Below are 49838 nucleotides of genomic sequence, written 5' to 3' on the forward strand. Positions count from 1 at the left end.
CCCACGCCGGCGAGGGGCCCGCGGCGAAGCGAAGCGAGACGTGGGAGCCGGTGGGGACTAGAGTGACTTTCGTGAGCACCTCAGCCGGCTGGGACCATCCCCGCACGTCCTTTTACACCGACCATTACGAGCTGACCATGCTGCAGGCGTCCCTTCATTCGGGCGCCGCGCACCGGAAGTCCGTCTTTGAGGCCTTTGCCCGGCGGCTCCCGGACGGCCGGCGGTACGGCATCGTGGCAGGCACCGGCCGGCTGCTGGAGGGCATCGCGAACTTCCGGTTCGGCGAGGCGGAACTGGACTTCCTGGCCCGCACCAACGTGGTGAACGAGGAAACGCTGGAGTACCTGGCGTCCTACCGTTTCTCCGGTGACATCTGGGGCTACCCGGAGGGCGAGGCCTACTTCCCGTACTCCCCCATCCTCATTGTTGAGTCCACCTTCGCCGAGGCCTGCATGCTGGAGACCTACCTGCTCTCGGTCCTCAACCACGACAGCGCCATCGCCTCCGCAGCGTCCCGGATGGTCAGCGCGGCCGGCGGCCGCCCGTGCATCGAAATGGGTTCCCGGCGCACGCACGAGGAGGCGGCCACCGCGTCCGCGAGGGCGGCCATCATTGCCGGGTTCGACAGCACGTCCAATCTCGAGGCGGGCATCCGCTACGGGGTTAAGACCGTGGGCACCGCCGCCCACTCCTTCACCCTCCTGCACGATACGGAGCGGGACGCTTTCGAGGCACAGATTGCCTCCCTTGGGGAGGGCACGTCCCTCCTCGTGGACACGTACGACGTCGAAAAGGCCGTGCGTGCGGCCGTGGACCTTGCCGGTCCACGCCTTGGCGCCGTACGGCTTGATTCGGGCGACCTCGTGGCGCAGGCCCAGTGGGTGCGCCAGCTTTTGGACCAGTTGGGCAATGAGAACACCAAGATCGTGGTCACCTCGGACCTGGACGAGTTCGCGATTGCCGCGCTTCAGTCCGCGCCGGTGGATTCCTATGGGGTGGGCACTTCTCTGGTGACGGGGTCCGGAGCACCGACCGCCAGCATGGTCTACAAGCTGGTCAGCCGAACGGACGGCGACGGAGACTTCGTGTCCGTGGCCAAGGCCGCCAAGAACAAGGCCAGCGTGGGCGGCCGGAAGTACGCCCTGCGGAAACTGGACGAGCGGGGCATTGCCACCGCCGAGGTGGTGGGCGTGGGCCACCGGCCGGAGGACGACGGCAACGACCGCCCGCTGCTGCAGCAGTTCATGAAGAACGGCGAACTGATGCCGGGCTGGACCGGCCATGAAGGCGTGGTCCGCGCCCGCCGCCGGCATGCCGAAACCATGGCCGAACTGCCCGCCGTGGTCAACCGCCTCCAGCGCGGGGAAGCAGCTATTCCCACCAATTACGAGGAGAACTGATGTCCCGGGCCCTGATCATCGTCGACGTCCAGAACGATTTCTGCGAAGGCGGCTCCCTGGCCGTTGCCGGCGGCGCGGATGTGGCCGGCGCCATCAGCGAATACGTGGACGCGCACCACAACGAGTTCGACCACATCGTGGCCACCCAGGACTGGCACATCAATCCTGGCGGCCACTTCTCCGAAACCCCTGACTTCGTTGACAGCTGGCCGCCGCACTGCGTTGCCGGGACCCGCGGAGCCGAGCTTCACCCGGACCTGGACACCGAATACATCGAGGCCTATTTCCAGAAAGGGCAGTTCGCCGCCGCCTACTCCGGTTTTGAGGGGCTGCTGGCCCCTGAGGACGCCGTTCCCACCGGTGAGCGGCAGCCGGGCGCGCTGCCCGGTTCCGGCGATGCTGACCGGTTCGCCCCGGACGAAGACGCGATCGGCCTGGACGACTGGCTGCAGAGCAACGACGTCGAGGATGTTGTGGTGGTGGGCATCGCCACGGACTATTGCGTCAAGGCCACCTCGCTGGACGCCGTGCAGGCGGGCTATTCCGTCACCGTCATCCGCTCCCTCACCGCCGGGATTGCCGATGACCTGGAGGAAACCGTCACAGAACTGGAACTCGGCGGCGTGGACGTCGCCTGACCGCCCGCGGCTGCAGATGCAGCTAAGGAACAGTAACAACAGAAGAGGCCCGGTGCTGTGCACCGGGCCTATTTCTGTTCGCCAAACACTGTCATTTCCTGCCGACGAACCAGTCCTGGAGCTTCCGCAGGCGTGACTGCAGCTGTTCCTCGTTCGCCTGGGCAACGGGCGGACCGCCGCACACCGTGCGCAGCTTGGTATGTACCACCCCGTGCGGTGTACCGGTCCGGGCTGACCAGGCGGCCACGTTTTTGGCCAGCTCGTTCCGGAGGTCCATCAGCAGCCTGTGGTCCGGAACTGCCGGCGCCGGAGCCTGCGCGGCCGCGGGAGCCTTCCGGTTTTTGCGGTTGAGCTGTTCATGCTGGCGCTGCCGCAGGAGGGTGCCCACCTGTTCGGCATCCAGCAGCCCGGGAATGCCCAGGAAGTCCAGTTCGTCCTCGGAGCCAACCTCGCCGCCGGTTCCGAACTCGCCGCCGTCGAACAGCACTCGGTCGAAGGACGCCTGGGAGTCCAGTGCCTCGAATTTGCCCTTGGTCAGGCTGTCGGAGGCCTTCTCCTCGCGGTTGGCCTCATCCATGAGCGAGTCTTCGGGGTTGAAAAGCCCGTCCCCGTCCTCCTTCTCCGGCCGGTCCAGGGCGTGGTCGCGTTCCATTTCCATGGAGTTGGCCAGGGCCATCAGCTGCGGGACCGACGGCAGGAAGACCGACGCCGTCTCGCCCCTTTTGCGGGCACGCACGAAGCGGCCCACGGCCTGCGCGAAAAACAGCGGGGTGGACGTGGATGTGGCATAGACGCCGACAGAAAGGCGCGGAACGTCCACGCCTTCGGACACCATGCGGACGGCCACCATCCAGCGCTGGTCCCCGGCCGAAAACTCCTCGATCTTGCTGGAGGCCTTCGCATCGTCGGACAGAATGACGGTGGGCGACTGCCCCGTGATCCTTTTCAGCTGCCCGGCGTAGGCCCGCGCGTCCTCGTGGTCGGTGGCGATGACCAGGCCGCCGGCGTCGGGCACGGTCCGCCGCACTTCACTGAGCCGCTTGTCCGCACCGGCCAGGACGGCCGGAATCCACTCGCCGGCCGGGTTCAATGCCGTGCGCCAGGCGTGGGACGTGATGTCCTTGGTGACGGCGGCTTCGCCGAGCGAGGCAGCCATTTCCTCGCCGGCACTGGTGCGCCAGCGCATCTGCCCGGAGTAGGCCATAAACATCACCGGACGGACCACGTGGTCCCGCAGGGCGTTGCCGTAGCCGTAGGTGTAGTCAGCCTTGGAGCGGCGGATGCCGTCCCGGTCCTGCGCATACTCCACAAACGGGATGGGCGAGGTGTCGGAACGGAACGGGGTTCCGGTCAGGGACAGCCGCCGGACCGCGGGGTCGAAGGCCTCGCGGAGGCCGTCGCCCCAGGAAAGGGCCTCGCCGCCGTGGTGGATTTCGTCCAAAATCACCAGGGTCCGCGCCGCCTCCGTCTTGGCCCGGTGCAGCAGGGGCTTGCTGGCCACCTGGGCATACGTGACGGCGACACCGATGAAGCCGCGGCCGTGCTGGCCATCGGAGTTCTTGAAGTTGGGGTCGATGGCGATGCCGACCTTGGCTGCCGCGTCCGCCCACTGGCGCTTCAGGTGGTCGGTGGGCGCCACAATGGTCACCCGGTTCACGGCACCGGAGTCTATGAGCGTGGAGGCGATCCGCAGCGCGAAGGTGGTTTTACCGGCACCGGGGGTAGCCACCGCCAGGAAGTCCCGCGGACTCGCCCTCAGGTACAGGTCCAGGGCTTCCTGCTGCCAGGCACGGAGTTTCGGGGCGGTTCCCCAGGCTGCACGTTCCGGATAAGCCGGAGGCAGGGTGGGGCCGCCAAAGAGCGTCTCCGTCACTACTTGTTGTTGCCTGAGTCCCCTCCGGGACCCTTGCCGCCGTCGTTGCCCGGGCGGAGGCCGTCATAGACCTCTTTGCACATGGGGCATACCGGGAACTTCTGCGGATCCCGGCCCGGCGTCCACACCTTGCCGCACAGGGCGATGACAGGCTCCCCGGTCAGGGCGGACTCCATGATCTTTTCCTTGCGCACATAGTGCGAAAAGCGCTCCCGGTCCCCGGGCTCCACTTCCTGGCGCAGTTCCTCGCGCTCAATGGTGGCTGTGGACGATCCAGCCCCGGAAAGCTCACGCATCGGGTCGTTGTCGAGAGGGTCCGTCATGCTAGTCATGCGATCCATCTTAGCCGTTCCGGCAGCTGGACGTTCGACGCCGGAGGCTCCGGCCGCGCCGCCGGGGACCTGCCGCCGTCGTACTTTCCTCCCGGTCACCCTGCCCGCCGGCCTGCGGTCAGAGGCCCTGCCAGGCCGGTTTGTTGTCATAGGTGTGGCGGTAGAAATCCGCCAGTTTCAGGGCCGAGGCGGCTGCCTCGTCCAGCAGGACGGTGGCGTGGGGATGGAACTGCAGCACCGATGCCGGGCAGATGGCAGCCACCGGCCCTTCAACGAATTCCCGCACTGCCTGCGCCTTTTGTGCCCCCGTCGCCACCAGGATCACATGCCTGGCCTCCATGATGGTGCCCAGCCCCTGGGTGAGGACGTGGTGCGGGACTTCGGCCAGGCTGTTAAAGAAACGGGCGTTGTCCCGGCGTGTCTGTTCGATGAGGCTCTTGATCCGGGTGCGGGAGGCGAAGGAGGATCCGGGCTCGTTGAATCCGATGTGGCCGTCGGTGCCCACGCCAAGCAGCTGCAGGTCGATGCCGCCCGCTGCAGCGATGGCGTCCTCGTACGCCTGGCAGGCAGCGGGAATGTCGGCGGCCGTGCCGTCCGGGCCGTGGACGTTCTCCGGGGGGATGTTCACCCGGTTGGTGAACTCGCGCCGGATCACCTCGCGGTAGGATTCCGGGTGGCCGGCGGGCAGACCAACGTATTCGTCCAGGGCAAACCCGTGCGCCCGGCTGAAGTCCAGGCCATCCCGCTCGTGGCGGCCGGCCAGTTCATCGTAGATGGGCAACGGCGAGGATCCGGTGGCAAGGCCAAGGACAGCGTCCGGCTTGTGCCGGAGCAGCTCCCCGATGGCGTCAGCTGCGAGCTTGCCGATCTGTTTGCTGCCGTTGAGGATAACGACTTCCATCTTGTTCCTTCCAGGGCCTTTTCAGCGGTTGACCGTGACCTGGGCCAGCAGCTCCGGTCCGCGGGCGTCCAGCCATTTCCCGCCCAGCCGCACGCCGGTGACAAGAAGCGCAAGCCCCAGCAGGAGCCCCACAGCCAGGTTGAGCCAGCCAAAGAGGCTGTTGCCCGTGATCAGCTGGGCGATCAGCAGCGCCGCCTCGGGCAGGACCAGGACAAAGAGGATCCCCATCCCGGCGAACTGTACTGCGAGGGTCTGGCCCACGTTTCCGGGCGGCTTCTTGAAGGGGCTGTCCCCCGGCAGCGGAACGGCCACCGTGTACCGGGCCGACACCACGGAGGACAGTCCCAGCCCCGTCAGGAGGATCCCGAGGCTCAACCCCAGCTGGGCCGGAAGGGAAGCCCAGTCCGCGACGAATGCAGCGTGGCCAATGGCGAACGCCAGGACAACAGGCAGGGCGAAGGCCAGGCAGGCGAGCGCCCGGCCCAGCCTGTCGTGCACGCCCCGGACGCCGCTGGCCAGGTGCAGCGCGAAGGCAGTGTTGTCATAGGAGACATCGGCGGAGATGGACCAGGCGAGGATAAACGCCGTCAGGGGCGCCAGGAAGGCAAGCGTGCTGAAGTCGCCGGTCTGGCTGCCCTGGAACACCAGCAGCACCGGGAGCAGCGGTACCACGATGAGTGAGCCGGAGTAGCGCGGATCGCGGATCCAGTACGTGAGGGACCGGGCCATCACGGCGCCGGCAGGAACAGCCGGCAGGAGACCGAACAGGCCCAGCTTTCCGCCCTTGCGCTTGCCGCTGCCCGAATACGGCGGACTGACCAGTGCCCGCTCCAGCAGCAGCTTCCAGCACCAGGTGAGTCCGGCCAGGACCGCAACGGATATCAGGAGCTTCAGGGCGGCCGCTCCCGGTTGGCCTGCTTCGAGATCCCCGGCGATAGCCCAGGGGGCACCCAGCGGAGTCCAGGACATTGCCTGGGCAAACTCGGGCAGGAAGCCTGCAGAGGCGGAGATTCCGCGGCTGACTCCCGCCACGATGGGACCCAGGAGGACCAGGGGCACCATAAACGCGATGGCACTGACGTCCTTGAAGCGCCGGGATGCGGCGAGGCTCGCGGTTGCTGTGGTGACCACCTTGGAGAGCACAATGCAGGTCAGTACTCCCAGCACTGCTCCCACGAGGGCTGCGACCGCGGGCAGAACGCCGCGGGACCAGCTGACTACAGTGGCCAATGCCACCAGGGTGGTGGCCAGCCCGGGAATTCCGATCAGCCCGCCGAGTGCCAGCCCTGCCAGCATCTGTTTCATGGGAATGGCAAAGGTGGTGAAGCGGGCAGGATCGAGCGTCATGTCCGTGGCCGAAGCAACCACGGGAATGATGCCCCAGCCCAGGATGGCAGCTGCGCCGCCAAGCACCACGGCGGTTTGCACGAGTTCGGGTTCGGCGCGGCGCAGCAGCACCAGCACCACCACCAGCGTGGCCACCACGCCCAGTGCATACAGTCCGGCAAACGCAATGCCCACCAGCTGCCAGGGGCTGCGCCGCAGGCCGTTGCGCAGCAGCGTGAGTTTGAGCCTTAGAAGGTGCGCAACCATTCCAGCCCTTCCGTATGGCTGCGCCCGCCCACCAGTTGGACAAAGCGGTCCTCCAACGAGGCCCCGGCCCGGACCTCGTCCACGGTGCCCGCGGCCAAAAGCCGCCCGGCGGACACCACGGCAACGTGGTCGCACATGCGCTGCACCAGGTCCATCACGTGGCTGGAGACAATCACTGTCCCGCCCGAGGCCACGTAGCTGTCCAGGATGGAGCGGATATTGGCGGCCGAGACCGGGTCCACTGCTTCAAAGGGTTCGTCCAGCACCAGCAGCCGGGGAGCATGGATCAGCGCCGAAGCCAGGGCAATCTTTTTGGTCATGCCGGCGGAGTAGTCCACCACCAGCGTGCCCGCGTCCTGGGCCAGGTCCAGGGCTGTGAGCAGTTCCCCCACGCGGCTGGCCACCACGTCCTTGTCCATGCCCCGCAGCAGCCCCGCATAGGTGACCAGCTGCTCACCGGTGAGCCGGTCGAACAGCCTCACGCCGTCGGGCAGGATGCCCATCAGCCGCTTGGCCTCCAGCGGCCGGGCCCAAACGTCAACCCCGTGGACCACAGCTGTGCCGAAGTCAGGGCGGAGGAGCCCCGTGGCCATCGAAAGCGTGGTGGTCTTGCCGGCGCCGTTCGGGCCCACGATCCCGAAGAAGGAACCGGCCGGAACGTCCAGGCTGATGCCGTCCACGGCGATCTTCTGCCCGAAGCGCTTGGCCAGCCCGCGGATGGACAGTGCCGCTATGGGAGCCGGCTGTAGCGGAGGCTGCGGTACCGTTTCAGGCTGTACTGGATCAGAAGGTTGTACTGGAGCAGTGAGCTGTACCGGATCAGCGTGCTGTACCGGTTCAGGGTGCTGGGCTGTCATGAAGCCAGACTAGTCCTCACCCTCCGGCTTCGGGGTCCTCCTGCAGGAGTAGAAAAGCAGGCGCGGGCCCGAAGCCTCCCGGTCCTGCCGGGCTGGTCTTAGACCGCCGGTCCTACCGCTTACGGCGGATGCGGATGGGACCTTTGGCGGTGGCGGGATCAACCACTGACCCGCCCTGGGTGATCTCCACCTCGCCGGCGTCCACCAGCCGGCGCGCAGCCTTGCGGGCAGGTTCCATCAGGTCCCGCCAGGTGTCACCGCCAACAGCGCGGGCTGCATCCGACGGGCAGATGGTGGACGTGACGGCCCTGGCAGCCAGGAGCGCCAGGATCGTGGCCTCGAGTTGCCGGTCGGAGCTGCCATCAGGGAGCTGTTCCTCTTCGCGTTTCCCGTCCGCCATGTCACACCCCGGCGGTCAGAAGGTCCGGCGCGGCACCGCACGCTCGTACTGCGGCACCCACGGAATGTTGTGGCCCAGTTCGAACGCTGCACGCAGCCACCAGTGCGGATCCCGCAGGGCGGCGCGGGCGATAAAAACGCCGTCGGCCTGACCGGTGGCGACGGCGTGCTCGGCCTGGCCTGCGGAGGTCAGCAGGCCCACGGTACCGGTGGGCACCCCGGCCTCACTGCGGATCGCGGCGGAGAATCCGGTCTGGTAGCCGGGACCGGCCTTGATCTGCTGATGGGCCACTGCTCCGCCGCTGGAAACGTCCACCAGGTCCACGCCGCGCTCGGCAGCCTGGCGGGCCAGACGCACGGAGGCGGGAAGATCCACGCCGCCCTCGGCCCAGTCGCTGGCCGAGATCCTCAGCAGCAGGGGCATCGAATCAGGAATGACATCCCGCACCGCATCCACCACTGCAAGCATGAGCCTGTTCCGGCCCGCTTCGTCCCCGCCCCAGGCGTCAGTCCGCGCATTGATCAGCGCGCTCTGGAACTGGTGCAGCAGGTAGCCATGGGCCCCGTGGATCTCCACGGTGTCGAATCCGGCATCAACGGCACGGACTGCCGCGGCGGCGAAGTCGCTGATGACCTGCTGGATCTGCTCTTCCGTCATTTCGGCGGGCTGGGCATACCCGTCAAACGCCGAGGGTGAGGGTCCCAGGGTGGCCCAGCCGCCGTCGGGCTCCGGGACACTGCCGTGCTGGCCGGAGAAGGGCCAGTAGGTGGAAGCCTTCCGGCCGGCATGAGCCAGCTGGGCGCCGATTTTTGCGTCCGCCGCACCATAACGGTGCACGAAGGAGGTGATCCGCTGCCAGGCCTCCGCCTGGGCGTCGTTGTACAGGCCCGCGTCCCGGGGGCTGATCCTGCCTTCGGGGTTGACGGCGGCCGCCTCGGTGAGGATCAGCGCCGCGCCGCCGGCGGCGAATGAGCCCAGATGCATCAGGTGCCAGTCGTGCGGAACCCCGGGCGCGTCGTCGGGATCGCAGCTGTACTGGCACATGGGCGACACCCAGCCGCGGTGCTGGAGCTCCAGCGAACGGAGTTTGAGCGGCTCAAACAGTGCGGACACTAGAAGAGCACCCGGGCCAGGGCCTGGCGCGCCTTGGCAACGCGCTCATCCGACGTTCCCACCACCTCGAACAGCTCGAGCAGGCGGACGCGGGCGGTCTCCCGCTCAGGACCGAAGTTCCGGCCAATGAAGCTGACCAGGCGGTTCAGTGCATCTTCGACATGTCCTCCGGCAACGTCCAGGTCTGCGACTGCAAACTGCACGTCCAGGTTGTCCGGTTCATCCGCTGCCTGGGTGCGGAGGGCTTCGCTGTCCTGGGCGGTAAGCGGCTGGAGCCGCAGCATCAGCTCCACCTGGGCCAGCCCGGCCTTGGCCTCATGGTCGGCCGGCATGTCCTTCAGCGCCTGGCGGTAAGCGTCAGCCGCGGCAGCGTAGTCGCCGGCTTCGATGGCATCAAATGCGGCCTGGTGCAGCGGCGGGAGCGGCGCGGGCTCCGCTTCTGCCCCGGCTCCCCCGCCGAGGCTGCCCGTCACGCCGTTGGCTGCGGCGACTTTCAGCAGTTCGTCAAAGAGGCTGCGGACCTGCTGTTCGTCGGCACCGCCCTGGAAGAGCGGGACCGGCTGCCCCTTCAGCACGGCAACGGCGGTGGGCACCGCCTGCACCTGGAACGCCTGGGCCAGCTGCGGGAAGGCTTCGATGTCGGCCGCGCCAAGGACCAGCCGGCCGCCGTAGCTGTCCACTACCTGTTCGAGGACGTCCAGCATGCCGGCGGACTCGGGCGAGTAGGAGGCCCACAGTGCAAACACCACGGGGACCTGCGCTGAGAGCTCCACGAGCTGCTGAAAATTGGCCTCGGTGACGTTGACCTTCAGTTCCGGGCCACCGGGGGCCTGGCCGGGCTGGTCACCGCCGTTTCCGGGGGGCGGGGCGGACGGGGCCGGGCGCTGCTTCAGGGAGGAAAGATCGACGGCGCCGCGCAGGTTGAGCAGGTTGGCAGCGGCAGGAGGGACTGGGCGGGAAGCTGGCGAACTCATGCTTTCCACTCTAGCCACTCCGGCCGCTGCCGGGGGTACAGCACAATCGGGACTACTTGAAGCTGGCCCCTACGAGCCCGCGGGTTGCCGCCACAAGCTTCATGGGGTCGCTGGAGCCCGCGGGCGGAACGTAAACGGCCATTGATTCGGCAAAGCTGAGGACCATCCCGGTGGTGGTTTCCTTGCCGCCGGCCAGGGCGGCGGCGTCGTCGCCGATGGTCAGCTTGTCGCCGGCAGCCTTGGGGGTTCCCTCGAAGCCGAAGTTGATCCGGCCCAGGACCAGCGCGCCGCCGTCTGCGGTGCGGAACACAACGGTGCTTTCCGGAACCACCTTGTGCGTGAACGAGAAGTTTCCGTTCTCGCCGGCCTTGACCACCTCGGACTGGTAGGACAGGGTGTCGGCGATGTACGGCGAGGACTCGCCTTCCACCAGTTTGTCCTTGAAGGCGGAATCGGCGCTGGTCAGGCGGTCGGCCAGGCCGGACATGGCTTCTTCACCGCTGTAGAGCAGCCCTGTCTTGTCCGCCGCGGCCAGGGTTTCGGTCCCGCGGTTGATGCTGGGGAAGGTAGTGCCGGGCTGCAGCGGATTGGTTTCCACCAGCTTGTAGTTTTCGCGCGGTGACGCCTGGACGAGGGTCAGCAGCTGCGGCACCACGTTGCCGTCACCCTGGGTCACGGCCAGCACGGACCGGGGCCACTCGCGGTCCTTTGTGACCACCGTGGTGAGGAGCTTGGTGGAGCGGACGGGCATGCGTGGCTCGTACGATCCCACCTGGGAGCGGATCTTGTAGTTCTGCGTCCGGACCTCAAGCTCGGTTCCGCCGACGCGCTCTGCCAGCTTCGCTGCGTCCTTGGCTGCGTCACCGGTGTCCGCTGCACCGGAGACCTGCTCCAGGATGCGGCGGAATTGCGCATCCAGCAGCACCGGGGAGCCGGCCTGCTCCTGCCCGGCGGCCGGTGCTGTTGATGCCGGATCCGATGAGGGCGCGGGCGACGCCGCCTGCGCGGCGGTGCCGGCTCCGGCAACTACAGCCACCGTGACCACTCCGGCGGCCACCATGCCCAGCCGGGAGGACGTGCGGGCTTCGGACCGGGCACGGGCACGCTGGGCAAACCCGCTGCCCTTGCCGCTGCCTTCGCCGTCGCGCTTGCGGGCCGAGAGCAGGGCCAGGACGATGCCTGCCAGGATCAGGAGCGAGCCCAAGACCATCAGCGGGATGGCCCAGGGGGTGGAGGTATCGTTCGGGAACGTCATGGAGATGGAGGCCGGCGCGGGCCGGGTTCCGTCCGAGGCCAGCAGGAGCGTCCAGTCACCGTCGGCAGGCGGTGTCCAGGAGTATTCCAGCTCACCACTTGCGTTCTCGGTGGAGACCCACAGATCGGAGCCGGCCGGGCTGGGAGCCGTGGCTTCGCCGTCGGCGTGATCAACCTGGAGGGACTTTCCGTCCTCCGAAACCCCCGTGATGGTGTTGTGCGCGGTTTGACCCACCCAGGCGTCAACGTCGTCGGGGCGGCCGGCCGTGAGCACGAAGTTGCCGTCACCCTCGACGTTGATCTTGACGGTGCCGCCGTGCAGCGTGCGCAGCTTCTGGTCAATGACGGTCAGCGGCGCCGCCTGCCCGTCTGCAGGCGCAGAGGCCGTAAACGTTTCGGAAGGGGCCCAGATGGTTCTCTGGCCGATGCCGGCCAGCAGTGTCAGGAGGCCGAGCAGCACGAGTGCGACTGCAGTCTTTAAACGCAAGGGAACACCTATCATCAGCGGGGGTTTAGCTTCAATAGTAACGGTTTTGTTACCACGGCCCCGGACCGGCAGGGGTAACCGCGTCCGGCGGGGCCCACGGAGAACGCCCTTCCGCGGGTGTTGACAAGGCTGCTGATAGTGTTTGCGATGATCATCACACCGGCCCGCAGCAGCGGCGCCACGCACCGAACAGGCCCCACATCCCAGTGACTGACAAGACGGACGAGTCCTCCGCGGCATACGAGAATCCGGAGGGTGCAGAGCCTTCGGCGAAGGCGCCCCAGGACCCTGCCCCGGCGCACCGGAGGGGGGCGGCCGCAGCCCTCGGTCTGGTGGTCCGCCGCCTTCGCCAGCCGCTGCCAGGAGCCCAGCCGAGGCTCCGGTTCGAGATGCCGCCGGAGTATTCACAGCACGAGGAGCCCAGCGCGGATCCCGACGGCGTGAGCCGGCCGCAGTTCGGTGACCCCGGGCCCCGCATGTCCCCCCAGCACCCGCTGTATATGGGCTTTATGGGCACCGTGGGCGTGGGGGTGGCGCTGCTGGTCTACTGGATCGGGTCCCACACCACCCAGCTGCTGCTGTGGATCGTCGCCGCCCTCTTCATCGCCCTGGGCCTTGAACCGGTGGTCGGGTGGCTGGAACGCCGCAGGATTCCCCGCCCGGCCGGCATCCTGGTGTCCGTCAGCGTGCTGGTGGCGGCCGTCGTCGGCTTTTTCGCCACCCTCATCCCCACCATCGTGGACCAGGTCACCGAGATTGTGGAGCAGGCACCGGTATGGGTCAGGGACTTTATGAACTCGGACCTGTTCCGTACCCTCGATGACCAGTTCGGCGTCCGGGACCGGATCGCCGAGGAAGTCAACAAGTTCGTCAATGACCCCGAAGCCGTGGGCGGCATCGCGGGCGGAGTGGTGGGATTCGGCTCCACGGTGGCCAACGGACTGTTCGGTGCCCTGATCGTCCTGGTGCTGAGCCTGTACTTCCTTGCGGCGCTGCCGGCCATGAAGAGGTGGGGCTACAGGCTTGCGCCACGTTCGCGCCGCCACCGGGTGGAGGCCTTGTCCGAGGAAATCACCAAGTCGGTGGGCAACTATGTCATCGGCCAGGCTTGCGTGGCACTGCTGAATGCCACGTTCGCCTTTATCGTGATGACGATTGTGGGGGTTCCCTTCGCCCTGCTCCTGGCCTTTGTGGTGGCACTGCTCGCCTTCATCCCCCTGGTCGGGGCCATGATCGCCGGCGTGGTGGTGGTCCTCATCGCCCTCACCGTGGGCTGGCAGACCGCCGCCGTCTACGGCATCTGCTACTTTGCCTACCTGCAGTTCGAGGCGTACTTCATCTCGCCGCGCATCATGCAGAAGGCCGTGGCCGTACCCGGCGCGGTGGCCGTCATCTCGGTCATCGCAGGCGGCAGCCTGCTGGGTGTCCTGGGCGCCCTGATCGCCATTCCCACCGCGGCGGCCATCCTGTTGCTGATCAAGGAAATCTATATCGTGCGGCAGGACAAGCACTAGGAACCGGAGCTCCGGGGCACCGGAGTTCCCAGGGCACCGGAGCGGCCAAACCGCTAGGCCGGCGCGTTGGCCACCGGCCCGTCCCATTCCTGCGGAAGGCTGGTTCCTGCTGATCCTGCCCCGGTCACTTCATGCACTATCTCGTTCAGGACCCGCCCGGCGTACTTCTCCCCCACCCACAGGTGTTTGGCACCCTTGACGCCCACCAGGCGGGCCTGCGGCACCAGGGTGAAGCGCTCCTTCGCGGCCTCCGGCTGCAGGTAGTCGTCATGCTCGGGCACCAGCACCGTGAGCGGCTTCCCGGACTGTGCCCACTGCTTAAGGTGGGAATCCTTGGCCCGGTGCAACGGGGGCGAGAGCAGGATGGCACCCTCGATCTGCGCCGCCACCGGTTCAACCGCCCCGTACATCAGGGCAAGCTCGGTGCCAAAGGACCAGCCCACCAGCCACCGGTTGGGCAGGCCGCGTTCCACGGCGAAGCGGACGGCCGCCTCCACATCGTGCTGCTCCCCGATGCCTTCTTCAAAGGCTCCCGTGCTGGTGCCACGGGGGGACTCCGTGCCGCGGGTGTTGAACCGGAGCACCGCGATACCGGCCAGGGCCGGCAGCCGGTAGGAGGCCTTGCGGTACACATGCGAATCCATAAAACCGCCGTGGGTGGGCAGCGGATGCAGGGTAATAAGGGTGGCGTTGACCGGTCCGGATTCCGGAAGCGCCAGTTCTCCCACCAGGGTATGCCCGTCCTGCGTCTTCAGCTCCACGTTTTCACGCCTGGCCGGCAGGACAGTGGAAGCACGGATGGGCGTGGGGCCCGTGGACTGGCTGAATTCGTACGACGCCGGATCAAAAGTCATGCCTGCCAGCTTAGCGACAGCAGGGCCCCATGCCGTTACCGGTACCGGTAGCTTCGGGTCTGCCAGCAGTTGGTGTGCCAGTGCCGCCGTTCCGCCAGGCCGGCTGCCGCACCGAAAATATGGTCATCCTTCCACACCACCAGGTGGGCAACTCCGGGCAGCACGGCGGTGGAGCACTCAGGGCAGATGTAGGTCTTTTCCGCGTTTTTGGCGGTCATGGTGCGGACCATCCACTCGCCGTCGGGAGCACTCTCCCGGCGGGCGATGCCTGCACGCGCGCGTTCCAGGTCCAGCTCGGGAACGTCAGCACTCCCTTTCTTTCCCCCCGCCCGGCCGGACCCGGCTCCGGCTTTTCCGGACACTGGACGGCGGGGTCGGTTGGAACGCGGCATGCCTCCATTCTGCCCCAGCCCGGCCCGTGCCAGCTCCCGCCTGCCTTCTCCCGGACGGCTGGTGCCGCCGTGGCAGAGTCCCGTCCGCAAAATCGTCCCGGGCGGGCACTTGCCGCGCCAGACGGTAGTCTGTACGGCGTGCGACTTGTCATAGCCCGATGCTCTGTTGATTACGTTGGCCGGCTTAAAGCCCATCTTCCCCTTGCCACCAGGCTCCTGCTGGTCAAGGCCGACGGCTCGGTCCTGGTCCATTCGGATGGCGGCTCCTACAAGCCGCTGAACTGGATGAGCCCGCCGGCCACCCTGCGGGTTTCGTCCCCGGAAGACGTGGACCTGGAACTGGGCGTCGTTGAGCAGTGGACCGTGCAGTCTGCCAAGACCGATGACCGCCTCATCATCAACATCCACGAAAAGCTGAACGACTCCTCCCACGACCTGGGCGTGGACCCCGGCCTCATCAAGGACGGGGTGGAGGCGGACCTGCAGCGGCTTCTGGCCGAGCAGATTGAAACGCTGGGCGAAGGGTATTCGCTGATCCGCCGGGAATACTTCACGGCAATTGGGCCTGTGGACATCCTGGCCAGGGACGCGGCCGGTGCAACGGTGGCCGTGGAACTGAAGCGGCGCGGCGATATCGACGGCGTTGAGCAGCTCACCCGGTACCTTGAACTGCTGAACCGGGATCCGCTGCTGGCGCCGGTCCGCGGAATCTTCGCGGCCCAACAGATCAAGCCCCAGGCCAAGGTCCTGGCAAACGACCGCGGCATCGACTGCATAACCCTCGACTACGATGCAATGCGCGGCGTGGACGACGTTGAGTCCCGGCTTTTCTGACGCTGCTTTTAATCAGGACTCAGATAATCAGCAGACTGCCCTTCCCGGGGCGTTGAATTCGTTCCAACAAGGACATTTAACCGGCCTTTTACCTAAAATTTATGCGTTTGACCGCCCAAACCGTTGACCTCCGCCTACTGGCATGAAATTCTTATCTCAGTCTTTGTGTAGGTGTTTTTCATGCTCGCAAGACATGTTGCGAGCGCGAAGCTCCTGCAGCGCCAGTCCCTTTCCGGACAGGCAATCCAGGATTCTTCTCGCGGAGTGACCAAGGCCGGCACGAGGTGTGCCGATCTTAAAAAGTTCCACAATGAGGAGAAATAAATGGCACAGGGAACCGTCAAGTGGTTCAACGCTGAAAAGGGCTTCGGCTTCATTACCCCGGATGACTCCGATGGTGATGTCTTCGTTCACTACTCCGAGATCCAGACCGGCGGCTTCAAGACCCTCGACGAGAACCAGCGCGTTCAGTTCGAGATCGGCCAGGGCGCCAAGGGTCCCCAGGCTACCGGCGTCACGCTGGTTTAGTCCCCGCCTGCCGCCCGCTTAATGCGGCCGGCAGCGAAACAAAGGCCTCCGGCAATTCCGCCGGAGGCCTTTGTTGTTTAATTCAAACCCGTCCTGCACCACTAGCAGACTGTATTATCCGGGGCAATGCGGATTGTGCGTGTGAATGCAGCCGGATCAGTTCACCAATTTGCCGACCAGCCGGGCGCCCTGCGGAAGGGAAAGCCCGGGCAGGTAGGCCCGCGTCAATGCCCGGCCTATCGCCGGCAGGTGCAACGGATCCTGATAGTAAAGATAAAGGGCGCGGTACTCGGGTTTGAACCGCGACTTGAATGCGGCCAGTGATCGGAATCCGTAGATCGGTTCAAGGGCGTGCCCCACCAGGTCCAGGATGCGGACCAGGTTGTCCGCCCGGTCCTGCCCGTCCGGATTGGCCTCGGCCCCGGAGCCGGGAAGGCTCGCCAGCGGAGACCCCGAGAGGGAGATGACCTCAACGGAATCGCGCAGCTCAAGTACCGCGGAGGCGATCAGGAATTCCATCACGCCCGGAAATCCATCAGCACCCCGGCGCATAACATCCAGCGTCCTGCTGACCAGCCGCCCGCCGTCGTACACCGGCAGCCAGCTGGTCACGCCATGGACTGTACCGCTGGCATCCACGGCGAGGCAGCACAGCACCTCAGGGTCGTCGAGCTCGTCGATCCCGCCCAGGGTAAAGCCCATTTCGGGAACTGTTTTTCCGGCTGCCCATTCCTCCGAGACTTCGCTGAGCTTTGAACGGAGGACGGCCGGCAGGGAGGCATACGTTCCCCAACGGGCTTCGACCCCCAGCTTCGCGGCGCGGTTCAAGGCGGTCCGGACGTTCTGCCATTCCTTCCCCTTGAACTCCAGTTCGCGGATGGCCAGGCGGGTCTCCTGGGCCACGGCGACCCGGGAATACCCCCGCTCCTGCAGCATCGGCCAGACCGCATCGTCGCAGGAGTAGAGCGCCGGGATCATGGCCTCGCGCCTGCAGTAACCAAGAAACTCCTCGGTCACGCGGACTTGGGCGTCTGCGGACCCAAAAGCGCCGCCGAGTGTCAGTGCCACGCTGCCGTGCCGCTGGAATGCGAATGCGCCCTGTCCGTCGGGGCTGAACCAATACATGTTCGGTTCCCACAACGCCATCCAGGAGAGCGGTCCCCCGCCCTGGTGGAGCAGATGACGTGCCCTGATCCTGTCCTGGCGCCCGGAATCGTTGCCGTGGTGTCCGCTCAGCAGGGCCCACCAGACAGTCACCAGGGCAATAACCCAGAACACTGGGCCCGAGTAGGCAAAGAGGACCGCTTCCACGGTGTTCCGCTCGGCAAAAACGCGGTGGTACTGCTGCGGAATAGGTACCGGCACGTACTGCCGGGCCAGTTCGGCAAAGAGCCCCAGGAGGCCGCCGTCGCGCATCAGTCCCCCGGCCCACAACCAGGCGATGGTGTAGCCGGCGGCAAGGACAAGCCACGAACCTCCCACCACGAAGGCCAGCATCCGGCGTGCGGCTGGAACTGTCTGGACGCGGAACTGCCGCCGGTTCACCCAGAGGAGCACCGCCAGCAGCAGGGGCACGCAGACCAGTGGAAGTACATGGGCAAACGCGGAGCCCATGGGCGGTGCGGCGGCGCCGTGCGGCCGGGACGGAACCAGGGCGAAAAGGGCGAGATAGACGGCCGCCAGCGCGGTCACGGCCAGTTGGATGGCAATGGCGATGTTCAAGGCAAGGCGGCGGCCCCGGCGTATGCCGTCGGCGCAGATCAACAGCAGCACCACCGGGACCACCGCCAGGGCGAGGCCGAAGGGCCCGGCGAAACCGGCCCTTCCGGCTTCCAGGCAGGATGCCTCCACCGTGGTGCCGCAGTTGAATGCCAGCTGGCCAAGGGTGGGCATCGGATTCAGGACCACCTCCCGCAGGAGTGCCAGCGGACCTGTGGGCGCACGCGCGATGCCCGTCAGGATCGGGCCCACCGCAAAGACGGCAACCGTGAGGGCAAGCAGGTTCCGCGCCTCACGGCCGGTGGAACGGTGCCGGTGCAGCTGGCCGTGGTCACCCTGGATCCACCAGCCCACGAGGAGTCCCAGGACGGCGCCAATCAGGCCAATGACCGTTTCGGCATGCCCGACATACAGCACCAGCAGGAGCGAAATCGAAAGCACGCCGGTCCGCAGCCGGCGCTGCCAGAGGACGGGCAGCCGTCCGGTGGCAGCAAGGCCTGCCGCCAGGACTGCCGGGTAGGGTCCAATCAGGATATCGTCTGCCATCCGGTCGAGCCATCCGTCACCAACGTAGCCGGCCAGTTGGGTGATCAGCAGGAAGATCGTGACGGCCCCGAACTGGCCGCCGAGGAACAGCGCCACCGTGGCAGGTGTTCCCAGCCTCCGCTCCGCCAGGCCCAATAGCACGAGGATCATCAGCGACGCCGAGATATAGGCCAACGGGTTGGTGGCGAAGAAGAGGCTGGTAAAGAGGGACCACCAGTTCCCGGCACGCAGGCCCGGTCCGCTGACTCCGGCCCCGTCGAGCAACTGCTCCGGCGGCCCTGCCAGGAAGCTGCCCGTGACGGCGCCGGTGACCAGGAGCACCGCGAGCACCGCCACCGAGAACGGCATCGATTTCAGTCCGGTAAGGATCCGGTCCCGTGCGGGACGTACCACTGTTGTCCACGCCAGGGATGCCGTTCGTATCTGCTGTCCGGAAGTCACTGGCCCAGCCCCCATCTGTCGGAAAGGAACTGCAGGGCATCGGCAATCCGCTTGGAGGACGTGTCCCAGGAATGGCCCGTATGTTCCACCGTGTAAGCGCGGACGTCGAAGCCGGCCTCCCGGGCGGCAGCGGCAAGCGTATTAAGGTAGGCCACGAATTCCGGGTCGTCCTGTCCGGCCGTCAGGTACACGCCGCTGGACTCGAAGCGCCGCTCTTTCATCAGGGCCAGGGGGGTCTGCGAGTCGAACTCCTCCGGTTTCCCGGGGAAGGCGGCATCAATCGTCTTTTGCCGCTCCTTGGCAAGCGCCGGCTCGGCTTCGCCGGAGAACGAAAGGATGGCGGGGAACAGGTCGGGGTGCCGGGTTCCCATCTGCAGCGCGCAGGTGCCGCCGAAGGAAAAGCCGCCAATAGCCCATTGGTGGTGGTTAGTGTCTACGGCCAGCGTTGAACTGATCCAGTCGGGGACATCGCGGGAAAGGAACGTATCGGCCTGCGCTATCCGGCTGTCCATGCACATGGTGTTTGCGGACTGGGAACCGTTGGGATCGGGAATGACCACCACCGGCGCCAGGCCTCCATGGGCCGCGGCGAAGGAGTCCATGTGTCCGTCCAGCGCCCCGCCGGTGAGCCAGTCCGGGGGCCCGCCCGGCTGGCCGGCAATCAGCACCAGCACGGGCAGGGCAGGCCGGTTCCTGGCGAAGTACGCAGGCGGCAGGTAGATATACGCGTCGCGGGTGGCCATGCCGGAAGCGGTGCCCGGAATGGCAGCCTTGCGCAGGACTCCCCCGGCCGGAAGCTCACCCTGCGGCGCCCACCCGTGGAGCGGGACGCCGTCGGCCGCTCCGTCCTGCCGCATCAGCCCAGGTTCAAGCATGGGGATTCGGGCCACGGCAGTGCCGAGAAGGTCACTGACGGTCCGGTTCAGGCCGAAGTAGGCGTTGACCTGTACGCAGGACAGGGCCGCGACCAGCAGAACCGCGGCCAGGCCGGTGGCGCGGCGGGGCCAGCTGCTTCGGGGCAGCCGGAGCAGGAGCAGGAGCAGGGCGGCCACGGCGGGCACCACCCAGAGCAGGACGGCATCGGGGATGTTTTCCGGGAAGACGGAGAAAAGATTAATCAGCGCCCAGTGGACCGTGGCCACCAGGGCGAAGGCTGCTGCAACGGCGGCAACCACCTGGACAAGCCAGCGCCGTCGGCCCGTCGGTGCGGGAGGTGCGAGCAGATACACGGCACCCGCCAGGCCCAGGACCAGGGAAGCCCAGTACACCGGGCCGTCGGTGAGACGGACGTCAAAAACCCAGTCCACAGTGGCTAGCGCCAGGTGCCCACGCCGATGACCGGCCCGGCTTCCAGCCAGGAGGACAGCCCGGCGTAGGCGTCGAACTTCATGGCAAGGCGGAGATCCTGCCCCTCGTAGCGGAGTTCAACAATAACGACGTCGGGCTGGACCTTCACTGCCTCGGCCTCCGTGGGCTTGCGGCGGCCCAGCAGCTCCAGTGAATGCCTTTTGAATTTGTGCTTCGGCCGGACACTCAACGAGAACAGGCGGAACCACTCGAGGTCGTTGTCCTGATAACGACAAACCCCCACCTGCCAGCTGTTTCCAGCCGTGCAAATGGAGGCGTCCACCGTGCCGAGGGCACGCCGCAGGTTGAAGCGGCGCACCCCCGAAAGGCACAGTGCAAATACCAGCAATCCAAACGTGATTGCCATGGCGATGAACGGAAGACTCGGTGCGTCCATCAAGGTGGTGCTAGCGGATCCCAGCGGTAGCCGAGCCGCCCAGGTGGGCGTTGTCAGCAACAATAACCACACGGTTGTTGTCCACGGAGAAGAACCCGCCGTCGACATCTACCGCAATACGGTCCCCGGAAACCGGCTGGATAGCCAGCTCACCCTCGGCCAGGATCGCCAGCAGGGGCGAGTGGCCGGGCAGGATTCCGATTTCACCATCGCTGGTGCGGGCCTTGACCATCTTGGCCGCTCCGGACCACACGAAGTGGTCCGCTGCGACAATCTCAACCTCAAGCTCAGCCATATTACTTGGTCTGTTCCTGGATCTTGGCCCACTGGCGCTCAACGTCATCGAGGCCGCCGACGTTGAAGAACGCCTGCTCCGCGATGTGGTCCAGCTCGCCGTCGCAGATGGCTGAGAAGCCTTCGACGGTGTCCTTGATGGAAACCGTGGAGCCCTCGACGCCGGTGAACTGCTTGGCGGTGTAGGTGTTCTGCGAGAGGAACTGCTGGATACGGCGTGCACGCGACACGACGATCTTGTCCTCTTCGGAGAGTTCGTCAACACCAAGGATGGCGATGATGTCCTGGAGTTCCTTGTTCTTCTGCAGGATCTGCTTCACACGGACAGCCGTGTTGTAGTGGTCCTTGCCGATGTACTGGGGATCCAGGATGCGGGAGGTGGACGTCAGCGGGTCAACAGCCGGGTACAGACCACGGGAGGCGATTTCACGGGAAAGTTCCGTGGTCGCGTCGAGGTGTGCGAAGGTGGTGGCCGGTGCCGGGTCCGTGTAGTCATCTGCGGGAACGTAGATGGCCTGCATGGAGGTGATGGAGTGGCCCTTGGTGGACGTAATGCGCTCCTGCAGGAGGCCCATTTCGTCAGCCAGGTTGGGCTGGTAGCCCACAGCCGAGGGCATGCGGCCGAGGAGGGTGGAAACCTCGGAACCTGCCTGGGTGAAGCGGAAGATGTTGTCGATGAAGAGCAGCACGTCCTGGTTCTGCACATCGCGGAAGTACTCCGCCATGGTCAGTGCGGACAGGGCCACGCGCAGACGCGTTCCCGGCGGCTCGTCCATCTGGCCGAACACAAGGGCGGTGTCCTTGAGGACGCCTGCCTCTTCCATTTCAACCCAGAGGTCGTTACCTTCACGGGTACGCTCACCCACGCCGGCGAATACCGAGGTACCACCGAAGTTGCGGGCAACACGGGTGATCATTTCCTGGATCAGAACGGTCTTGCCGACGCCGGCGCCGCCGAACAGGCCGATCTTTCCACCCTTGATGTACGGGGTGAGGAGGTCGATGACCTTGATGCCGGTTTCGAGCATCTCGGTGGAGCCTTCGAGCGAAGCGAAGCTCGGTGCCTTGCGGTGGATGGGCCAGCGTTGGCTGATCTCCAGTTCCGACTCGGTAACGTCCAGGGGCTGGCCCAGGACGTTGAAGATGTGGCCCTTGACACCGTCGCCGACCGGCACGGAGATGGGGGCACCGCTGTCCACTACGGACGTGCCGCGGACGAGTCCGTCGGTGGCCTGCAGGGAGATGGCGCGGACGAGGTTGTCACCCAGGTGCTGGGAGGTCTCGAACGTGATCGTTTTGGTTACACCGTTGAGAGTAATCTCGGTGGTGAGGGCGTTGTAGATGGACGGGATTGCGTCGGCCGGGAATTCGACGTCGACAACCGGGCCGATTACGCGCGCAATGCGGCCGGTGGCACCGGACGTTGCGGCTACGTGTTCGGTAGCAGTGGCAGTCATCTCTCTCACTTCACTCAGTAGATGGCGTGGGTTTAAGTTTATCTGTGGTGGTGCAGGTCCAGCGGAACCGGCTGCAGCAGGCTAGGACGCGAGGGCGTCGGCGCCGGCAACAATCTCGGAAAGCTCCTGCGTAATTTCAGCCTGGCGGGCCGTGTTGCGCAGACGCGTGTACTTCTTGATGAGGTCCGTGGCGTTGTCGCCGGCGGACTTCATGGCGCGCTGGCGTGCAGCGAGCTCGGAAGCTGCTGCCTGCAGCATGGCCGCGAAGATGCGTGACTCGATGTAGCGCGGCAGCAGGGCGTCAAGAACACGCTCGGTTTCCGGCTCGAACTCGTACAGCGGCAACAGGTCCGATTCAGAAGCTGCCTGCTCTTCCACTACTTCCAGGGGAAGCAGGCGGATGACCGTGGGCTCCTGGGTGACCATGGACTTGAAGCGGGTGTACACCACGTGGATCTCGTCCACGCCGCCCTCTTCATAGTCGGTGGCGAATTCCGTGAGCAGCGCCTCGCCGATTTCACGGGCGGTGGCGAACTCCGGTGCGTCGGTGCCTCCGGTCCAGACCCGTGCATATTCGCGGTTCCGGAACTCGAAGTAGGCCTGCGCCTTGCGTCCGACGAGGTACGTCTTGACTTCCTTGCCTTCGGCGTGGAGCAGCTCGTTGAGACCTTCCGCCTGCTTGAGCACGCTTGCCGAGTAGGATCCGGCCAGGCCGCGGTCCGAGGTGATTACCAGGACGGCGGCACGGCGGATCTGCTCCGGCTCAGTGGTCAGCGGGTGGTCGATTTCGCTTTGGCTGGCGACAGCAGAAACGGCGCGCGTGATCGCGTTCGCGTAAGGCAGTGAAGCTGCTACGCGCGCACGGGCCTTGCCGATGCGCGAGGTAGCGATCAGTTCCATCGCCTTGAAGATCTTGCGCATCGACGTGGTCGAGCTGATCTTCTGGCGGTAGACCCGAATCTGGGCTCCCATACTTATCCTTTCCTAACATTCCCTAAACCGGGTGTGCCGGACCTTGGCGGCCCGGCACACCCGGTCAATGGAATTAGCGCTTCTGCTTGACGATCTTTTCCTGGTCAACGTCGCCCTCGGAGATAGCGTCATGCTCCTCGTGGCCGGCACCTACCAGGTGGTTGTCACCCTCGCCGAAAAAGCCCTTCTTGAAGTCCACAATGGCGGACTTCAGAGCTGCAACGGTGTCATCGTCCAGCACGTTGGTCTGCGCCAGCGTGGTGAGGATGGAGGACTTGTGGGACAGGTGCTCCAGGAACTCCGACTCGAAGCGGCTGATGTCCTCAACCGGAACGTCGTCGAGGTAGCCGTTGGTGCCGGCCCAGATGGACACAACCTGGTTCTCCACCGGGAACGGCGAGTACTGGCCCTGCTTCAGCAGTTCCATCAGGCGTGCACCGCGGGTCAGCTGCTGGCGTGAAGCGGCGTCCAGGTCCGAGGCAAACATGGCGAAAGCCTGCATGTCGCGGTACTGGGCGAGGTCCAGCTTCAACGTGCCGGAAACCTTCTTCATGGACTTGACCTGTGCGGCACCGCCCACGCGGGACACAGACACACCAACGTCAACAGCAGGACGCTGGTTGGCGTTGAAGAGGTCCGACTGCAGGAAGATCTGGCCGTCGGTGATGGAGATCACGTTGGTGGGGATGTAGGCCGAAACGTCATTGGCCTTCGTTTCGATCAGCGGCAGGCCGGTCATGGAACCTGCGCCCAGCTCGTCGGAGAGCTTTGCACAACGCTCCAGCAGGCGGGAGTGCAGGTAGAAGACATCGCCCGGGTACGCTTCGCGTCCCGGCGGGCGGCGGAGCAGCAGCGACACTGCACGGTAAGCCTCAGCCTGCTTGGACAGGTCATCAAACACGATGAGGACGTGCTTGCCGCCGTACATCCAGTGCTGGCCGATGGCCGAACCGGCGTACGGTGCCAGGTACTTGAAGCCTGCGGGGTCGGATGCCGGGGACGCCACGATGGTGGTGTACTCCAGCGCGCCGTTGTCCTCGAGGGTCTGGCGGATGGCGGCAATGGTTGACGCCTTCTGGCCGATTGCCACGTAGATGCAGCGGACCTGCTTGGTCACATCGCCCGAAGCCCAGTTGGCCTTCTGGTTGATGATGGTGTCGATCGCGATCGCAGACTTGCCGGTCTGGCGGTCGCCAATGATCAGCTGGCGCTGGCCGCGGCCGATCGGAATCATGGCGTCGATGGCCTTGAGTCCGGTCTGCATCGGCTCGTGCACCGACTTGCGCTGGGTTACGCCGGGAGCCTGGAGCTCCAGTGCGCGGGTGGTCTCGGCCTTGATCTCGCCGAGGTCGTCGATGGGCACGCCCAGCGGGTCGACAACACGGCCGAGGAAGGCGTCGCCAACGGGAACGGACAGAACCTGTCCGGTCCGGTGGACTTCCTGGCCTTCTTCGATGCCGGTGAAGTCACCGAGGATGATAACGCCGATTTCGCGGACGTCCAGGTTCTGGGCCAGGCCCAGGGTGCCGTCCTCGAAGCGCAGCAGCTCGTTCGCCATGACCGAGGGAAGGCCCTCAACACGGGCGATGCCGTCACTAGCGGTGGTTACGCGGCCGACCTCTACGCGTTCTGCGTTTCCGGGTTCGTAGGACGCCGCGAACTCGTTCAGCGCATTACGGACGTCGTCGGCGTTGATGGTCAATTCGGCCATCTGCAGTCCCTGCTCTCCTGTTTTGTGATCATCGTTGTCACGATGACCGGGGTTTCTATCAGTTGTGGTGTGCTTGTCCGGCTAGCCGGCCAGCTGGCGTTGCAGCTGGCCCAGGCGGGTGATGACCGAAGCGTCGAGCACTTCGTCACCAACCTGGACGCGGATGCCGCCAATGAGTGCCGGGTCAACATTGACGTTGACCTTCAGTTCCCGCCCGTACAGTGCATTCAGGCCCGCCTGGAGGCGTGCCAGCTGCGTCTGCGTCAAGGGACGGGTCACGCTGACCGTTGCAATCCAGCGCTGCTGCCGCTTGGCCGCCAGTTCGGCGAACCGACCCACCAGCCGGGTGGCCTTGATGCCACGGGGCTGGGTGACCGCCTGCGTGATGAGGACCCTTGCTTCCTCGCTCACACCGGGAACCAGCCTTTCGGCCAGCGTCGCCTTGGCTGCAGCACTGGCCTGCGGTTCGGACAGAGCACGTTGTACCTCGTGGTTGGAGGCAACGGCCTGGTTGAAGGAGAACAGATCGTTCTCCAGCTCCTCCAGGCCAGAGATTCCGGAGGCAGAAACGGCCGACTTGTTTTCAGCAACGGAAATGACCACCGTTGCGGCAAGAGTCTCGAGTGCATCGCCGATATCCCGCGCGTTTGCCCAGCGTGAGCTGGCCAGTCCGCCCGCGATCTCTGCAGCATCAGCGGAGACTTTTCCGCCAACCAGCTGCCTGACCAGCGCCGACTTTTCGTCTCCGTTGCGGGACGGGTCAGTCAGGGCGCGGCGCAAGCCAGCCGAGCTGTCCACCATTCCCAGAATTCCGAAGAGTTCCTTTGCCAGCTGCAGCGACGCCGTCGGAAGCTTGGCTTCCAACTCGGCCAGGGCTGTTGCCAGCGATTCGCTCGATACGCCTGCCATTACTTAGCTGCACCTGCGTTCTGGGTCTCCAGATCTGCCAGGAAGCGGTCCACAACCCGTGCTGCACGATCGTCGTCGTTCAGCGATTCGCCGACGATGCGGCCGGCGAGGGTAGTGGCGAGGGTGCCGACCTCCGAACGCAGCGACACAACAGCCGCCTGGCGCTCGGATTCGATCTGGGCGTGGGCCTGGGCCGTGATGCGGGCAGACTCTGCAGCTGCCTTTTCCTTCAGGTCCGCGAGGATCTGGGCACCTTCGGCGCGGGCTTCCTCACGGATGCGGTTGGCTTCGGCGCGGGCGTCGGTCAGCTGCTGCTTGTACTCTTCGAGTGCAGCAGACGCCTCAGCCTGGGCCTTTTCAGCCTTTGCAATGCCGCCTTCGATGGCCTCGGCACGCTCGGCGAAGGTCTTTTCGAACATCGGGACAACGAACTTGACCACGATGAACATGAGGATGGCAAAGCCCACGAGGACAACGCCCATTTCCCAGACATTGGGAACCAGGGGGTTGACTTCGCCCTCAGTGGCGGCTGAGATGATCAGCTGATTCATATTTCACCCGTCCTTTTCTACTCGGTTCTGTAAGTTCGCTTCGTTCTAAGGACTAGAGAACGAAGGCGAAGACCAGGCCGAGGATGGCGAGGGCTTCGGTCAGCGCAAGGCCGAGGAATGCGATCGGCTGCAGGACACGCTGTGCTTCCGGCTGGCGGGCGACGCCGTTGATGTAGGCAGCGAATACGAGACCAACACCGATACCACCGCCGATTGCGGACAGACCGTAACCTACGAGGTTGAGATTGCCTTCCATTTTTCTTCCTTTCAAGATGCCACCCATGTGGCAGGTTGTTTGGGTTGCTCTATCCCCGCGAGGGGAAGCTTAGGGTGCCTTAGTGGCTGTCGGCGTGAAGCGCGCCTTCGATGTAGATCGCTGTCAGCAGGGTAAACACGTAGGCCTGCAGGACCATGATCAGGGCTTCAAGCATGTACATGGCGATGGCACCGGCCAGGACCAGGACGGAGGTTCCCTTGAGCAGGACGTTCTCCTGCATGATGAGGAACTCGATGCCGTAGCCGGCGATCATCACAATGAGGTGTCCTGCGAGCATGGTCGCGAACAGACGGAGGCTGTGCGTGACGGGCCGGACCAGGAAGTTGGAGATGATCTCGATCGGGATGACGATCGGAAGGATGAACCAGGGAACACCGGAGGGCACGGTGGCCAGCTTGAAGTAACGGAGTCCGTTCTTCTTGACGCCAATGGCGATCCAGGTGAAGTAGACAATGCCCGCCAGTACATAGGCGCCGCCGACGTGAGAGAACGTGGGGAGCTGGAAGAACGGGATGGCGCCGTAGATGTTGTTCACCAGGATGAAGAAGAACAGGCTGAACAACAGCGGGACGTACTTGATGAAGTCCCTGCCGCCGATGATGTCCTTGGCAATTCCGTTGCGGACGAAGCCGTAGGCGGCTTCGCCGGCGAACTGGAGCTTGCCGGGTACCAGCTGCTGCTTGCGTGCGGCGAGCACGAAGAAGACGGCGATAAAGACGACAGAGAGGAGGACCAGCAGCATCTGCTTGGAGAATCCTTCTGCGGCACCCCACGGCAGGATTGCCGGCAAATGCATTTCGTTAATACCAGGAGGAGTAAACTCTCCTGAATCTTGGGCCGGGAGCGCAAGCGCGATCAACGCGTTTCCTCTCTGCAGTGTCCATCATTGGGCGTTGGGCGGGGACCGGCAGCCTGATGGCCTGCTGTTCCCCCTGTGAAATTATTTGGCATTAGTGTCGCCGTCCTGGGACGGCCCGCTGGCAGCATGGCGCTCCCCAGCATTTTTTCGAGAACTGGTCAGGCCATGCATGTGGGAAAGGTAAAAACCTCCGACGGCTCCAAGCAGAGCGCCTGCGAGCACAATCCAGCGCGTTCCCCACAGATAATCCAGTCCCCACCCTATCAAACTCCAGACGATGATTCCGCCAACGATGTAGCTGAATACGGCCATGCCGGCGTTGTATCCGCCGCTGGTTCCGTCGCCTGATACATCGGGAGCTGAAGCCTTTGATCCCCTGCTGCCGTTGGTGCCTTCCGTGGGCTTCCTGGGATCACGCATCGGGGGTTTCCTTGGTTTCTGGATCGTTGTAGATCTGGAGGCGGGCTTTGCTGAAACCATGGATTTCTGCAGCCTGCCAGAGGACGACGGCAGTTACAGCCCCGGCGACGAACCAGCGGCCGTTCAGCCACGCCGGAGCACCGACCACAAACAGGACGGCGGCAAAGCCCACCACTTTGACAAAGTAGGTGGCCACGAACATGCCGATGGCTCCGGAAGGGTTGCTGCGTCCCACAAAGTGCCCCACCAGGAGGCTGATGCCGAAGAACAGCATCACCAGCAACCCGCCGGCAGTACTGGAAAGGGCGCCGCCGGGTCCTGCGAGGATTGCTGCAGGAACGGCGCACAGGACAAGTCCGGCCGCCGCGGCCAGCGAACTGCGCTTGAGGAGGTTCAGCCAGAGGGACGGCGTGGGACCGGATGCGCCAACTCTTCCGTTGCCGGACGCAGGTCCGGACTCGGCGTTGGAGGTCATTCGATCCCAATCGTCGGCACCAAAAGGCAGGTGGCCAAAAGGCAGTGTGGAGGGCAGCTTTGGCTGCCCTCAAATTCTACACGAGATAGAACACGGTTCAGGTCACGGGCAGGCGCGTGACCTTGGACGGGCGGCGGTACCGGCGGATCAGGTCCGGGCTGGCCAGGTACAAAGCCAGCACCAGCACGCTGGCAGCGACGCACAGCGCAACAATCGGAAGCGTGGCCGTCGCCGCAACGAACCCGAGGATGATCACTGCGGCCGTGCACAGTGTGACGATTCCGGCCGACATCAGGTGCGAGAAGCCCACGTCCGTGAGCCGCTGGTACACGTGTTCCCGGTGGGATGCGTACCACCGCTCCCCCGCCTTGATCCGGCGGAGCAGGGTGTAACCGGTGTCCGCCGCGTACACCAGGATCGGCGAGAGGACGTACTCGACGTACACGCCGCCGAGGAAGCCGGCCACCGCGAGTGCGGCTATCGACGCACCCAGCAGGTAGCTGCCGACGTCGCCCAGGAATACCGAGCCGCGGCCCAGGTTCCATGGGAGGAACCCGAGGAAGGACATTGCCAGAACCGTGCCGCCGGCGGTCAGCCAGGGCTGTTCTGACAGCAGCCCGGCAACAGCGTAGGCCACCCCTGCTGTCACCCCGTGCAGGCCGGAGATGCCATTGACGCCGTCCATGAAGTTGGCGATGTTGACGTAGGCGGCGATGGCCAGTGCACCCAGCGGAAGCCACCAGAACGACTGTCCCGTGAGGACGATGAGTACTGCGGAGCCGGCGGCACCGATCCCGAGCTGGGCGGCTGCCCGGCCGCGGATGGACATGCCGCGCAGGTCCTCGACCCAGCCCACGGCGGCACAGGCGGCAATAATGGCCAGCACGACGGCGGAGATGGAGCGGTCCACCGTCACAAACCCCAGCAGCAGCGCTGCCGCGTATCCGATCGCCGTGGCCAGTGCCGTGGCCAGGCCCATGCCGCGGATTGTTACTTTCACGTGCGATGAGCGTGCCGAGGGAACATCCACCACCCCCATCCGGACCAGCAGCGGCTTCACGGCCAGGGGAAGCAGCAGGCTGGCTGCCAATGTGATCCCGGCTACGAGGAGCAACGGCATCACGACGCCACCCGCACTTCACCGGCGTCAGTGGCCTCGTCATCGGGAATGGCGGCGATGCTGGCGCCTTGTTCTGCCTCACAGCGGGCCAGCCAGATGTTGAGGTCAAGCTTGGCGGGATCCTGCTCCATGGCCCTGGTGTGCGAAATCTTCGGGTGCAGGGGGCGCTTGTCGAGTTCACCGGTGCCCACCAGTTCCTCGTGCAGCTTCTCCCCCGGCCTCAGGCCGGTGTAGATGATCTCCACGTCCTTGCCCGACATCGCGATCATCCGCTGCGCCACATCCAGGATCCGGACCGGTTCGCCCATGTCCAGGATCAGCACGTCCCCGCCGGTACCGATGGCACCGGCCTGGATGACGAGCTGGCAGGCTTCGGGGATGGTCATAAAGAAGCGTGTGACGTCGGGGTCCGTCACCGTGACCGGGCCGCCGACGCGGATCTGTTCGGTAAAGAGCGGCAGCATTGAGCCGCGGCTGCCCATCACGTTGCCGAAGCGGACGGAGACGTACTTCCCGGACGTCTGCCCCGCCATCCAGGCGGTAAGTTTCTCCGCAACCCGTTTGGAGTGGCCAAGGGCGGTGGTGGGGTTGGCCGCTTTGTCGGTGGAGATGTTCACGAAGTGCGTGACGCCGGCGCGCTGGGCAGCGCGAAGTACGTTCAGGGTGCCGCAGACGTTCGTTTTCCAGGCTTCCACCGGATACTGCTGCAGCAGCGGCGCGTGCTTGAGGGCCGCAGCGTGGAACACCACCTCCGGGCGGCGGTCCTCGAAGATGTCCAGCAGGGCTTCGCCGTCGCGGATGTTGGCCAGCACGGTATCCCGGCCTGCCAGGAGTCCGTGGCCGGTGATGGAGATCTGGGTCTGCTGCAGGCCTGTTTCGTCGTGGTCCAGCATGATCAGTTCGGCAGGGTGGAACTGCACGATCTGGCGGCACAGTTCCGATCCGATGGAGCCTCCGGCTCCGGTCACCAGCACCCGTTTGCCTTTGATGTACCCGGCAATTTCGTCAACCTCGATGTCCACCGGACGGCGTCCGATCAGGTCCTCCACCGCGACGTCGCGGAAGTCGGAGAAACCGGCGGGTGCACCGGTGCCCAGCATGTCCCGCAGCGGGGGCAGTACCAGCACGCGCACGTTCAGGCCGGCCACAGCGTCCGAGATGCGGCGCACCACGGTGGCTTCCACGTTGGCGAAGGCAAGGACCAGGACTTTGGCCCGGGTGCGGCGGATGATCGCCGGCAGGTCGTCGCCGCGGCCCTGCACCTGGACGCCGGAAAGCCGCAGGTGCTTCTTTGCGGGGTCGTCGTCCACCAGCCCCACGGGGAAGTACGGGGAGTCCGGGTCTTGCAGCATCCTGGTCACCAGGGAGTTGCCGAGGAATCCGGCGCCGTACACCAAGGTGTTTTGGGCCCCGTCCCCGGGCCGGGTCTTGCCCTCCACGTAGAGGCGTTTTGCATAGCGGGCGGCGCACATAAAGAGGCAGGCGAAGGGGAAGGCGATCAGGCCCACACTGCGGCCGATGTTGATCTCCGCGTAGAGCACCAGCAGGCTCACGGTGATGGTTGCCGCCACGATGACGGTGACGAACACCAGCGCCTTGGCCTCTTGGAAGCTGCCGAACGGGTACCTGCCCCGGTACAAGGCGAGGGAGTAGCCGGCCAGCATTTGTGCCACCACCGCGATCGCGGCGATGAGGCAGGCTCCGGCGAGCTGTTCCACCCGGACGCCCATTTCGTAGCGCAGCAGCAGCGCCAGGCCGATCGCCACAACCCACGACATGGAGTCGAGGAAGAGCTGGATCCAGATCCAGAGGGCGGGCTTCTCGTCCCGTACTGCGGCAGGTGCGCGCGTTTCTGATTGTGTACTCAACGAAAGATGCAACCGACTTCCACTACCACGGCGGCCAGGCGCCTGTTTCAAAATTCCCCGCCGCGAAACTGTCGGACGGCGTCGGGGCTTAGAACGATACTAATCGCTTCGGGTTCCGCTGCCCGGATACACCGGCAGCGGCGGCATGGGTTTCCACCCGGCGTCGGCAAGGATGGTGCGCGATTCACGCCACCCTTGCCAGAGCGCACCGGAGCCCTTCAGGGTCCGCTCCACGAGGACCAGGCGGACAAGTTCCTTGAGGAAGGTCAGCGCGGTGCCCGCGGCGAAACCCGCCCGGTTGAATTTGCCGTGGGCCCGCAGGTAGTGCGCCACATGCCCGCGGTTTCGCATCACGTAGCGGCGGCTGAGGTCGGATGAATCGTTGAGGTGGCGCAGGCCGAGGTCAACCTGGCGCTGGGCACGGACCTTTTTGATGACAAAGGCGTTGACGTACACCACCGGGGTTTGCTGCGCGGCCAGCCAGCCGTAGATGAGGTCGTCCCACGTAATAAAGAAGCGCGGATCGGGCAGGCCGATGTTCCGGGCCACGGAGGCGTTGATGAGCATGCCTTCAAAGTTCCCCACGTTGGTGCGGAACACCTCGGAATGCCGGAACACGTCTCGGGAGACCGGCAGGAATATGCCGAGTGCCTCGACAAAATGGTGCTGCCAGAAGAACGGTTTGCCGTTGGCGTCATAGCGGCGCCCGATCATGCAGGAGTAATCCGGCGTGAATTTCGCCAGGGCGTCCACCGCGCCGGGAAGCACTTCGACGTCGTCATCCATCAGCCACAGCCATTCGGCGCCGGACTCCAGTGCCAGTTCCACGCCGCGGGAAAACCCGCCGGCCCCGCCGACGTTCTGCTCCAGCCGTTCGTACTGGATGGGCAGCCCGGCTGCAGCCGCCCGGGCAATTACCTCCGGCGTGTGGTCGCTGCTCGCGTTGTCCACCACCAGGATCCGCGTCGGGGCAGTGTCCAGGCGGGCGAAGGAATCGAGCAGGTTGCGCAGGAAGTCGGCGCGGTTGTAGGTGACGACGACGGCGTACAGGTTCTCCACGGCGGCCTAGCTGTTGGCGGACATCAGTTCCGCGGGTGAGCCGAAGCCCTTGCCGCGGAAGCCGGTGGAATATGCCCTGAACCAGTGTGCCAGGCCCTTGAGGTCACCGGTCTTCAGGAAGTAATAAGGGAACCCGACGATGTCCGCGCTGAACCAGCGAAGGTTGCGGTACTTGCGGGTCAGGTAGCCACGGTTCCGGAAGTAGCAGTAGCGCTTGAACTCGCCCTCGGGAATGACCGGGGTGATGAACCCGCCAAAAACGGGCTTCATCTCCGTCCATGTGGCGGGATGCTGTACGGCGACAGTGGCCAGCGTGCCGTACTTGAGCCCGGCCTTTTTCACTCGCGACAGGAAGTCCACTTCGTCCCCGCGGATAAAGAACTTCACGTCCGGGATACCGATCCGGTAGAAGACCTCGGTCCGGATCAGTGCACCGTTGAAGAAGTGCACCATGTCCGGCAGGTAGCCCATCGGCGCCAGGCGGGAGCGGTCGTTGGTGAGCAACCCGTTGATGCGGAAATTGAAAGACAGCCGGTTGGGATCGGCGGTGGCGGCTACCAGGGGGCTGATGATGTCCAGCTGGTGCTCCTCTGCGGTGCGGAGAAGCTCGGCCAGGCAGCTGGCGTCTTCGGGATGGCCGTCGTCGTCCATCATCCAGATCCACTCGGCGCCGCTGGCCATGGCGGCCAGGATGGCGTACGCAAACCCGCCAGCGCCGCCAAGGTTCGCTTCGGAGCGCAGGTAGTTGATGTTCTGTGCTCCCCCGGCGTTGACGACGTCGGTGGCCGGGACGGTGCCCGAGTCCACCAGGGCGATGGAATGGATGGGCGCGGTCTGCTCCGCCAGCCCTTTCAGGAGCAGGGCAAGCTCCTCGTGGCGGTCGAACGTTACGGCCGCAACGGCGACTTTGGGCTGCATGTCAGTTCTCCGCATTGTTGTCGTTGGTACTGACGGCACTGCTGCCGGCCGCGCTGCGGGCTTCGGCAGCAGCAGGGCCCGCTGCCGCAGAATCCCCGGCTGTCTCCGGAGTGTCAGACGCCTCCGCAGTCACCGGCTCCTCGAGTTCTTCCGGCGCCATGGGGATCTCGCCCAAACCCAGGACACCCGGAACGTGTTCCCTGAGCTGGTCCAGGCTGACGGCTCCGTTGCGCACCACACGCAGGAGGGGCCCGGTGGCGTCCACAATGGTGGAGGGCACGGCGGTCTCGCCTTCCTTCGGCCGGAAGCCGCCCTCAAGGTAGACCTCAACGGATTCTGCAAGCTGCTCGCGGGCAGCGGCGGCAGTCTGTCCCGGTGCCTGGCCGGTGCGGTTGGCAGAGGAGACGGCCAGCGGGCCGGTCAGTGTGAGCAGCTCAAGGGCGATGTCATCGGCGGGCATGCGCAGGGCCACGGTCCCCTTGGTTTCGCCGAGGTCCCAGTCCAGCGACGGCTGCGCGTGCAGGATCAACGTCAATCCGCCGGGCCAGAATGCCTCGGCCAGCTTGCGGGCGTCAGCGGAGACGTCCGTGGCGAGCCCGTCCAGGGCGTTGAGGCGCGGAATCAGCACCGGTGGTGGCATGGTGCGGCTGCGCCCTTTTGACACCAGCAGCATGGTGACGGCCTGCGGTGAGAAGGCGTCGGCCCCGATGCCGTAAACCGTATCGGTGGGGAGCACGACGCACTTCTTTTCACTGATCGCGCGCTGTGCGTGCTCCAGGCCCCGTGCCCGCTCGTCATCACTGGTGCAGTTATAGGTTGTGGTCACTGGCCCATTCTTTCATTGCGTAGGGTCTGGTCCGCGAGCACGGCGCTGGTGGCGCGCTCCTTGCCGTTGAGGTCCCGGTGGGTGCTGATGCTGGTCCACGATCCTGACCGGCCCAGCATTGCCGCGATCCATTCCGCCTGGACTTCTGCATGTTCCATCACAAAGTAACCGCCCGGCACCAGCAGCCGGGCAGCCGAGGCGGCTGCCGCCGTCGGAAGTTCCATACCGTCAGCTCCCCCGCCGTACAGTGCCTCCGGCGGGTCATGCAGGGCTACTTCGGGCTCGTTGGGAATGGCCTCGGACGGGATGTACGGCGGGTTGGAAACCACGACGTCGACTGTCCCGTTCAGCTCCTGCAGTGCGTTCCGCAGGTCCCCCAGGACGAGGTGGACGCCCAGGGGGGCGAGGTTTTTCGCGGCCCAGGCGTGGGCGAAGGGGCTGAACTCCACGGCGTGGACTTCGGCGCCGGGCACTTCGTGGGCGATGGAACCGGCGATGGCGCCGGATCCCGTGCCCAGGTCCACGATCCGGGGATGCGCCATGTCCTTGACGTGGTCAATGGCCAGCTGGACCACGGATTCGGTCTCGGGGCGGGGAATGAACACGCCGGGCCCCACGGCCAGCTCGAGGTAGCGGAAGTGCGCCACGCCGGTGATGTGCTGCAGCGGAATCCTGCTGGCCCGCTCGGCCACAAGGGCTTCGTAGCCTTCCGGTGCCGGCGTGTTGCCGAGCATCATGGCGCGGAGCCGGCCCAGTCCCACGTTCAGCAGGTGGTCGGCGAGCAGTTCCGCGTCCACGCGCGGGCTGGGAACACCGGCGTCGCGCAGGATTGCCGTGGCCGCGGTGACGGCGTCAGCGAGCGACTGGCCTGGCCCGAATGTCATGTCCTGAATGTCGTGTCCTGATGTCCAGGGCGGAACTAGTCGCCGATGGCGTCCAGGCGTGCCTGTTCGTCCATCTCGATCGCGGACTGGATGACCGGTTCCAGGTCGCCGTTCATGACCTGGTCCAGGTTGTAGGCCTTGTAGCCGGTGCGGTGGTCCGCGATGCGGTTTTCCGGGTAGTTGTAGGTGCGGATGCGCTCCGAGCGGTCCATGGTGCGGATCTGCGACTTCCGCTGGGCCGAGTTTTCGGCGTCGATCTGCTCCTGCTGGTGGGCCAGGATGCGGGCACGCAGGACGCGCATGCCCGCCTCGCGGTTCTGCAGCTGCGACTTTTCGTTCTGCATGGCCACCACAATGCCGGTGGGAAGGTGGGTGATGCGCACGGCTGAGTCGGTGGTGTTCACGGACTGGCCGCCCGGGCCGGATGACCTGTAGACGTCGATCTTGAGGTCGTTCTGGTTGATCTCGAGCTCTTCGGGTTCGTCCACTTCGGGCAGTACCAGCACGCCGGCGGCCGAGGTGTGGATACGGCCCTGCGATTCGGTGACCGGAACGCGCTGCACGCGGTGCACGCCGCCTTCGAACTTCAGCCGGGCGTAGACGCCCTCGGCGGGATCGTTCGAACTGCCCTTCACGGCAACCTGGACGTCCTTGTAGCCGCCAAGGTCCGATTCGGTGGCGGAGATGATTTCAGTCTTCCAGCCGCGCGATTCCGCGTACCGGGTGTACATGCGCAGGAGGTCGCCGGCAAAGAGGGCCGCCTCGTCGCCGCCTTCACCGCCCTTGACCTCAAGGATCACGTTGCGGGCGTCGTCAGGATCGCGCGGGATGAGCAGGCGGCGCAGTTTTGCGGCAGCAAGCTCAAGGGCTTCTTCCAGTTCAGGAACCTCGGCAGCGAACTCGGGATCCTCGTCAGCCATCTCCTTGGCCGCAGCAAGGTCGTCCCGGATGCCTTCCCACTTGTGGTAGGCCTCAACGATGCCATTAAGCTGAGCCGACCGCCGCCCCAGCTTGCGCGCAAGCCGCTGGTCAGCATAAACAGCAGGATCCCCCAGCTGCGCCTGGATAGCATCATGCTCATCAAGCAGGCCCTGTACGGACTCAAACATTTTTCAAAACCTCTTTCGACTTGTACAAGTCTAGTAACTGCAACGCGGGGTCACTTACAGCCCTCAAAACCCGCAAAGATGGGCGATATCTGACTCCGCGTTGCCAGAAGGCGGCGGCAAGGCGACCAGACTGAACAGCCGTTCGGTTTTGCCGCCCCGGGAGCGTTCGATGACTCCCAACCTTCGCAAGCTCAGGCCGGGCCCTCGTCATCTCTCTTACGGGCCTGCCGGAGCTGGGCGGCAAAACTGAACGACGAAGGCGGGGCCGGCACAAAATGCGACGACCCCGCCCCTAACTCAGCTACTTGTCGTTATCGGACTTCGCGCCAAGTGTTGTCTTCTGAACCTGCATCAGGAACTCAACGTTGCTCTGGGTCTCCCGGATCTTGTTGGTCAGGAGTTCAAGGCTCTGCTGGGTCTCGAGTCCGGAGAGGACGCGGCGCAGCTTCCACATGATCTTGACTTCCTCGGGCGAGAGCAGGTTCTCCTCGCGGCGGGTGCCGGACGCGTTGACGTCCACGGCCGGGAAGATGCGCTTGTCTGCCAGCTGGCGGGACAGGCGGAGCTCCATGTTGCCGGTGCCCTTGAACTCTTCGAAGATGACTTCGTCCATCTTGGAACCGGTTTCCACCAGGGCCGTGGCCAGGATGGTGAGCGAGCCGCCGTTTTCGATGTTGCGGGCTGCACCGAAGAAGCGCTTGGGCGGGTACAGCGCGGCGGAGTCCACGCCACCGGACAGGATGCGGCCGGAGGCCGGTGCTGCCAGGTTGTAGGCGCGGCCCAGGCGGGTCATGGAGTCCAGCAGGACCACCACGTCCATGCCCATTTCCACGAGGCGCTTGGCGCGTTCGATGGAGAGTTCGGCCACGGTGGTGTGGTCATCGGCGGGACGGTCGAAGGTGGAGGCAATGACCTCACCCTTGACGGTGCGCTGCATGTCCGTGACTTCTTCAGGGCGTTCGTCAACGAGCACCATCATGAGGTGGACCTCAGGATTGTTGGTGGTGATCGCGTTGGCGATGGACTGCAGGATGAGCGTCTTGCCGGCCTTCGGCGGCGAAACGATCAGGCCACGCTGGCCCTTGCCGATCGGGGCGACGAGGTCGATGACGCGGGGGCCGATCTTCTTGGGATCGGTCTCGAGGCGCAGCCGCTCGGACGGGTAGAGCGGAACCAGCTTGGCGAACTCGACGCGGTCCTTGAGCTCTTCGGCGGTCTTGCCGTTGACGGAGGTGACGCGGACGAGGGCGTTGAACTTCTGGCGGGCGGACTGCTGGCTGCGGTCTTCGCCGTCACGCGGGGCACGGATGGCGCCCACCACGGCGTCGCCCTTGCGGAGGTTGTACTTCTTGACCTGGGCCAGGGAGACGTAAACGTCGTTGGGGCCGGGCAGGTAGCCGGAAGTACGGATGAAGGCGTAGTTCTCGAGGACGTCGAGGATGCCTGCAACGGGCAGCAGGACGTCGTCCTCGGTGACTTCGACGTCGTCGACGTCCGGTCCCTGGGCGCGTCCGCGGCGGCGGTCGTTGCGGTCGCGGAAGCGGTCGTTGCGGGAGCTGTTGTCCCGGTCCTGGCCACCGGAGCGCTCGTTGCGGTCGTTCCGGTCGCGGCGGTTGCGGCGGTTGCGGCGGCTGCCGCCGTCGGAATCATCGCTGTCGCGGGTGTCGCGGGTATCCTCGCGGCGGGCGCCTTCGCGCTGGCCTGCCTCGCGGCTGCCGGCGTTGTCCCGGCCGCTGTCGCCCTCACGGGTGTCCCGGCCACGTCCGCGGCCGCCTTCGCGGCGGTCGGTGCGCTGGCCGGCTTCTTCGGTTTCAGTGCGGTCGGCAGTGCGCTGCTCTGTGCGCGGCTCCGCCGTACGCTGCTCGGTGGTGCGCGCTTCACCAGTCCGCTGTTCAGCTGGGCGCTGCTCGGCGTCGGCCTGCTCTGCAGGTGCCTCGGCAGCTTCTGCCGCCTGCGGTGCTGCCACGGCTGCTTCGCCGCGGCGGCGGTTGCGGGTGCGGGGCTGGCGGCGTTCGGCAGCGCCTTCGGTTGCTTCGGGAGCTTCCGCGGCGGCGGGAGCCTCAACCGGAGCGGCCGGGGCTTCGGCGGCTGCATCAGCAGCTGCCGGTGCCACAACTCCGTCGCTGACGGCACGGCGGCTGCGGCCGCGGCCCCGGGCACGGGTGCCTTCGGCAGGCGCTTCCGTGGTTTCGGCCGGCGCGGCGGCTGCAGGTGCAGCAACAGCGGTAGCTGCCGGTGCGGCGACGCTTTCGGTGCGCTTTGCGGCTGACTTGGCCGGGGCCTTAGTCACGGGAGTACCGGCGCGGTGGGCGGAGATGGCCGCAACCAGGTCCCCCTTGCGCATCCGGGAACCGCCGGAGATCCCGAGCTGGCTGGCAAGTGCCTGCAGCTGGGCGAGCTTCAGGCCGGCAAGGCCGCTGCTCTTGGCGGGTGCTGCCGAATCGGCAGCAGAAGATGATAGTTCCACAGCTGGCGACAGCTCAGTGGTTTCGGTCACGAAGGATCCTTCCCCCTCGACGGCGTCCAGACGAGGAGCTGGGCGCGATGATTTGATCTGGGCTGCAGTTCAGATCTGCAGCCGGGGATTGTACGGCCTTGCCGGATGAATATCGGCCAGCAGGGCCGGATACTGATTCACGCTGCGCTCCGCCCAAGGTGGAACTGTGGACTGACGTTTCAGGGGCAGTTTCAATACTGCAGATTCCTGCGACAGACCAAGCAGGTGGCACCGGAATAGATTGCGCAGTAGGAGATCAGGTTGCAACTAAGTGCAGAAGCAGATCAGATAGGCGTCAATTACCGCCGGTGCAACTCCACCTTAGCACCTTCAACGTCCACTGCCAGCTTCAGAACACGCCATCGGATGTCCGGCGTGTTCGCTTGGGTGAACTCTTCAATGAAAGCAACGACGGCGGCCGCTTCAGCCTGCCCGTCGGCCAGGACCAGCACCGTCGGCCCGGCGCCTGAGACAACTGCGGCGTGGCCGGCCGTGCGGAGCGCCGAGATGAGGGCGGCGCTGGGGCGCATGGCCTCTGCGCGGTAACTCTGGTGAAGGTAGTCCTCGGTGCCGGCAAGCAGGAATTCCGGTTTGGTGGTGAGCGCGTGGATCAGCAGGGCGGCGCGCCCGGCGTTCATGGCTGCAGCATGGTGCCCCACGGATGCAGGCAGCAGCGCCCGTGCCGTTTCCGTCGACAGCTCGAAGTCCGGAACCGCGACCACCGGCACCACAGACCCGGACACGGCCGCACTGGTGCTGCTGTACTGGTCACTGTCCTGCCACGACAGCGCCAGTCCGCCGAAAATGGCTGGTGCCACGTTGTCCGGGTGGCCCTCGAGTTCGCTGGTGAGCTGGAGGATCCAGTCCTTTCCACGGCGGCTTGCCGCCGGTACCAGCGCGTTGGCTGCCGAAATTGCTGCCACCACCGCCGACGCCGAGGAACCCAGTCCGCGGCCGTGCGGAACAACGTTTTCCGCTGTCACCTTGAGCCCGCCGTGCCGGAAGCCCAGCCGTTCGAAGGCAGCTTCCATCGCTCGGATGACCAGGTGGCTGGCGTCCCGGGGCAGGGTTTCCGCGCCTTCGCCGGCGAGGTCGAACACGAGTTCCTCGGATTCGAGGCTCTCCACCGTCAGGGTGTCGTGCAGCGCCAAAGCCAGGCCCAGGCTGTCGTAGCCCGGGCCCAGGTTGGCGGTGGTGGCCGGAACGCGCACGGTGACACTTTGTCCGGCTTCAATGAGCTGCACGCCGACGGTGGCCTGCGGGGTGGTGTCCAAGGCTATTTTTCTTCCAGTCCCAGTTCAGCAGCAACGGTGACAACGTCGTTGGAGACCTTGACCGGCTGGACGTCGCTGCCGTCCTCGGTGCGCAGTGCCCACTGGGGGTCCTTCAGGCCGTGGCCGGTGACCGTGATGACGATGGTTTTGCCGGACGGCACCTCGCCGGCGGCGTGCTTCTTGAGCAGGCCTGCGACGCCGGCCGCGGAACCGGGCTCCACGAAGACGCCTTCGCGTGCGGACAGCCAGCGGTGGGCATTGAGGATTTCCTCGTCCGTGACAGCGTCGATGAATCCGCCGGACTCATCGCGGGCAGCGATGGCGCCGTCCCAGGAAGCGGGGTTGCCGATCCGGATGGCGGTGGCGATGGTGTCCGGTTCAGTGATGGGGTGGCCGGCAACGAACGGCGCGGCCCCGGCTGCCTGGAAACCCCACATCGCGGGCGTTTTGGTGGAGACGGCGGGCAGCGTGCCGGCAGTCTCGGACTCGAAGGGAGCGGAGTACTCCTTGTAGCCCTTCCAGTAGGCGGTGATGTTTCCGGCATTGCCGACCGGCAGGACGTGGATGTCCGGGGCGTCGCCCAGGGCGTCCACGATCTCGAAGGCACCGGTCTTTTGGCCCTGGATGCGGGCGGGGTTGACGGAGTTGACCAGGAAGACGGGGTAGGACTCCCCCAGCTTGCGGGCGATGTCCAGGCAGTTGTCGAAGTTGCCGTCCACCTGGAGCAGCGTGGCGCCGTGGGCGATCGCCTGGCTGAGCTTGCCCATGGAGATCTTGCCTTCGGGCACCAGCACAGCGCACTTCAGGCCGGCCGCGGTTGCGTACGCTGCGGCTGAGGCGGAGGTGTTGCCGGTGGAGGCGCACACAACGGCCTTGGCCCCGGCGGCCACGGCGGCGGTCATGGCCATGGTCATGCCGCGGTCCTTGAAGGAGCCGGTGGGGTTCATGCCCTCCACCTTCAGGTACACCTCCGAGCCCGTGAGCTCTGAAAGCTTCTGCGCGTGCACCAGCGGGGTGCCGCCTTCACCCAGGGTGATGACCCTGGTGGATTCCGTCACGGGCAGACGGTCAGCGTATTCGCGGATAACCCCGCGCCATTGGTGAGCCACTTAGACTCCTTCTACCCGCAGAACGGATGTAACTGAATTGATGACGTCCAGGCCTTTCACGGCCTCGACGGTGGCTGCAAGGGCAGCCTCTGATGCGCGGTGCGTAACGATCCGCAGTTCGGCCGACTCAACGTTGGACTCGGCGTCACGGTGGATGGTCTGCCGCATGATTTCAATGGACACGCCGTGCTCGGCAAACAGCTGGGCGATCCTTGCCAGGACGCCCGGCTCATCCGCAACGTCGAGGCCGATGTAGTAGCTGGTGACGGCCGCGTCGATGGGCAGCGCAGGTACATGGCCGGTGGTGGTTTCGGTGCGTCCCGGGCCACCGAGGACCAGGCGGCGGGCAGCGGAAACGAGGTCGCCCAGTACTGCAGATGCCGTCGGGGTTCCGCCGGCGCCCTGGCCGTAGAACATCAGCTCGCCGGCGTTTTCCGCCTCGATGAATACGGCGTTAAAGGCCCCGCGGACGGCGGCCAGCGGGTGCTCGCGCGGCAGGAGCGTGGGGTGGACGCGGACGGACACGCCCTCGCCGCCTTCGGCATCACTGAGCTTCTCGGCAATCGCCAACAGCTTGATGACGAAACCCGCATCCTTGGCAGCGGCGATGTCCGCGGCGCTGACCGAGGTGATGCCTTCGCAGTGCACATTCTCGAGGGCGAACCGGGTGTGGAACGAAAGGGACGCGAGGATCGCGGCCTTCGCGGCGGCGTCGTGGCCCTCGATGTCGGCAGTGGGGTCCGCTTCCGCGTAGCCAAGGCGCTGCGCTTCTGCCAGGGCGTCGGCGAACTGGGCCCCGGTGGAGTCCATCTGGTCCAGGATGTAGTTGGTGGTGCCGTTGACGATGCCCAGCACGCGGGTGATCCGGTCACCGGACAGGCTGTCGCGGATGGGGCGCAGGATGGGAATGGCGCCGGCAACGGCTGCTTCGTAGGACAGCTGGACGTGGGCTTTGTCAGCCTCTTCGTAGAGCGTGGGGCCATCCTGGGCGAGGAGTGCCTTGTTGCCGGTGACCACGCAGGCGCCGTTGCGCAGCGCGGAGAGGATCAACGTGCGGGCAGGCTCGATGCCGCCCATCAGTTCGATCACCAGGTCCGCGTCTTTGACCAGGGTCTCGGCGTCCGTGGTGAACAGTTCCTGGGGCAGGTCCACGTCGCGGCGGGAGTTGACGTTGCGCACCGCAATCCCGCTGAGCTGCAGGCGGGCACCGGTGCGGGCGGCAAGGGCGTCGGCATCCTCAATGAGAATCCGCGCAACCTGGGCCCCAACGTTGCCACAGCCCAGCAGGGCTACTTTCAGGGTTCGCATTTCCGTCATTCAGGCTCCCATGTCGCGGTTCAGCAGATCTTCTTCGGTTTCCCCACGGACAATCAGCCGGGCAGATCCGTCGCGCACCGCGACAACGCCCGGCCGGGCCAGATAGTTGTAGTTGCTTGACAGGGCCCAGCAGTAGGCGCCGGTCCCCGGTACAGCAAGTAGATCACCGGCTGCCACGTCCTCGGGCAGATATACATCTCTAACAACTATGTCGCCGCTCTCGCAATGTTTGCCCACCACGCGGGACAGCTGGGGCGCGGCGGAGGACGTGCGGGAGGCCAGGACGGCCGAATAATCCGCGTCGTACAGCACCGGACGGGCGTTATCGCTCATGCCGCCATCCACCGAAACATACCGGCGCGGATACGTAACGTTGTTGCCGCCGTCACTGGCAGTTCCGGGCGCATCCACACGCACGGTCTTCAGGGTTCCCACCTCATACAGGGTGAAGGTGGTGCTGCCCACGATCGCGCGTCCCGGCTCAATGGAGATGCGGGGGGCCTCAATGCCCAGCTCAGCGCAGGTGGAGCGCACGACGGCGGCCATCGCCGTCGCGATCTCTGCGGCAGGGCGGGGGGTGTCCACCGGGGTGTAGGCGATGCCGTAGCCGCCGCCGAGATCAAGTTCCGGCATCACGATGGAGTACTTTTCCTGCATGGCGGCGAGGAAACGGAGCAGCTTCTCGGCGGCCATGGCGAAGCCGTCCGGTTCGAAGATCTGGGAGCCGATGTGGCAGTGCAGTCCCAGCAGTTCGATGCCCGGGTGGGCGGACGCTGCCGCAACGGCTTCCTCCGCGGCTGACAGGCCTGCCTGCCCGGTGGTGTCCTCCGCCATGGAGAGGCCGAACTTCTGGTCCTCGTGGGCGGTGGCGATGAACTCGTGGGTGTGGGCATGCACGCCGGGAGTGAGCCGCAGCATGACCTTTGCCCGGTCACCACGGGCCTGGGCGATGGCCCCGACCCGTTCCAGCTCGGCCAGGCTGTCCACCACAATGCGGCCCAGCTTCATGTCCAGCGCACGGTTGATCTCGGCGTCGGACTTGTTGTTGCCGTGCAGGGCAACGCGCTCCCCCGGGATCCCGGCTCGGGCGGCCACGGCCAGTTCGCCGCCGGAGGCGGTGTCCAGGCGCAGCCCTTCCTCCTCCACCCACTTCACCACAGCGGTGCACAGGAACGATTTACCGGCGTAGTAAACGTCCACGCCGCCGCAAATGTCCGCGAAGGCTGCATCGAACGAATCCTTGAACGCGCGTGCCCGGGAACGGAAGTCCGACTCGTCCATCACGAACAATGGAGTGCCGAACTGTTCCTTCAGGGCGGCAACGGAAACGCCGGCAACTGCCAGGCCGCCGTCGTCATTCCGTTCAACAGTCCTGGCCCACATCGGTTCCTGCAGGGCATTCAGGTCCTCGGGGACTGCAAGCCATTCGGGCGCCAAGGGGGACTCGGTTTTACCGGTCTGTACAGACATTTCCGTCACATCCGTTCCGGCGCCGAAACGCCGAGCAGGTCCAGGCCGTTCGCCAGCACCTGGCTGGTGGCATCGTTGAGCCATAGCCGGGTGCGGTTCACGTCGGTCACCGGCTCGTCGCCCATCGGCGCAATGCGGCAGGCATCGTACCAGCGGTGGTAGGCGCCGGCGATCGCTTCGAGGTGCCGTGCCACGCGGTGCGGCTCGCGCAGTTCCGCGGCCTTGGCCACGATGGAAGGGTAGCTGCCCAGGTAGGAGAGCAGCTCGTTCTCGGTGGCGTGGTCCAGGAGCGCGGCGTCGAAGGTGTCTTTGCCGTCCACCTGGCGTTCCACCCCGGCTGCCACCGCGTTGCGGGCGGCGCCGCGGGAGCGGGCATGGGCGTACTGGACGTAGAACACCGGGTTTTCGTTGCTGTGCTTTTTCAGCAGCTCCGGGTCCAGCGTCAGCGGCGAATCGGCCGGGAAGCGTGCCAGCGAGTAGCGGACAGCGTCCTTGCCGAGCCAGTCGATGAGGTCCTTGAGCTCGATGATGTTGCCGGCGCGCTTGGAAAGCTTGGCGCCGTTCACGGACACGAGCTGGCCGATCAGCACCTCGATGTTCACCTCGGGGTCGTCTCCGGCAGCGGCAGCGATGGCCTTGAGGCGGTTGATGTACCCGTGGTGGTCGGCGCCGAGCAGGTAGATCTTCTCGGTGAAGCCGCGGTCCTTCTTGGAAAGGTAGTAGGCAGCGTCAGCGGCAAAGTAGGTGGGTTCGCCGTTGGCCCGGATCATCACGCGGTCCTTGTCGTCGCCAAAGTCCGTGGTCCGCAGCCAGACGGCACCGCCGTCGTCGAACACGTGGCCCTGCTCGCGAAGGCGGGCAACGGCACTTTCGATAGCGCCGGCGTCGTGCAGTTCCTGCTCCGAGAAGAACACATCGAACTCGACGCCGAAGTCCGCCAGGGTGTCCTTGATGTCCTTCATCTGGGCTTCATACGCGGCCGTGCGGATGACCGGCAGCGCGGCAACTTCGGTGAGTTCGCGGATGTCCGGGTGTGCGGTGAGCACCTCGTGGCCAAGGTCAGCGATGTACTGTCCGGGGTATCCGCCGTCGGGGACGGGGAGGCCGTGCAGGCGGGAGTACACGGAGGTGGCAAAGGTGTTCATCTGCGAGCCGGCGTCGTTGATGTAGTACTCGGCCGTGACGTCCGCTCCGGAGGCGCGAAGCACGCGCGCAATGGCGTCGCCTAGCGCGGCCCAGCGCGTATGGCCGATGTGCAGGGGGCCGGTGGGGTTGGCGGAGACGAACTCCATATTCACCGTGTGCCCGGCGAGCGCCGTGTTGGTTCCGTACTGCTTGCCGGCCTCAACGATGACCTTGGCGAGCGCGCCGGCCGTGGCTGCATCCACGGTGATGTTCAGGAAGCCCGGCCCGGCGATATCCACTGCCGAGACGCCGTCGATCGATTTAAGCCGCGCGCTCAGCACGGTGGCAAACTCGCGCGGGTTGGTGCCGGCCTGCTTGGCAAGCTGCAGGGCAATGTTGGTGGCCCAGTCTCCGTGCTCGCGGTTCTTGGGCCGCTCCACGCGTACCTCGTCTGGCACTGCTGATGCTGAAAGGGCGATCTCGCCGGCGGCGACGGCGTCTTTCAGGCAGGCGGATATGGCGAGGGAGAGTTCTTCGGGAGTCACCCCTCTAGCCTACCGGGGCTGGTGACAGCAAAAGAATTGGGACGTTCAGCGCCGTGACAGGCATTCCACAGGAAATACACAAGCCAGCTACAAGGTGAACCAATACGCTGGGTTTGACGTTGACACCTCCGTAAACACTGCCACGAACACTTAAACGAAATGAGAGCCTTGATGAGACCGTCAGTCCGCAAGAGTGTTTTCGCCGGAATCGCCGGCCTGTCCCTCGCTGGAACTGTGGCCGGATGCGCGCCTTCGGCCGCCGAGAGCACACCCGCGGCCCCCGGAGGCAACGCCGCGGAGACTTCCGCCGCAACCCCGTCAGGCGGGACGTCCTCGCTGGCCAGCAGCGGTTCCACGTACAAGGACGGAACCTACAGCGCTGATGGAAATTACGTTTCCCCCAATGGAACGGAGACGGTGGGGGTGGAACTTACCCTGGCCGGTGACACCGTCACGGGCGTCAACATCACCCAGCACCCGTCCAACCCGAACACCCGCAAGTTCCAGGGGCAATTCGCCGGCGGCATTGCAGCGCAGATCGTGGGCAAGAACATCGACGAACTTAATGTCTCCAAAGTTGCCGGTTCTTCGCTGACCAGCGGCGGGTTCAACCAGGCAGTGGACAAGATCAAGCAGGAGGCGCAGTAGCCTGTGCCGGATGCGGACTGGGAGGATTTTGCGTTCGAAGGGATCGGGACGCAGTGGGAGATTTCCACGCCCGTTCCGCTGAGCGGGCCGGTCAGGGCGCGCCTGGCGGAACGGGTGGAGCGTTTCGACGCCGAATGGTCCCGTTTCCGATCCGATTCCCGCGTCAGCGCCCTCGCCCGCAGGCCGGGAAGTTATGAGTTTGCGGATGAGGCCGTTCGGCTGGGTGCCCTGTACAGGACCCTGTACGGCATGACCGACGGCGCGATGACCCCGCTGATCGGCGCTTCCCTTGAGCGGCTGGGGTACGACGCCGGATATTCCCTTAAGCCTTCGGGCTCCCCTTTGGCGGCGCCGCCCTGGGACGCGGTCCTGGAGTGGGCAGGCACCACCATCACCACCACTGCCCCGGTGGTGCTGGATATCGGGGCTGCGGGTAAAGGCCTGCTGGTTGACCTGCTCGCGGACGAGCTTCTTGCCGAAGGGCTGGATGCATTCATCATCGATGCCAGCGGCGATTTGCTTGCGTGCGGTCCACTGCCCACCGAGGTGGCGTTGGAGCATCCCTACAATCCTGCACAAGCCATCGGAATCGTTCCCCTAGCGGACCGGGCGCTGTGTGCTTCTGCTTCCAACCGCCGCGCCTGGGGTGACGGACTGCACCACATGCTGGACGGCACCACCGGGCAACCGGTCAGGACCGCCGTCGCCACCTGGGCCCTGGCGGACACCGCGATGCTGGCGGACGCACTGGCCACCGCCCTGTTCTTTGTCCCGGGAGACCAGCTCCAGGAGGAATTCGATTTCTCCTGGCTCACTGTGTTTTCTGACGGCAGCGCGGCCCGCTCCGCCGACTTTGAAGGGACACTGTTCACATGAGCCCTGTTGAAACACCAAAAGCCGGATCGGTCCCCTCCGTGGCAGGACGGCTGGATACGGTCCTGGGCAGCTTCACGATGTACCGGCTGATCCTCCTGGTCCTCGCGGCGCTTGCCGCCTACAGCCTGTTGCTCAACGTCCTGGGCTGGCTGACTTTTGGTATCCCCGAGATGCTGGGCCACCTGGTTTTGTGCCTTGGCTTGACCTACGCCTCGAACAGGGCCCTGGCCGCGCTGTTCCGTGTACGGCCGCACTCGGAGTCCTCGCTGATCACCGGCCTGTTGCTGTACTTCCTGTTCTGGCCGTCCTTTGTGCCCACCGATGTGGCCGGCATCGCGCTGGCATGCGTGCTGGCGTCGGCGTCGAAGTACGCCCTCGCCTGGCGCGGGCGGCACGTCTTCAATCCGGCGGCTGCAGGCGCCTTCGTAGCAGGCCTCACGGGGCTCAACATCGCAACGTGGTGGGCGGCTACACCGGCCATGCTGTGGCTGCTGGTTCCCGGCGTCCTCCTGGTCCTGTACCGCACCCGGAAGTTCCTGATGGCCACAGTGTTCCTCGTGGTGGCCACCGCCATCATCAGCCAGGAACTGCTGCAGGCCGGCATGTCGGCAGGAATGGCCTTGTGGCAGGCCCTTGCCCAGCGGCCGCTGCTGTTCTTTGTGGGGTTCATGCTCACCGAGCCGCTGACCTTGCCACCCCGAAGATGGCAGCAACTGGGGTTGGCTGCTGTGGTGGGCGTGGCCTTTGCGGTTCCCTACAATTTCGGGTTCCTCGCGAATTCACCCGAGGCTGCGCTGCTGCTGGGCAATCTGTTGGCCTTTTTGGTGGGTCAGCGGGGCGGCGTGAGGCTGACCTTCGCCGGGGCCAGGCCACTGACGCCCAGCACCACCGAATTCTCCTTCGAGCCCTCCCGCCCGGTCCGCTTCCTGCCAGGACAGTACATGGAACTGGACCTTCCGCACGCGAAGGCGGACGGAAAGGGACGACGACGGGTGTTCAGTTTGACCGGTTCCCCGGGTGATCGCCTGGTGAAGTTTGGCGTGCGGACAGCCGAGCCCGTGTCCGCCGCCAAGAAGGTCCTGCTTTCCTTGAAGCACGGCGATGCGGTGACAGCCACATCGGTGGGCGGCGACTTTGTGCTCCCCCGCGATCCCCGGAAGCCAGTGCTTCTGATTGCTGCCGGGATCGGCATCACGCCGTTCCTTTCGCATATCTCCTCCGGCGGACTGCGGGACCGCGACGCCGTCCTCGTCCTGCTCGCCAGGAGTGCCGACGAGCTTGCCTACGCAGACGAGCTGATCGCAGCAGGCGTTCGCGTGGTTGCCCGGATCGCGGATGGCTCGGAGCCCCCCGCGCACATCTCTGCCTTCCCGGCGGACGGATCCGCGCTGGAGGGGGAAGCCCTCAAGGCCGCGGTCCCGGATGTGGCCGAGCGCGATGTGTATATTTCGGGTTCCCCGGCCAGCGTCGCCTCTTTGCGGCGGGCGGCGCGCCAGGCCGGTGCGCGGCGCGTGCATGTGGATTCGTTCTCCGGGTACTGATGTCCGAAGCCTTGTGGTCTTGATTGCTGGCCTTGGCTGGCTTTGAAGGACTCGCGGCGGGGGCGATTTTCCCTTGCGGGCCACCTTACTGCTAAGCTCTAGGACGTCCCGCCAGCAACGGCAGGAACCCCGGATTGCCCTCGTAGCTCAGGGGATAGAGCGTCTGCCTCCGGAGCAGAAGGTCGTAGGTTCGAATCCTATCGAGGGCACCATCTGAAGCACCCTGGCCACGCGGCCGGGGTGCTTCTTTGTTTTCCGTATCAGATGGCGGCTAACCCCTAACCCCTAACCCGCTAACCCCTAATCCACTAACCCCAGGTGGCCGGCCTACAGGGTTGGGTTAGCAGGGGTGATAGCGGGTCGTTGGGCGGGCTGTCTCCCGACAGGAACCAGTCCGCGAAGGTCTCTTCCGGAATCTCGTCTTGAAAAAGTTCATGGGGGAAAGGTGGTTCTTCCGGCGGAGGGCTGACTTCGGAAAGGTCCTCCCGCGGTATCGGTACTCCGGCAAGGTCATCGGGCGGTTCCCATTGGTCGAGGAGGTCATCGAAGGCGCGGATGCTTTCCGGCACGGCTTGATCTGGCCAGTGGGGTGGTTCCCAGTCCTGGTGTTCGCTTTTGTAGTGCCGGCCCGTGGGTGAGATCCAGCCGGGTGGTTCGGTTGTACTGGCCGGGGTGGGTTTCCAGCCGCTCGTGTGGCGCAGCTTGTGATGTTTCGGGCACGGCTGTCCCAGGTTAGAAATCCCCGTACTGCCACCTTTATCCCAGGCGAGAATATGGTCCGCCTCATTGTCCAGGGATGGGTTATTGCAGCCGGGGAACGGGCATTTGCCGTCCCGCAGCCGAAGCCATTGCCGCATCGCCTTGCTCACCCGGTAGTTCGTGCGGCCGATCTCCAGCGGCGCCCCATCCCGCGGGTCCACCAGGACACGGTAGAACGAGGCAGCGCCGTCGGCGACGAGCCTGCGTGCCATCGAAGGCGGGATGGGTCCGTGCCCGTCCAGCACCGCCGGCTCATCCGTCAGGCCCATCAGCGAGCACACCGGCACCGTGACCAGCACCTGCGCCCGGATCCCCGAGAATGGGCCGGACGCTGTTCCTGCACCGCTTCCATCACCGGCAAATTCGCCGCCACCCGCGTCGTTAGCCCCGCAACTGCCGACACTGCTGTCGCCGCCAGTATTGTCCGTCTCGTCGTTCCCGGCACCGGTGTGCCCGCCGGTGCTCTCAGCACGGTTGCTGCAACTGTCTGCACTGATGTCATCGCCAGCCCCGCGGTCACCGCCGGTACCCAGGTCGTTGGCGGTGTTGCCGGCTGTTGTGCCGCTGGTGAGGA

At 65.5% G+C, this 49838-nt stretch carries 46 protein-coding genes and 1 tRNA gene; 9 read left to right on the top strand and 38 right to left on the bottom strand.

What is annotated here, in order from left to right; all coding sequences use genetic code 11:
• Window positions 1-71: 71 nt before the first annotated feature.
• Both QRN11_RS21575 and QRN11_RS21580 read left to right on the top strand, forming a co-directional pair.
• The gene (locus tag QRN11_RS21575) at window positions 72-1400 is read left to right on the top strand and encodes a nicotinate phosphoribosyltransferase (protein ID WP_285314449.1); all 1329 of its coding nucleotides are present in this window, start codon (window positions 72-74) and stop codon (window positions 1398-1400) included.
• On the top strand, window positions 1400-2038 hold the full coding sequence (locus tag QRN11_RS21580) for an isochorismatase family protein (RefSeq protein WP_091415737.1): 639 nt from the start codon (window positions 1400-1402) through the stop codon (window positions 2036-2038). Before QRN11_RS21575 ends, QRN11_RS21580 begins: the two co-directional genes overlap by 1 nt.
• Window positions 2039-2129: 91 nt before the next feature.
• Here QRN11_RS21580 and QRN11_RS21585 read toward each other — a convergent pair whose 3' ends face one another.
• From QRN11_RS21585 to QRN11_RS21625, 9 genes are all read right to left on the bottom strand, one after another.
• On the bottom strand, window positions 2130-3911 hold the full coding sequence (locus QRN11_RS21585; protein WP_285314450.1) for a DEAD/DEAH box helicase: 1782 nt from the start codon (window positions 3909-3911) through the stop codon (window positions 2130-2132).
• Window positions 3911-4243 carry a DUF3039 domain-containing protein gene (locus QRN11_RS21590; RefSeq protein WP_370455872.1) on the bottom strand — a complete coding sequence of 111 codons (333 nt, stop codon included), beginning with the start codon at window positions 4241-4243 and terminating at the stop codon, window positions 3911-3913. Before QRN11_RS21590 ends, QRN11_RS21585 begins: the two co-directional genes overlap by 1 nt.
• A gap of 118 nt (window positions 4244-4361) precedes the next feature.
• Window positions 4362-5144, bottom strand: a complete 783-nt coding sequence (gene nagB, locus QRN11_RS21595) for a glucosamine-6-phosphate deaminase (protein WP_285314451.1) — start codon at window positions 5142-5144, stop codon at window positions 4362-4364.
• A gap of 21 nt (window positions 5145-5165) precedes the next feature.
• Complete coding sequence (locus QRN11_RS21600; protein ID WP_285314452.1) at window positions 5166-6737, bottom strand: transporter; 1572 nt, start codon at window positions 6735-6737, stop codon at window positions 5166-5168.
• Window positions 6719-7594, bottom strand: coding sequence for an ABC transporter ATP-binding protein (locus QRN11_RS21605; protein WP_285314453.1), 876 nt, complete (start codon window positions 7592-7594; stop codon window positions 6719-6721). Before QRN11_RS21605 ends, QRN11_RS21600 begins: the two co-directional genes overlap by 19 nt.
• A 112-nt stretch (window positions 7595-7706) precedes the next feature.
• Entirely contained in the window at window positions 7707-7994 is a 288-nt protein-coding gene (locus QRN11_RS21610) for a DUF3253 domain-containing protein (RefSeq protein ID WP_285314454.1), read from the bottom strand.
• A gap of 15 nt (window positions 7995-8009) precedes the next feature.
• A complete protein-coding gene (locus tag QRN11_RS21615) occupies window positions 8010-9107 on the bottom strand; it encodes an NADH:flavin oxidoreductase/NADH oxidase (RefSeq protein ID WP_285314455.1) in 1098 nt (365 codons plus the stop codon).
• A complete protein-coding gene (locus QRN11_RS21620; RefSeq protein WP_285314456.1) occupies window positions 9107-10081 on the bottom strand; it encodes a tetratricopeptide repeat protein in 975 nt (324 codons plus the stop codon). Before QRN11_RS21620 ends, QRN11_RS21615 begins: the two co-directional genes overlap by 1 nt.
• Before the next feature lie 52 nt (window positions 10082-10133).
• On the bottom strand, window positions 10134-11837 hold the full coding sequence (locus tag QRN11_RS21625; protein WP_285314457.1) for a DUF8094 domain-containing protein: 1704 nt from the start codon (window positions 11835-11837) through the stop codon (window positions 10134-10136).
• Between the two features lie 191 nt (window positions 11838-12028).
• Here QRN11_RS21625 and QRN11_RS21630 point away from each other — a divergent pair, with 191 nt between their 5' ends.
• Entirely contained in the window at window positions 12029-13336 is a 1308-nt protein-coding gene (locus QRN11_RS21630; protein WP_502935066.1) for an AI-2E family transporter, read from the top strand.
• Window positions 13337-13389: 53 nt separating this feature from the next.
• On the opposite strand, the gene QRN11_RS21635 is transcribed toward QRN11_RS21630, so the two are convergent.
• Window positions 13390-14190 carry an alpha/beta hydrolase gene (locus tag QRN11_RS21635; protein WP_285314458.1) on the bottom strand — a complete coding sequence of 267 codons (801 nt, stop codon included), beginning with the start codon at window positions 14188-14190 and terminating at the stop codon, window positions 13390-13392.
• 35 nt (window positions 14191-14225) lie between these two features.
• The gene (locus tag QRN11_RS21640) at window positions 14226-14582 is read right to left on the bottom strand and encodes an Rv1322 family protein (RefSeq protein WP_285314459.1); all 357 of its coding nucleotides are present in this window, start codon (window positions 14580-14582) and stop codon (window positions 14226-14228) included.
• A 138-nt stretch (window positions 14583-14720) separates the two neighbouring features.
• Between QRN11_RS21640 and nucS the strand changes: the two genes are divergently transcribed.
• Entirely contained in the window at window positions 14721-15416 is a 696-nt protein-coding gene (gene nucS / locus QRN11_RS21645) for an endonuclease NucS (RefSeq protein WP_285314460.1), read from the top strand.
• Between the two features lie 324 nt (window positions 15417-15740).
• On the top strand, window positions 15741-15944 hold the full coding sequence (locus QRN11_RS21650; RefSeq protein ID WP_011692441.1) for a cold-shock protein: 204 nt from the start codon (window positions 15741-15743) through the stop codon (window positions 15942-15944).
• Between the two features lie 156 nt (window positions 15945-16100).
• Here the strand turns inward: QRN11_RS21650 and QRN11_RS21655 are convergent, their stop codons facing one another.
• From QRN11_RS21655 to argS, 26 genes are all read right to left on the bottom strand, one after another.
• On the bottom strand, window positions 16101-18665 hold the full coding sequence (locus QRN11_RS21655; protein WP_285314461.1) for a bifunctional lysylphosphatidylglycerol flippase/synthetase MprF: 2565 nt from the start codon (window positions 18663-18665) through the stop codon (window positions 16101-16103).
• Window positions 18647-19957, bottom strand: a complete 1311-nt coding sequence (locus QRN11_RS21660; RefSeq protein ID WP_285314462.1) for an alpha/beta hydrolase — start codon at window positions 19955-19957, stop codon at window positions 18647-18649. The genes QRN11_RS21655 and QRN11_RS21660 overlap by 19 nt, the downstream gene beginning before the upstream one ends.
• Window positions 19958-19962: 5 nt before the next feature.
• Complete coding sequence (locus QRN11_RS21665) at window positions 19963-20394, bottom strand: DUF2550 domain-containing protein (protein ID WP_091415706.1); 432 nt, start codon at window positions 20392-20394, stop codon at window positions 19963-19965.
• A gap of 10 nt (window positions 20395-20404) precedes the next feature.
• On the bottom strand, window positions 20405-20689 hold the full coding sequence (locus QRN11_RS21670; protein WP_013601509.1) for a F0F1 ATP synthase subunit epsilon: 285 nt from the start codon (window positions 20687-20689) through the stop codon (window positions 20405-20407).
• Between the two features lies 1 nt (window position 20690).
• Entirely contained in the window at window positions 20691-22145 is a 1455-nt protein-coding gene (atpD, locus tag QRN11_RS21675) for a F0F1 ATP synthase subunit beta (protein WP_285314463.1), read from the bottom strand.
• Window positions 22146-22226: 81 nt separating this feature from the next.
• Complete coding sequence (locus QRN11_RS21680) at window positions 22227-23117, bottom strand: F0F1 ATP synthase subunit gamma (RefSeq protein WP_050054633.1); 891 nt, start codon at window positions 23115-23117, stop codon at window positions 22227-22229.
• A 73-nt stretch (window positions 23118-23190) separates the two neighbouring features.
• Window positions 23191-24828: a F0F1 ATP synthase subunit alpha gene (gene atpA, locus QRN11_RS21685; protein ID WP_050054632.1), complete on the bottom strand. Its 1638-nt coding sequence runs from the start codon at window positions 24826-24828 to the stop codon at window positions 23191-23193.
• An 81-nt stretch (window positions 24829-24909) separates the two neighbouring features.
• On the bottom strand, window positions 24910-25737 hold the full coding sequence (locus tag QRN11_RS21690; protein ID WP_091415705.1) for a F0F1 ATP synthase subunit delta: 828 nt from the start codon (window positions 25735-25737) through the stop codon (window positions 24910-24912).
• On the bottom strand, window positions 25737-26288 hold the full coding sequence (locus QRN11_RS21695; protein ID WP_091415703.1) for a F0F1 ATP synthase subunit B: 552 nt from the start codon (window positions 26286-26288) through the stop codon (window positions 25737-25739). The genes QRN11_RS21690 and QRN11_RS21695 overlap by 1 nt, the downstream gene beginning before the upstream one ends.
• A 52-nt stretch (window positions 26289-26340) precedes the next feature.
• Window positions 26341-26544, bottom strand: a complete 204-nt coding sequence (gene atpE, locus QRN11_RS21700; RefSeq protein WP_009356484.1) for an ATP synthase F0 subunit C — start codon at window positions 26542-26544, stop codon at window positions 26341-26343.
• Between the two features lie 79 nt (window positions 26545-26623).
• A complete protein-coding gene (atpB, locus tag QRN11_RS21705; RefSeq protein WP_091415702.1) occupies window positions 26624-27424 on the bottom strand; it encodes a F0F1 ATP synthase subunit A in 801 nt (266 codons plus the stop codon).
• Between the two features lie 81 nt (window positions 27425-27505).
• Window positions 27506-27844 (bottom strand): AtpZ/AtpI family protein, encoded by a 339-nt coding sequence (locus tag QRN11_RS21710; RefSeq protein ID WP_285314464.1) that lies wholly within the window; start codon window positions 27842-27844, stop codon window positions 27506-27508.
• Window positions 27837-28319 carry a hypothetical protein gene (locus QRN11_RS21715; protein ID WP_091415699.1) on the bottom strand — a complete coding sequence of 161 codons (483 nt, stop codon included), beginning with the start codon at window positions 28317-28319 and terminating at the stop codon, window positions 27837-27839. The genes QRN11_RS21710 and QRN11_RS21715 overlap by 8 nt, the downstream gene beginning before the upstream one ends.
• A gap of 97 nt (window positions 28320-28416) precedes the next feature.
• Window positions 28417-29439 carry an MraY family glycosyltransferase gene (locus QRN11_RS21720; protein ID WP_170850657.1) on the bottom strand — a complete coding sequence of 341 codons (1023 nt, stop codon included), beginning with the start codon at window positions 29437-29439 and terminating at the stop codon, window positions 28417-28419.
• On the bottom strand, window positions 29439-31307 hold the full coding sequence (locus tag QRN11_RS21725) for a polysaccharide biosynthesis protein (protein WP_285314465.1): 1869 nt from the start codon (window positions 31305-31307) through the stop codon (window positions 29439-29441). Before QRN11_RS21725 ends, QRN11_RS21720 begins: the two co-directional genes overlap by 1 nt.
• Before the next feature lie 99 nt (window positions 31308-31406).
• Entirely contained in the window at window positions 31407-32366 is a 960-nt protein-coding gene (locus QRN11_RS21730) for a glycosyltransferase (RefSeq protein WP_285314466.1), read from the bottom strand.
• A 6-nt stretch (window positions 32367-32372) separates the two neighbouring features.
• A complete protein-coding gene (locus QRN11_RS21735) occupies window positions 32373-33284 on the bottom strand; it encodes a glycosyltransferase (RefSeq protein WP_091415692.1) in 912 nt (303 codons plus the stop codon).
• A 1-nt stretch (window position 33285) separates the two neighbouring features.
• Window positions 33286-34110: an L-threonylcarbamoyladenylate synthase gene (locus QRN11_RS21740; RefSeq protein WP_285314467.1), complete on the bottom strand. Its 825-nt coding sequence runs from the start codon at window positions 34108-34110 to the stop codon at window positions 33286-33288.
• The gene (prmC, locus tag QRN11_RS21745; protein WP_285314468.1) at window positions 34107-34994 is read right to left on the bottom strand and encodes a peptide chain release factor N(5)-glutamine methyltransferase; all 888 of its coding nucleotides are present in this window, start codon (window positions 34992-34994) and stop codon (window positions 34107-34109) included. The genes QRN11_RS21740 and prmC overlap by 4 nt, the downstream gene beginning before the upstream one ends.
• A 35-nt stretch (window positions 34995-35029) precedes the next feature.
• Window positions 35030-36103, bottom strand: a complete 1074-nt coding sequence (gene prfA, locus QRN11_RS21750) for a peptide chain release factor 1 (RefSeq protein ID WP_091415689.1) — start codon at window positions 36101-36103, stop codon at window positions 35030-35032.
• Between the two features lie 301 nt (window positions 36104-36404).
• Window positions 36405-38600: a transcription termination factor Rho gene (gene rho / locus QRN11_RS21755; protein ID WP_285314469.1), complete on the bottom strand. Its 2196-nt coding sequence runs from the start codon at window positions 38598-38600 to the stop codon at window positions 36405-36407.
• A 299-nt stretch (window positions 38601-38899) separates the two neighbouring features.
• The gene (gene thrB, locus QRN11_RS21760) at window positions 38900-39874 is read right to left on the bottom strand and encodes a homoserine kinase (RefSeq protein ID WP_285314470.1); all 975 of its coding nucleotides are present in this window, start codon (window positions 39872-39874) and stop codon (window positions 38900-38902) included.
• 2 nt (window positions 39875-39876) lie between these two features.
• Window positions 39877-40983 (bottom strand): threonine synthase, encoded by a 1107-nt coding sequence (thrC, locus tag QRN11_RS21765; protein ID WP_091415685.1) that lies wholly within the window; start codon window positions 40981-40983, stop codon window positions 39877-39879.
• Window positions 40984-42300 (bottom strand): homoserine dehydrogenase, encoded by a 1317-nt coding sequence (locus tag QRN11_RS21770; RefSeq protein WP_091415683.1) that lies wholly within the window; start codon window positions 42298-42300, stop codon window positions 40984-40986.
• Entirely contained in the window at window positions 42301-43770 is a 1470-nt protein-coding gene (gene lysA, locus QRN11_RS21775) for a diaminopimelate decarboxylase (protein ID WP_285314471.1), read from the bottom strand.
• 5 nt (window positions 43771-43775) lie between these two features.
• Entirely contained in the window at window positions 43776-45440 is a 1665-nt protein-coding gene (argS, locus tag QRN11_RS21780; RefSeq protein ID WP_285314472.1) for an arginine--tRNA ligase, read from the bottom strand.
• Between the two features lie 171 nt (window positions 45441-45611).
• On the opposite strand from argS, the gene QRN11_RS21785 reads away from it, so the two are divergent.
• The 4 genes from QRN11_RS21785 (at window position 45612) to QRN11_RS21800 (ending at window position 48717) form a co-directional block, all read left to right on the top strand.
• The gene (locus QRN11_RS21785) at window positions 45612-46088 is read left to right on the top strand and encodes an FMN-binding protein (protein WP_091415678.1); all 477 of its coding nucleotides are present in this window, start codon (window positions 45612-45614) and stop codon (window positions 46086-46088) included.
• 3 nt (window positions 46089-46091) lie between these two features.
• A complete protein-coding gene (locus QRN11_RS21790; RefSeq protein ID WP_285314473.1) occupies window positions 46092-46964 on the top strand; it encodes an FAD:protein FMN transferase in 873 nt (290 codons plus the stop codon).
• On the top strand, window positions 46961-48505 hold the full coding sequence (locus QRN11_RS21795) for a ferredoxin--NADP reductase (protein WP_285314474.1): 1545 nt from the start codon (window positions 46961-46963) through the stop codon (window positions 48503-48505). The genes QRN11_RS21790 and QRN11_RS21795 overlap by 4 nt, the downstream gene beginning before the upstream one ends.
• Before the next feature lie 136 nt (window positions 48506-48641).
• A tRNA-Arg gene (locus QRN11_RS21800) sits at window positions 48642-48717 on the top strand.
• Between the two features lie 96 nt (window positions 48718-48813).
• On the opposite strand, the gene QRN11_RS21805 is transcribed toward QRN11_RS21800, so the two are convergent.
• A partial coding sequence (locus tag QRN11_RS21805; protein ID WP_285314475.1) for a DUF222 domain-containing protein occupies window positions 48814-49838 on the bottom strand: 1025 nt, incomplete at its 5' end.

It is taken from the genome of Pseudarthrobacter sp. fls2-241-R2A-168 (assembly GCF_030209335.1).
In the GTDB taxonomy this organism is placed as follows: domain Bacteria; phylum Actinomycetota; class Actinomycetes; order Actinomycetales; family Micrococcaceae; genus Arthrobacter.

Bases quoted from the DNA above. Each gene is read 5' to 3' on its own strand.
- QRN11_RS21580 (WP_091415737.1), top strand. From the start codon at position 1,400: ATGTCCCGGGCCCTGATCATCGTCGACGTCCAGAACGATTTCTGCGAA.
- QRN11_RS21590 (WP_370455872.1), bottom strand. From the start codon at position 4,243: ATGACTAGCATGACGGACCCTCTCGACAACGACCCGATGCGTGAGCTT.
- nagB (WP_285314451.1), bottom strand. From the start codon at position 5,144: ATGGAAGTCGTTATCCTCAACGGCAGCAAACAGATCGGCAAGCTCGCA.
- QRN11_RS21600 (WP_285314452.1), bottom strand. From the start codon at position 6,737: ATGGTTGCGCACCTTCTAAGGCTCAAACTCACGCTGCTGCGCAACGGC.
- QRN11_RS21605 (WP_285314453.1), bottom strand. From the start codon at position 7,594: ATGACAGCCCAGCACCCTGAACCGGTACAGCACGCTGATCCGGTACAG.
- QRN11_RS21610 (WP_285314454.1), bottom strand. From the start codon at position 7,994: ATGGCGGACGGGAAACGCGAAGAGGAACAGCTCCCTGATGGCAGCTCC.
- QRN11_RS21620 (WP_285314456.1), bottom strand. From the start codon at position 10,081: ATGAGTTCGCCAGCTTCCCGCCCAGTCCCTCCTGCCGCTGCCAACCTG.
- QRN11_RS21625 (WP_285314457.1), bottom strand. From the start codon at position 11,837: ATGATAGGTGTTCCCTTGCGTTTAAAGACTGCAGTCGCACTCGTGCTG.
- QRN11_RS21635 (WP_285314458.1), bottom strand. From the start codon at position 14,190: ATGACTTTTGATCCGGCGTCGTACGAATTCAGCCAGTCCACGGGCCCC.
- QRN11_RS21640 (WP_285314459.1), bottom strand. From the start codon at position 14,582: ATGCCGCGTTCCAACCGACCCCGCCGTCCAGTGTCCGGAAAAGCCGGA.
- QRN11_RS21650 (WP_011692441.1), top strand. From the start codon at position 15,741: ATGGCACAGGGAACCGTCAAGTGGTTCAACGCTGAAAAGGGCTTCGGC.
- QRN11_RS21655 (WP_285314461.1), bottom strand. From the start codon at position 18,665: ATGGGGGCTGGGCCAGTGACTTCCGGACAGCAGATACGAACGGCATCC.
- QRN11_RS21665 (WP_091415706.1), bottom strand. From the start codon at position 20,394: ATGGACGCACCGAGTCTTCCGTTCATCGCCATGGCAATCACGTTTGGA.
- QRN11_RS21670 (WP_013601509.1), bottom strand. From the start codon at position 20,689: ATGGCTGAGCTTGAGGTTGAGATTGTCGCAGCGGACCACTTCGTGTGG.
- atpD (WP_285314463.1), bottom strand. From the start codon at position 22,145: ATGACTGCCACTGCTACCGAACACGTAGCCGCAACGTCCGGTGCCACC.
- QRN11_RS21680 (WP_050054633.1), bottom strand. From the start codon at position 23,117: ATGGGAGCCCAGATTCGGGTCTACCGCCAGAAGATCAGCTCGACCACG.
- atpA (WP_050054632.1), bottom strand. From the start codon at position 24,828: ATGGCCGAATTGACCATCAACGCCGACGACGTCCGTAATGCGCTGAAC.
- QRN11_RS21690 (WP_091415705.1), bottom strand. From the start codon at position 25,737: ATGGCAGGCGTATCGAGCGAATCGCTGGCAACAGCCCTGGCCGAGTTG.
- QRN11_RS21695 (WP_091415703.1), bottom strand. From the start codon at position 26,288: ATGAATCAGCTGATCATCTCAGCCGCCACTGAGGGCGAAGTCAACCCC.
- atpE (WP_009356484.1), bottom strand. From the start codon at position 26,544: ATGGAAGGCAATCTCAACCTCGTAGGTTACGGTCTGTCCGCAATCGGC.
- QRN11_RS21710 (WP_285314464.1), bottom strand. From the start codon at position 27,844: ATGCGTGATCCCAGGAAGCCCACGGAAGGCACCAACGGCAGCAGGGGA.
- QRN11_RS21715 (WP_091415699.1), bottom strand. From the start codon at position 28,319: ATGACCTCCAACGCCGAGTCCGGACCTGCGTCCGGCAACGGAAGAGTT.
- QRN11_RS21720 (WP_170850657.1), bottom strand. From the start codon at position 29,439: ATGCCGTTGCTCCTCGTAGCCGGGATCACATTGGCAGCCAGCCTGCTG.
- QRN11_RS21735 (WP_091415692.1), bottom strand. From the start codon at position 33,284: ATGCAGCCCAAAGTCGCCGTTGCGGCCGTAACGTTCGACCGCCACGAG.
- prmC (WP_285314468.1), bottom strand. From the start codon at position 34,994: ATGACATTCGGGCCAGGCCAGTCGCTCGCTGACGCCGTCACCGCGGCC.
- prfA (WP_091415689.1), bottom strand. From the start codon at position 36,103: ATGTTTGAGTCCGTACAGGGCCTGCTTGATGAGCATGATGCTATCCAG.
- QRN11_RS21770 (WP_091415683.1), bottom strand. From the start codon at position 42,300: ATGACGGAAATGCGAACCCTGAAAGTAGCCCTGCTGGGCTGTGGCAAC.
- lysA (WP_285314471.1), bottom strand. From the start codon at position 43,770: ATGTCTGTACAGACCGGTAAAACCGAGTCCCCCTTGGCGCCCGAATGG.
- QRN11_RS21785 (WP_091415678.1), top strand. From the start codon at position 45,612: ATGAGACCGTCAGTCCGCAAGAGTGTTTTCGCCGGAATCGCCGGCCTG.
- QRN11_RS21795 (WP_285314474.1), top strand. From the start codon at position 46,961: ATGAGCCCTGTTGAAACACCAAAAGCCGGATCGGTCCCCTCCGTGGCA.